The organism is Cupriavidus sp. HMR-1 (assembly GCF_000319775.1).
Lineage (GTDB): Bacteria > Pseudomonadota > Gammaproteobacteria > Burkholderiales > Burkholderiaceae > Cupriavidus > Cupriavidus metallidurans.
Genome location: NZ_ANKP01000031.1, coordinates 1 through 50,492 on the forward strand (window position 1 = coordinate 1; position 50,492 = coordinate 50,492).

Genomic DNA, 50,492 nt, shown 5'->3' on the forward strand with positions numbered 1-50,492 from the left:
CCCGCCACGCCAGCGCGCTGAACCGCTCCCTGAACCGCGCCGTGACGTCGACGCTGTCGTCGGTCGATATCGTGCTGTTTGTTGTCGAAGCCGGCTATTTCGGCCCCGATGACGAGAAGGTGCTGTCGCTGCTCCCCAAGAACGTTCCGGTGCTGCTGGTCTGCAACAAGCTTGACCGAATCGGCGAAGGCCGCAGCGAAGTCATGATGCCGTTCCTCGAGCAGATGGGGCAGCGCTTCCCGTTCCGGGAGGTGGTGCCGATGTCGGCCAAGACGCACGATCATATCCAGCGTCTGCTGGTGATCATCCGGCCGTATCTGCCGGAAGGCGAGCCGATGTACGACGTCGATGCAATGACCGATCGCAGCGAGCGCTTCCTGGCGTCCGAGATCATCCGCGAAAAGGTGTTCCGCTGGACCGGCGACGAACTGCCTTACACCAGCACCGTCGTGATCGACAAATTCGAGACCGAAGGGCGCCTGCGCAGGATTTTCGCGACGATCCTGGTCGAACGCGACGCGCACAAGGCGATGATCATCGGCAACAAGGGCGCCAAGCTCAAGCAGATCTCCACCGAGGCACGCCTGGATATGGAGAAGCTGTTCGATGGCAAGGTCTACCTGGAGATGTGGATCAAGGTCAAGAGCGGCTGGGCCGATAACGAAGCCAGACTGCGCGCCTACGGCTACGAGTGAGCAAGATGCCTGACGTGCGCCGCGCTGCTGCGCCGCGTGCGCGCAGCGCTGACCCGATTGCCGAGGAAGCCGCGGAACTGCTGGGGTCTGGCGCAGTACCTGCCATGAACGCGGCGGTTAGCCCCTCGGTGGCAGCCGGGCGCGAAATGATGGATCGCGCGATGCGTATCGTTCCGGCTCGCTCGGAACTGCGCGTCACCAATGAGGCGGGCTTCGTGCTTCATGCGCATCCTTATCGCGAAACCAGTCTGGTTCTCGACGTTTTTACGCGCGATCACGGTCGCGTGGCCATGGTCGCGAAAGGGGCCAAGCGGCCGCATTCCGCACTGCGCGCGGTGCTGCAGCATTTTCATCCGATCGCCCTGTCCTGGACCGGCCGCGGCGAGGTCAAGACGCTGACCAAGGCGGAGTACGTGGGCGGCATGCTGCCGCTTGCCGGCGACGCACTGCTTTCCGGCTTCTACCTGAACGAACTGCTGCTGCGTTTCTGCCCGCGCGAGGACGCGCATCCGGCCCTGTTCCGACACTACATGGCGACGCTGACGCGCCTGTCGCATGGCGAGCCGGCCAGCTTCGTATTGCGCAGCTTCGAGCGGGTGTTGCTGCAGGAGACTGGGTTTGCGGTAGCGTTTGATCAGTGCCTCCGATCGGGTGAACGCGTGCAGCCAGGGCTCGATTACGTCTACCAGCCCGAGCGCGGGGTGCGGCGCGCGCATGCGTCAGATCCGTCGAGCTGGCCCGTGGTGTCGGGACAGACGCTGCTGGATATGGCGCAGGATGATTACTCGCGCGCGCAGACCGTTTCGCAAAGCCGCGCACTGATGCGGTTCCTGCTGCATTATTATTTGCAGGGTGCGCCGCTGAAGACGCGCCAGATCCTGATCGATCTGCAGTACCTTTGATATCCCAATTCTCCTGAGAGAAGCCGGCATGATTTTCCACGCGAACCCCGGTGTCATCGACCTCGGGGTCAATATCGACCACGTGGCCACGCTGCGCAACGCGCGCGGCACGGTGTATCCCGATCCGATTCAGGCAGCGCTGCAGGCCGAGGAGGCCGGCGCCGACCTGATCACGCTGCATCTGCGCGAGGACCGTCGCCATATCCGCGACGCCGACGTGCGCGCGCTGCGCCCGAAGCTGGCCACGCGCATGAATCTGGAATGCGCGATCACTTCCGAGATGCTCGACATTGCGTGCGAGATCAAGCCCCAGGACGTCTGCCTGGTGCCTGAGAAGCGCGAGGAAGTCACTACCGAAGGTGGACTCGACGTGGCGGGCCATTTCGAGCAGGTCAGCGCCGCATGCCGGCAACTGGCCGACGCGGGTATCCGTGTATCGCTGTTCATTGACGCTGACCCTGACCAGATTGCCGCCGCTGCCGCGTGCAAGGCGCCGGTGATCGAGATCCATACTGGCCGCTACGCCGATGCGCATACCGCGGACGAGCAGGCAGTCGAGTTCCGCCGTGTGGCGGCGGGCGTGGAAGCGGGGCAGAAGCATGGTCTGATCGTCAACGCCGGCCACGGCCTGCACTACACCAACGTCCAGCCGATTGCTGCGCTGCCGGGGATCAAGGAGCTCAACATTGGTCACGCGATCGTTGCTCACGCGGTGTTTGCCGGGTGGCAGAACGCCGTGCGCGAGATGAAGGCCATTATGGTGGCGGCGCGCCTCGGTACCCGTTACCCGGTTCCGGGTCAGCCCGCGTGATCTACGGCGTCGGCACCGACATCATCCAGATTGATCGCGTACGCGGCGTGATGGAGCGCACGCGTGGTCGCTTTGTCGAGAAGATTCTCGGGCCGCGCGAGATGAAGATCTATCTTGCGCGCAAGGCACGCTCGGAAAAACGCGGCCTGGCATTCCTGTGCACGCGTTTCGCGGCCAAGGAGGCATTCTCGAAGGCCATCGGCCTGGGGATGCGCTGGCCGATGACGTGGCGCGCGATGGAGTTGCTGAACCAGCCATCAGGCGAGCCCGCGCCGCATTGCACTGGTGAACTGGCGGAATGGTTGCGGGAACGCGGCCTGGTCGTCCGTGTCAGTGTCAGTGACGAACATGAATATGCGGTCGCGTTCGCGATCGCCGAGCGGGGTGGTCAACTGGCGGCCCCGCAATCCGAACCCGCTTCGAACTGAATTCGATATTCGATATGAACAAGAAAGTCTCCGGCAAGCGGCCGGGCCCGGTAGTGCTCGACGTCGTGGGCAAGGAACTCACCGCCGAGGATGCGCGTCGCATTTCCCACCCGCTGACGGGTGGTGTGATCCTGTTTGCGCGCAACTTCGAATCGCGTGCGCAACTCGTGGCGCTGACGCGGGCCATTCGTGAAGTTCGTGACGATGCGCTCATCTGCATCGACCATGAAGGCGGCCGCGTGCAGCGCGCCAAGACCGATGGCTTCACGCACTTGCCGGCGATGTCCCGGCTCGGGGCGCTGTGGGACCGTGACGTGCTGACTGCCACCAAGGTGGCGATGGCTTGCGGCTACGTGCTGGCGGCCGAACTGCGTGCCTGCGACATCGACCTGAGCTTCACCCCGGTGCTTGACCTCGACTATGGCCGCAGTGGTGTCATTGGCGATCGTGCGTTCCATGCCGATCCTCGTGTGGTGACCATGCTGGCCAACCATCTGACGCACGGACTGCTGCTGGCCGGCATGGCGAACTGCGGCAAGCACTTCCCGGGGCATGGCTATGTCGAAGCCGATTCGCATGTGGCCATTCCGGTGGACGAGCGCGGTCTTGATGAAATCCTGTCCCAGGATGCCCGCCCTTATGACTGGATGGGCCCGGCGCTGGCGTCGGTGATGCCTGCCCACGTGATCTACCCGAAGGTCGATCCGAACCCGGCGGGCTTCTCGCGCTACTGGCTGCAGGACATCCTGCGCACCCAGCTTGGTTTTGAGGGCGTGATTTTCAGTGACGACCTCAGCATGGAGGGCGCGAGCGTGGCCGGTACCGTTACCCAGGCCGCGCGCGCCGCGCTCGAGGCGGGTTGCGACATGGTGTTGATCTGCAACCACCCGGATCGCGCGGACCAGTTGTTGAATGAACTCGATGTGTCGATCGGCAAGGCCTCGCAGCGGCGCATCCGCAAGCTGTTCGGTCGCCGCAAGCCGCTGGACTGGAACAAGTTGCAGCAAGAGGGCGAATACCGTGCCGCGCTGCGCCTGCTAAAGGAACACGATCTGATCGCTTGAGCGACTCAGGCCGCCGGGTGGTGGATCTACGCCACCCAGACATGAATCCGCAAGAATGGATCGGTAGAAAGAAAAAAGGGCAGCCGAAGCTGCCCTTTTTTGCGTATGCCCTAAGAGATCTTAGTTGGCGCGGCTGCGGTATTCGCCGGTACGCGTGTCGATTTCGATCTTGTCACCGATGTTGCAGAACAGCGGCACTTGCAGTTCGAAGCCGGTGTTGATCTTGGCGCCCTTGAGCACCTTGCCCGACGAGGTGTCGCCCTTGACGGCCGGTTCCGTGTAGATAATCTCGCGAACCAGCGTCGTCGGCATTTCGACCGAGATGGCCTTGTCGTTGTAGAACACCACTTCCACCACCATGCCGTCTTCGAGGTAGTTCAGCGAGTCGCCCATGCTGTCCTTCTCGACTTCGTACTGGTTGTACTCGGTGTCCATGAACACGTACATCGGGTCGGCGAAGTACGAGTACGTGCACTCGCGGCGCTCCAGCACCACGACTTCGAACTTGTCGTCGGCCTTGAAGACGGATTCGCCCGGGGCTTCCGTCAGCAGGTTCTTGTACTTCATCTTGACGACAGCGGCGTTACGACCTGACTTGTTGTACTCGGCCTTCTGAACCACCATCGGGTCGGAACCAATCATGAACACGTTGCCGACGCGGAGTTCCTGTGCGATTTTCATCTGAACTGTTTTCCTGAAAAAAATGGTCCGGGATCGTTGTAGGTGCCCGGAAATCGGTATGGCGAAGGGCGCAGCCGGCGTTTGCTGTTCTTGGGCCTTTGAACTTGGCTCGCCATAAAAATCAACCGGCTATTTTACCCGATTTTCGCAGAAGGCCACGAGATTCGCCGCCAGATCTCCCAAGTGCTGCAACTGCCGCTGCCAGCGGTCCATACCGGAAGTGAGGGCGGGTAATTGTGCCTGTAACGCCGCCCAATCCGGTGCATGGCCGTAGCCATTCCACGCGTGCGTGAAATTCGCCAGCGCGGCGGAAGCCTCGGGCACCACGCCGGAGCGTGAGAACCGGCCGAGCCAGGCGTCGAGCTTCTCGCGGTGCGCGTGGTCATCCTGGGAGTAGATGTGCCAGATCATTGGCTTGGCGGCCCAGTGCGCCCGCACGCATGAATCCTCGCCACGCACGAAGTTGATGTCGCAGGCCCACAGCAGTTCATCGTAGTGTTCCTGGCGCACGAACGGGATGCATTGCATGGTCAGATTGCCGCGCTGGTGCGATTCACCCGGCTGTAGCGGCGCGCCGAGCCACCCGCTCGCCTGCGTGGCGGCCAATCCTTGTGGCACAAGGCATTGGACTGGCGTCGTGCCGTCGCGCCATTGTTCGAGTAGCGCAGGTAAGGCCGGGTTCGTATAAGCGAACAGGCTCGTCCGCAGGGCGCCTGCGATCGGCTGCACGCCCAATCGGTGCCAAAGCGTGGCTTGCGCGGCCGGGCTGTCCAGGAATGCCGCGCGTGATGCGCCGAGCATGGATTCGCGCAAGAGGCCCCCGGTGCCGTGTGCAAATCCCGGGAAGAAGAAGTACTTGGTCAGTGGCAGCCGGGAGTGGGGCGAGGCCATCGCATGATGTTCGCTCACCCAGGCCTCGGCGCTCAGGTATTCAAGATTGATCCAGACGGGTTTGCGATCGACCGCGGCCATGGCGGCCTGCAACGGCTCGGGCAGATGGCAGGCAAAGGCCTCGATCACCACGTCGTGTGGCGTGACGGGCTCGAACGGTGCCTCCGGCTTTGGATCCCAGGTGTGCACGTCCACGCCGGCCAGCCGCTGGCGGGTGGCCGTCACATCAATCTCGGGTGCCAGTCGGGAAAAGCTGGTCAGGTCATCGACCCACAGTCGCACCGCATGACCGTGCTCCTGCGCCAGTTGGCGCGCCAGTCGCCAGCAGACGCCGATGTCGCCGAAGTTGTCGATGACGGTGCAAAAGATGTCCCAGGAACGGATTGGCATGACGATGACGGTGCCCGCCTGCGGAAAGTCCGGCGGGAGAATTGCTCTAAACTTGCGATTCTAGAGCGAGCGCCCCACGTTGGCGCGTTACGTCACACACTTTCCGTCCCCGATGCCCGAGCAGGAACCCGTCCTTCCCACCGAGACAATGCCCCCGGAATCCGATGCCCCGGAATCGTCCGGCGCGCCGGCGTTCGACCCGCGCCCGATCCTGGCGCGTATGCCGGGGTTGCCTGGTGTCTATCGCTACTTCGATGCCGACGGCAACATCCTCTATGTCGGCAAGGCGCGCGACCTGAAGAAGCGGGTCTCGAGCTATTTCAACAAGACGCAGTTGTCGCCGCGCATTGCGATGATGGTCGCCAAGATCGCCCGCATCGACACCACGGTGGTGCGGACGGAGGCGGAGGCGCTGCTGCTTGAGAACAACCTCATCAAGGCCCTGGCGCCGCGTTACAACATTCTGTTTCGCGACGACAAGTCCTATCCATTCCTCAAACTGACCGGGCACAAGTTCCCGCGCATGGCGTACTACCGTGGCGCCACCGATCGCAAGCACCAGTATTTCGGGCCGTTCCCGAGCGCGCACGCCGTGCGCGAGAGCATGCAGATCCTGCAGAAGGTCTTTCAGTTGCGAACCTGCGAGGACACGGTTTTCAACAATCGCACGCGGCCGTGCCTGCTGCATCAGATCCACCGCTGCACCGGGCCGTGCGTCGGCGCGATCAGCGAGGATGACTACGCGCGGGACGTGTCGAACGCGGCGCGCTTCCTGCAGGGGCGAGAGACCGAGGTGCTTGAGGGTCTGCAATCCAAGATGGAAGCCCATGCGGTGCAACTGGAGTTCGAGCAGGCTGCGGCGGTTCGGGACCAGATCGCCGCGCTGTCGACCGTGCTCAAGCGGCAGGCCGTGGAGGAAGTCGGCCAGGCGCGCGACATCGACATCCTGGCCGTGGCGGTGCAGGGTGGGCGTGCCTGCGTGAACCTGGCAATGGTGCGCGGTGGTCGTCATCTCGGCGACAAGGCGTACTTCCCGGCCCACGTCGACGAGGCGGCGATGATCGTGGAGGAGGGAGACGAGGCAGACGGTAGCGCGCATGAAGGAGCGGCTGCCGATACGGATCAGTTGCCCATCGACCGCATCGCCGCTCGCGTGCTGTCCGCTTTCATGGTGCAGCACTATCTGGATCAGGCACCGCCGCCCATCGTGGTGGTGAGTCATCGACCGGCCGATTCCGCCTTGGTCGAGGCGCTGTCGATGCAGGCGGGCCGGAAGATCACGCTGGTGCGCCAGCCTCAGGGCCAGCGCAAGACATGGCTGGAGATGGCCGCGCAGGGTGCGGGCTTGGCGCTGGCTCGTCGGCTGGCAGAGCAGGGCAGCCAGGAGGCGCGCACGCGCGCGCTGGCCGAAACCATTGGCCTCGACCTGGAGGATCTGGCGACATTGCGCATCGAGTGTTTCGATATCAGTCACACCGCTGGCGAGGCCACGCAGGCATCGTGCGTAGTGTTCCATCATCACGAGATGCAGAACAGCGAGTACCGACGCTACAACATCGCCGATATCACGCCGGGCGATGATTACGCTGCGATGCGCCAGGTGTTGACGCGCCGGTACCAGAAGCTCGTCGAGCAGTTGCAGGAGGCGGGTGGCGATCCGGCTGGCGATGGCGGCGACGGCGTGCCCCGTATGCCCCGCGTGGTGCTGATCGACGGTGGCAAAGGGCAGGTCGAGGTCGCGCGGCAGGTGTTCGAGGAACTCGGTCTCGATATTGGCCTGCTGGTTGGCGTGGCCAAGGGCGAAGGACGCAAGGTAGGTCTCGAGACGCTGGTGTTTGCCGACGGCCGGCCGTCGCTGGAACTGGGGCAAGGCAGCGCGGCGCTGATGCTGGTCGCGCAGATCCGGGACGAGGCGCACCGGTTCGCGATTACGGGTATGCGCGCGCGCCGGGCCAAGGCGCGTACCACTTCGCGGCTCGAGGAAATCGAAGGTGTGGGGGCGCGCCGCCGGCAGAAGCTGTTGACACGCTTCGGAGGTTTGCGGGGCGTGATGGCGGCCAGCATCGACGAACTGGCCAGCGTTGAAGGCATTTCGCGCACCCTGGCCGAGGAGATCTACCGACAGTTGCACTGAGCCTCGCGCGCCCATGAATTGGGCGGTTTTCGGCCCGAAACTACGTGTCGGGTCCGAAATCGGCGACAATCGCGGCAATCGACATCGCAATCCAGCCTTGTCTGCCCGGGAACACACTGCCCTAGCACCGCCCATGCCACTTAACATTCCCATTCTGCTGACCTGGCTTCGCGTGGCCATGATCCCGCTGGTCGTCGGGGTTTATTACCTGCCCGAGGCCTGGTTGCCGATGCACACCAAGAACGTCACCGCGGCATCGTTCTTCGTCATCGCGGCAGTGACGGACTGGCTCGATGGTTTTCTGGCGCGGCGCTGGAATCAGACCTCGGCCTTCGGCGCGTTCCTCGATCCGGTGGCCGACAAGCTCATGGTGACAGCCGCATTGCTGTCGTTGCTCGCGCTGGGGCGGGTGGCCGACCTGATCGCGCTGGTCATCATCGGGCGTGAGATCACGATTTCGGCACTGCGCGAATGGATGGCCCAGATCGGGGCTTCGAAGAGCGTGGCGGTGAATTTCCTTGGCAAGCTCAAGACCACGGTGCAGATGATCGCGATCCCGTTGCTGTTATTCAACGACGCTCTGTTCGGTGTGGACGCATCGCTGCTTGGCGGCTGGATGATCTACCTGGCAGCCGTGCTCACGTTGTGGTCGATGTTCTATTACATGAAGCTCGCCTGGCCGCAGATTCGCGAGCGCAGCGAGGTCATCAGCGGGGCTCGGACACAAAAGTGAGATTTGCTGCAAAAAGTTGTTGACGAGCCGGATCGTCCTTTGCAATAATCTCGTTCTCGCTGCTGACGACGCAAACGAAAGCAGCAAGATAAGCGGTACATAGCGCGAAATGGCAGCATAAAGCTGCGCGTTTAAAAGAAGTTGCGCGATAGTCTGCTTTTCGGTAAGATGCAGGGCCCTGCGGGAGTAGCTCAGTTGGTAGAGCGCAACCTTGCCAAGGTTGAGGTCGCGAGTTCGAGACTCGTCTCCCGCTCCAGGTTAATGGCATCCGGTGGCATGATGAAGCATGTGCAAGTCATCGGAACGGCAGCAAAGCTGCCACAGCAGTAAAAGTTGTACGCGGGAGTAGCTCAGTTGGTAGAGCGCAACCTTGCCAAGGTTGAGGTCGCGAGTTCGAGACTCGTCTCCCGCTCCAATCCCAAAGGGAAGCAGCGCTTCCCTTTTTCTTTCTCGGGATTGCCTCCGGGTTGTGGCTATGTCGGTGACGACGGTCGCAACGAATGCGGATACAATCCAGCATCGTCACCTGGCGGGGTGGCAGAGTGGTTATGCAGCGGCCTGCAAAGCCGTGTACGCCGGTTCGATTCCGACCTCCGCCTCCAGTCTCAAGCAAAACGGCGCCCGATGTGGCGCCGTTTTGCTTTTCGAGCTTTACCTACTTCAGCTTCTTTGGGACATCGCGGATTTTTTGCGACTGCTCTCACATTTGCCTGCGTGGTGCGCGTGTTACATTACGTCATGCCGTACCGCATTCGGGACGACGCTTGGCGTGGCAATCCACCTCGCGTAGTTGTATTCCGATGCACTCTCCTTGCCGTGGAGCGTTGCGCCGCAATTGGCGCCCGCGCGTCGCGGTCTGCTCTTCCCGTACTATCCGTCTCTTCCTTGTGCCCTTCGCGGGGGCATGATCTCGTCGTGCGATGCCCGTAGGGGCGGCCACGAGGGGCGGGTGGTCCCCAGAACATCGAGACAACCATAAAGGAACCCCAGACGCATGCATCACGCCACCCCGCTCATCAGCACAATCGTCGGCGGTATCGTGCTGGCGTTCATTCTGGGTGCGATTGCCAACAAGTTCAGGCTACCACCGCTGATCGGCTATCTTTGCGCGGGCATCGTCGTGGGGCCGCACACGCCTGGCTACACGGCGGATCAGACGCTGGCGCCGGAACTCGCGGAGCTAGGCGTGATCTTGCTGATGTTCGGCGTCGGGCTGCATTTCTCGGTCAAGGATCTGATGGCCGTGAAGCGAATCGCCATCCCGGGGGCGATCGTCCAGATCAGCATTGCCACGGCCCTCAGCATGTTGGTGGCCTGGGGGTTCGACTGGTCCTGGGGGCAAGGGCTCGTGTACGGACTGGCACTCTCGGTGGCCAGTACCGTGGTGCTGCTGCGCGCGCTGCAAGAGCGCGATCTGATCGAGTCGCCACAAGGCCGCATTGCTGTGGGCTGGCTGATCGTCGAAGATCTGGCGATGGTGTTGACGCTGGTGTTGCTGCCGGCCATGGCGCGCTTGCTTGGCGGCGGTGATGCCAATGCGACAGCGCCGACCACGATGGAGGTACTGATCGAGGTCCTCTCCACGCTTGGCAAGGTGGCCGCGTTCGTCGCGGTGATGCTGGTGATTGGCCGGCGCTTCATCCCGTGGATGCTTGAGCGCATTGTCTGGACCGGTAGTCGCGAGTTGTTCCGCCTTGGGGTGCTGGCCACTGCGCTGGGTGTGGCCTTCGGCGCCTATGCGTTGTTCGGCGTGTCGTTTGCCCTCGGCGCCTTCTTCGCGGGCATGGTGCTGGCCGAATCGGAGTTCAGCCATCGCGCGGCAGAGGAATCACTGCCGCTGCGCGATGCCTTCTCGGTGCTGTTCTTTGTCTCGGTGGGCATGCTGTTCGACCCCATGGTGCTAGTCAACGACCCTTGGGGTGTGCTGGCGACGCTCCTGATTATCGTCGTTGGGAAGTCGCTCGCCGCGCTCGGCATCGTGAGGGCCTTTGGCCTGAATAACCGGACCGGTCTGACGATTGCCGTGAGCCTCGCACAGATCGGCGAGTTCTCCTTCATTCTGGCCAGCCTCGGTGTCTATCTGGACATCCTGCCAGAGCGGGGGCAGGCGCTGATCCTTGCGGGTGCATTGCTGTCGATTGTGCTCAATCCCGTGCTGTTTCACCTGCTCGACCGCTACACCGCGCGCGAAGACGGACAGGGCGATCCGCAACCTGCCTGACCGGTTGCCGTATAGCGCTGTCAGGCGCCGAGACTCGGCGCCACGCCTCGCAGGTACTCGGTAAACGCAAGCAGCCCCTGGGTGGGAAACTTGTCCTGGTGGACGACCAACTGGAGCGGGCGGATCACGCGGGGCAGGTCGCTTCGTAGCGCGACGAGTAGCCCACGCTCGATTTCGTCGCGTACGACGTGCAACGACAGGCAGCTGACGCCGAATCCGCTCATGACGGCGCGCTTGATGGCTTCCGCATTGCCGAGTTCCAGTGCAAATCGCAGCGCGCCCAGTTCGGGTACCAGGCGGGCTTCGATAATTTCACGCGTGCCGGAGCCTGGTTCTCGCACGATCCAGTCTGCGTCGCGCAGCATGTCGTGAAACTGCGGCGATTGCTCGCCCGCGAGGGCCAACGGATGCGTAGGCCCAACGACCACCACCATCTCGTCATCGCACCAATGCACGCTGCGCAGATCGCGCTCATGGCTCGTACCCTCTATCAGGCCGATGTCGGCCTCGAACTTCATCAGTGACTGCAACACATCCTGGGTGTTGCCGATGCGGAGGTCGAGTGCGCATGGGCCAGTCTGGGCATTGCGGAAGCCCGCCAGCAAGGCAGGAAGGAGATAGCTGCCGATGGTGTTGCTGGCGGCGATGCGCAGTTGGACGCCGCCTTCCGAGGCGAAGCGCTCCAGTTCCTGCGCCTGATCGAGTAGCGATAGTGCGCGGGGAAAGAACTGCCGTCCCGCCTCATTGATCGCAAGGCGTCTGGCCACCCGGTCGAATAGCGCCCCGTTCAGTGCTCGCTCGAGCTCGGCCAGCGATGCGCTGACGGCCGATTGCGACATCGCAAGGGCGTCGGCCGCCGCGATCGTGCTGCCGTGCTGGGCCACTGCCACGAACACCTGCAGCTGGCGCAAGGTAAGGCGTAGCGGGCGCTGATCCATGATTTATCGATATTTAGGGTTACGACTACCGATATTACCCGTTTTACGGGTTAGATGTACGTCGATACCCTGCATGGCATCCGACGAGAACCAGTTGCCGCCATGTCTTCCACGCCTGCTACACCCGCGATTTCCTCGACTCCGCAGTCGGCGCTGGCGCTCTGGCGCATGAGGCTAATTACGCTCTTTCCGCTTGGCGCCATCGCGTGGATCTCCATGGTCCTCGCCGATCACCCCGCGATTGCCCATTACGGCCTTTCTGCCCTGACCCTGTCGATGGGCGCAGGCATGGTGGCTGCCAATACGATGCCGAAACACTGGCTTGCGCCGCTTGCCCCCGGGATGCAGTTCGCGCGCCATCATCTGTTGCGTCTCGGTGTCGCCCTGTACGGCCTTCGCCTGACATTTGGCGCAATTGCGGCGCTTGGCGTCGGTGGGGTGGTGGTGCCGCTGACGATGCTCGTCGCCACGCTGCTCTTCGGCACGTGGGTCGGATCGTCGATCTTCGGGTTGAGCCGTCGCGAAGCCATCCTGGTCAGCGCCGGTAGTGCAGTTTGCGGAGCGGCGGCGGCGATTGCGGTGTCGTCGGTCGTGCGTACCGATGACCGGCAAACGGCTGTGGCGGTCGCCACGGTGGTGCTTTTCGGAACGGTGGGGATGTTGCTTTACCCCTGGCTCTACGAACTCGCCACGCTACACTGGCACCTTGCCATCAGCGAACGGAGCTTTGGCATCTTTACCGGCGCCACGCTGCATGAAGTGGCCCAGGTGATTGCCTCGGGAAAGATGGTCAGCGATGGTGCGGCCGATGCGGCGGTGGTCGCGAAAATGGTACGCGTGCTCGCACTGGGCCCGCTGCTGCTGGTCATGGCGCTGTGGCCCCGCACGAGCTGGTCGCAGGAGTCCGGTGGCTCGCGCAACCTGCGTGGGCTGCTCCGGTCGGTACCTTGGTTCGCGTTGGGTTTCGTCGCTGTAATGGCGCTGAATTCAGCCCAGATGGTGCCGGCGGACTGGAAGCCTGTCCTGATTGGCTTCGATAACTGGATGCTGGCTTGCGCCATGCTTGCCATCGGCCTGCACACCCGCATCGGCGATCTGCTTCGCGCCGGCCGCAAGCCACTGGCCTTGGCGGGCGTCCTCTTCCTCTTCCTGATGGTCGTTGGTGCTGCGCTTTGCGCGCTGCTGGTCTGAGGAGAGCCTGGTGCGGCCGACGGGACTCGAACCCGTAAGCCCGGAAGGCGGCAGATTTTAAGTCTGCTGAGTCTACCAATTTCTCCACGGCCGCACGGCAAGCCCGGTATTGTGGTGGCTTAGCCTGCCGGACGCAAGCTGTTCAACTTGCGACAGAAGTGATGTGCCTGTTACCGGTGGTAACAATGTAGCGCCCGCCGTTTCACCTGAAAAAGCGTGAGCCTCTACAATTCGGTTATCAGAACCCAAATTCCAAGAGGCACGATCATGAAACGTTGGTTGTTCGCAGCATTCGGTGTGACCGCCGCGCTGATGTCGGGCGCTGCAATGGCACATGTGAGCGTTGGCGTGGCGATCGGCGTGCCGGGCGTGGTGATTGGTGCTCCGGCCTATTACCCGCCAGCGCCGGTCTACTATGCACCGCCGCCGGTGATGGTCGCGCCTGGACCCGCCTACTATGGTCCTCCTCCCGTCGTGGTGCGGCCGGCTCCGGTCTACTATGGTGGCTACGGTTACTACCGCGGTGGGCCTCGCTACTACTACGGCCCGGGCTGGCATGGTCGCGGCCACGGTCATGGCCGCTGGCATGACTGATTGACCGGCAGGATGTCATCCGAGAAAGAAGCCCCTGACTGGGGCTTCTTTCATTTCTGGCGGTCACTGGCAGGCGTGCTCTCCGGTGCCTCCGGGGTTGCCGGGTGTCTTGCGTGCGTGACAACGCGTCAAGTCGTGCGTCGGGTGAAGGTCTTTCACATTTTGCCGCTGTCGTGGAATGCATCGGCCCGCCCCGGGGAGCGATATACTTGCGCCTCATCCCTGACATGAATCGATGGAGAGAGGTAATGCAGCAAAAAACCGTACTGACGGCAGATGACGTGAAGAAGGTGATGGCCGCTGCCGAGGCCGAAGCCCTGGCCAACAACTGGGCCGTCACGATTGTGGTCGTCGATGACGGTGGTCATCCGCTGGCAATGCAGCGTCTGGATGGCGTAGCGCCGATCTCGGCCTACATCGCCACGGAGAAGGCGCGCACCGCGTCGCTGGGTCGTCGTGAATCCAAGATCTACGAAGACATGATCAACAATGGCCGCTACTCGTTCATGACTGCCCCGGTACTGAACGGCATGCTGGAGGGCGGTGTGCCCATCGTCGCCAATGGCCAGGTGGTGGGCGCAGTTGGTGTGTCGGGCGTGAAGTCGACCGAAGACGCACAGATCGCACGCGCTGGTATTGCTTCGCTGGGCCTCTGAGCGCCCAAAGCAAAAAGCCCCGCGAACGCAACGTCCGCGGGGCGGTATAAAAAAGCGGCATGGCTGGCGTGGTCGGCGCGGCAAGGGGTTTGGAGTTGCTTGCTATGCCGGGAATCCAATCGACTGGCTACTGCCCAACGCCCCGGTACAGGGCGGTCCCCACAAAAGTCTTTGCATGCCCGACCTTTCGGTCCGGGCCACCTGATCAGATCACTTGGTCAGGATCAGTTTCCCGTAGCGCGTGACACGCAGCGTATAGACGTTCCCGTTGTGCAGGATCGGCAGCGTCGTCGCACCGTGCATGATGGCTTCCAGCGGTACGGGTTGCGCGGTACTACCGTCGGCCGGCGCGTCATGGCGCATCAGTGCTTCGAGGCGAGCGGGCAGGGCGGCGACCGCCGATTTGACCGATTCGATTGCTGACGAGGCCGTCGATGTCTCGCGCCTGTCCTGCTGGACAACCTCCACGCGGCGCAGTGACAGACGGCGGCGCGTGACTTCACGCGGTTGCGACATCGGCAGGCTCAGGGTGCTCATGGTCTTCTCCGTACGAAGTATTCAATAGGTGTCGGTGACGATGGAGAGAATCATAAATGAGAATTGTTATCATTACAAGTGAGATCGCAATTCGTTACACCCACATCAGTCTTCGAACACGGCTCTTGAGCAGATAAGGCGCCGATCACTAAAAAACAAGGGCACCCCTCGGGGTGCCCTTGTTGCGATGACGCAGTTGCGCGACCGGCCTAGTGCTTCGGTTCGGTGATGAACCCGATCTTGCCGAGTCCACCGTGCTGCGCCGCGGCCATGACCTGGGCGACGCGCTCGTAGCGCACTTCGCGGTCCGCGCGCAGATGCAACTCCGGTTGCGGCTGCTGCAAGGCGGCTTCTGCAATGCGCTGATCCAGTGTGGCCTCGTCAACTTCCTGCTGGTTCCAGAACACCTTGCCTTGGGCATCGATCGAGACATTGATGCTCTGCGGCTTGGAGTCGTTGGGCTGGTTGGTCGCGCGCGGCAGGTCGATCTTCACCGCGTGATTGATGACGGGAATTGTGATGATGAAGATGATCAGCAGCACCAGCATGACGTCGACCAGTGGCGTCATGTTGATCTCGCTCATCACCTCGTCATCATCTCCGTCGAGCGTGCCGAATGCCATGATGCTTTCCTTCCTGCGTCTGCCGGGCAGACTTAGTTCTTGACGGCCAGGCGGACCGACGCGTCATCGGCGCGGACGCCACCAGTAGTCGGGCGCACACGGGCGCCGGTCACGAAATAGGCGTGCAGGTCGTGCGCGAAGCGGTTCAGTTTGCTGATGACGCCCTTGTTGCCACGGCTCAGCGCGTTATAGCCGAGCACGGCCGGGATCGCCACGGCCAGGCCGAAGGCGGTCATGATCAGTGCTTCGCCCACCGGGCCGGCAACCTTGTCGATGGTCGGCACGCCGGAGGCGCCGATGCCGATCAGTGCGTGATAGATGCCCCACACGGTGCCGAACAGGCCAACGAACGGGGCCGTCGAACCCACCGAAGCCAGAATGGCCAGACCTGACTGCATCCGCGCCACGGCTTCGTCGATCGCGCTCTTGAGCGAACGGGTCAGCCAGTCCGAGATGTCGAGTGCGTCATGCAATTGCGGCTGGCTGGCGCGGTGATGCTGGGCCGCCTCGCGGCCGGTGACGGCCAGCATACGGAACGGGTTGGCATCGTTGGCGCCGAGCGTGTCGAGCGCGTGGTCGAAATCGTCGGAATGCCAGAAGCGCTTTTCCGCGCCGTGCGCCATCTTCTTGAGGCGAATCAGATCCCACGCCTTGGTGAGGATCACGATCCACGACAGCAGCGACATGATCAGCAGAATGATGGCGGTCGCGCGCATGACGAAATCGCCTTGCGACCAGAGGTGGGAAAGTCCGAGGTCCTGCATGGTGGTTCCTGAAAAGGGTCAGTGTAAGGAAGTGTCGGAAAGATTCCGGGGAATCAGTTCAGTTCGAAATTGATCGGCTGCTGAGCGGTTACCGCCACGGCGCGACCATTATCCATATAGGGCTTGCAACGCATCGCCTGCACCGCATTGACCGCCGCCGTATCCAGGCGTGTCGATCCGCTCGACGTGACGATGGCCGTCTTTACCACACGTCCGGTCTCGTCCGTGGTCAAACGCACCACGGTCTTGCCGGTTTCGCCCATCCGGCGCGACTGCGACGGATACGTGACCTGCGGCGGCGAACATGCGATCTCGCCGATACCTACTGCACGCGGTGCGGCATTCGCCGGGGCGGCAGGCGCGGCGGGCTCCGGAGCGGGCGCTGGTGGCGCAGGCGGAGCGGGCGGCGCTTCGATCGCGGTAGGCGAAGGCGGTAGCGATGCCACGGGCGTAGGCGTGGGTTGCGGCTTGGGCGGCGTCGGGCGTGGTGTCACGACCTTGACCTGCTTGGGCGGTGTTTGCGGCTGCTGCTTGGGCGGCTCTGGCGCCGGCGGCTGCTGCGGAGGTTCCATCGGGATGATGCGGGCAATGATCTCGGGGGCGATGACAGCTTCCGTCATCTTGCGAGCCAGCCCGCTCTGGATCAAATACAGCAGCCCTGCATGGAACAGCAGGACCGCGATGGTGATCTTGAAGAAACGTTGATCGAACATGTGAAGAACGACAGGTGCACGCCAGATGGCGCAATCACTTGCGGTAGAACAGGATCAGCGAGATGCCACATCCGACCAGCAGGCTCAATAGCAGTTCCATGATGATAACGCTCCAGAAATAGATACCTCGAAGAAACCGGTTCCCGGGGGAGCGCCACTCTTGGGTAGCGTATCAGGGTGACAGTATAAACGATAATGATTCTTATTTGTTGCGCATTGTGCAATGCGTGATCGGGATTCTTTCCATCCTCGGATGCGCGCCGCATCAATGGGTACTCCGGGGTTGCGGGTGCGTTACGTGGGCCAGCTCGCGTAACGCAACGTCTCGCCGATGCTCCACACCCGCAAAACCGCGCTAGGATTAACAACTACAGCCATTAGCGGCAGACACGGCACAGGTGCAGCGCGTTCCCCGCGGTCCGGACGCCGAACGCCCCGTGCGAAGGGAACTGGCAATGGACTTTACCCGTTTTGCTGATGACGACCGCATGATGGACGACCGCACCACGCTGTTGCGCGCCTCGTCCGGCGTCGCGGGGACGTCGCCGCTGGACTGGATGTGCGCGCAGTTCGCGCTGCGCGTGGTCTGCGCGCTTGGTCCCCGCTTCAATCTGCGCAGCAATATCAATGACGTGCTTACCGTCAGCGCGCAGGAAATGGTCTGGCCCTACGGCGTGGTGCTGCGCGTGCAGCGGTTTCTGTCGGCGCGCTGTGCCGACATGCCAGCGTGGAAGGGGGCCGCGCGGCTTTCCCCGGAAGAGTTTCTCGATCGCCATGGCCAATGGAACAGCGCCTTCGATGAAAGTGCGCTGTTTTACTACCTCGACGAGTACGTCAAATACCACGCCAAGGACATGTTTGCCGTGTTCGCGGCCTCGTCTGCCGCCATTACGGCGAGGCTCGATGGCGAACGCGTGCTGCTGGTGCGCAATATCGACATGCTCAGCCACGTGCTCAACCTGCCCGAGCATGAGCGCAAGTTGCTGCTGTTCGCGGCGCTGGCGAAGTACAAGCGCGATCTTCGCGCGGTCATGGTCGACTGCAAGGTTGCTCACAGCCAGGAAGCATTTCAGATCCTGGCGGGCCTGACTGGTGCCAGCCCCGGCGATATTGCCGTCTCGCTGCGCCCGGGTTCACGGCTCGAAACCCTCAATCTGATCGAGCAACCCCTGCCGGAAAACAGCGTGACCGATCTGGGCGACTTGATGCGCCTGTCCGATCGTCTGTTGCACGTCCTGCTCGGCAACTACGCCAGCGAGGCGGATATGATGGCCGTGTTCACGCGGCCAGCCGCACCGCCGACGCTGGGGACGAGCGACTATCCGCATGTGGAAGCCGACGCCCGTTACCTCACGGCACTGATGGCCAATGCCACGCGACAGAATGCCACCGGCGTCAATGTTCTGATCTATGGCCCGCCCGGCACAGGCAAGACCGAGTTCGCGCGACTGATCGCGCGAGAGGCCGAGTGCGAACTTTATGAGGTCGACTGCTTCGATCGAGACGGCAACAGTCTTTCGGGCAAGGATCGGTATCGGTCGCTGCAAGTCTCGCAGGCCTTTCTGCGCGGGCGGCCGCGCACGGCCCTGCTGTTCGACGAGGTGGAGGACGTATTCCCGGGCAGCGCGCGCGAGTTGATGAGTCTGTTCGGCCAGGAAGACACGCGCGGTTCGGTCAACGGCAAAGCGTGGGTCAACCAGACGCTGGAACAGAATCCGGTGCCGGTGATCTGGATCTCGAATTCGATCCGCCAGATCGATCCGGCGTACCTGCGCCGCTTCCAGTTCCACCTGGAGCTGAAGATCCCGCCGCCGCTGGTGCGCGAGAACATTATCCGCAAGCACCTGGGCGGTCTGGCCGTCAGTGATGCCTTCATCGCTACGCTGGCAGCCCGCAAGACGCTGACACCGGCGCAGGTACAGTCAGCCGCGCGGTTCGTGGAGCTGGCGCGGCCCGATGTCGAGGAACCCGTGGAAGCGCTGATCCTGCGGCAACTTGAACACGCGGATCGCGCCATGGGATTGCAGCCCGAAGCGGAGGCACGTCCCGTGGTGACGCACTATCGCCTGGATAATCTGAATCTGGAAACGCGCTATGCGGTGAACAAGATCGTGCAGGCCCTCGGCGCGCGCAAGCGCGGCACGCTCTGCTTCTATGGGCCACCGGGCACGGGCAAGACCGCGTTGGCCGAGCACATCGCCGCCGAGCTCGATCTGCCGCTTATGATTCGCCGCGCCTCCGACCTGATGAGCAAGTATGTGGGCGAGACCGAGCAGCAGATCGCGGCCATGTTCGCGCGCGCGGAGGAGGACGGGGCGGTGCTGCTTCTGGACGAAGCTGACAGCTTCATGCAAAGCCGCCAGCAAGCGGTGCGCAATTACGAGGTGTCCGAAGTCAACGAGATGCTGCAGGGAATGGAACGCTTCAACGGCATCTTCATTTGCACCACCAATCTGTTCGATCGGATCGATGAAGCCGCGCTGCGTCGGTTCTCGTTCAAGATCCGCTTCCAGGCGCTCAAGCCGGTGCAACGGATCTCGATGTTCGTCGACGAAGCGCTCGATGGCGATGCGACGAACATGACCGACGCGATTCGCCGGGAACTCGATGGGATGGATTGCCTGACACCGGGCGATTTCGCGACAGTCAAACGGCAGTGCGTGGTGCTTGGCGAAGCGCTGACGCCCGAGGAATTTCTGGCGCAGCTACGTCAGGAACACGCCGTGAAGCCCGAGGTGCGACATCACAAGCCGCTGGGCTTCATTCAGTAGCTGGAGCAGGTTCGATCACGACCGTTTCTGCGTTGGCCTCGACATGAAGCAGCGCTGCGGCCATTTCGCGCAGATGGGCGGCGTCCTTGGTGGACAGGTAGCGCACGCTCGGCGCCGTGTCGGGACTGGCCGCCAGGTCGAACTCCGCGAGCTTGCGTGCGAGTTGGCGTGCGATGGCCACGCCCGTGTCGATCAGTGCCAGTCGTCCGTCGACCAGGTCATCAATCGTTTCCGACAAGAACGGGTAGTGCGTGCAGCCCAGTACGAGGGTGTCGGCGCCAGCCTCGAGCATGGGTGAGAGCAGGGTCCCCAGCGTTTGGCGGACCGTGTCGCTCGACACATCACCTTGCTCGATCAGCGGTACCAGGCCGATGCCTGCCTCGCAGAGAAAGCGACTCTCATTGCCGAGCGAGGTCAGCAGCCGGTTGAATTTGGCGCTCTTCAGTGTATTGGCCGTGGCCAGCACGCCCACCACCTTGCTGCGGCTGGCCGCGGCGGCGGGTTTGAGTCCCGGTTCCACGCCGATGATCGGCACGGCAAGACGCTCACGCAGTGTCTGCACCGCGTGCATCGTTGCGGTATTGCAGGCGATCACCAGTGCCTTGCAGCCCTGCGCGACGAGCCATTCGCAAACCTGTAGCGTGCGGGCCTCCACGAAATGCTCGGGCTTTTCGCCATACGGGGCGTAACGGGAATCGGCGAAGTAGAGCAGCGACTCGTGCGGCAGCAGCGCGCGCACTTCGCGCAGGACCGACAGGCCGCCAAGGCCAGAATCGAAGATGCCGATGGGGGAGGGGTTCACGCGCGCAAGGTCGAGGAGGGTTTGCTTCCCTCTCTCGCTTGCGGAAGAGGGAAGGGGAGAGGGCGGGCTGTTCCATCAACGACAAGTCGCGATCTGAACCACTGCACCTTCTCCCCCAACCCCTCTTCCACGCAGCGGGAGAGGGGTGTACTACAAGTAGCCGGATTTAGGCCGTCGCGACCGGAATCTTGCCGATCTTGGCCTGCCACTCGGCGGGGCCGGTCTTGTGGACGGACGTGCCCGAGCTATCCACGGCCACCGTCACCGGCATGTCCTTGACGTCGAACTCGTAGATGGCTTCCATGCCGAGGTCTTCGAAGGCCAGGACCTTGGCGCCACGGATCGCCTTCGACACGAGGTAGGCAGCGCCACCCACGGCCATCAGGTAGGCCGACTTGTGCTTCTGGATCGATTCGATCGCGGTGGGGCCACGCTCGGCCTTGCCGATCATGGCGATCAGGCCGGTCTGCGACAGCATCGTCTCGGTGAACTTGTCCATGCGGGTGGCGGTGGTGGGGCCAGCCGGGCCAACCACTTCGTCACGTACGGGATCCACAGGGCCCACGTAGTAGATCACGCGGTTCGTGAAGTCGATCGGCAGCTTCTCGCCCTTGGCCAGCATGTCGGCGATGCGCTTGTGCGCGGCATCACGGCCGGTCAGCATCTTGCCGTTCAGCAGCAGCGTCTGGCCGGGCTTCCACGAGGCGACTTCTTCCGGCGTCAGCGTGTTCAGGTCAACGCTTTTCGACGTTTCGGTGTTCGGTGCCCACTCGACCTTCGGCCATTGCGACAGGTCCGGCGCTTCCAGCTTGGCGACGCCGCTGCCGTCCAGCGTGAAGTGCGCGTGGCGGGTGGCCGCGCAGTTCGGGATCATGGCCACAGGCAGGTTGGCCGCGTGAGTCGGGTAGTCCAGCACCTTCACGTCGAGCACGGTGGCCAGGCCGCCCAGGCCCTGCGCGCCGATGCCCAGTGCGTTGACCTTCTCGTACAGCTCGATGCGCAGTTCTTCGGCGCGGTTGCTCGGGCCGCGGGCGAGCAGGTCCTGAATGTCGATCGGCTCCATCAGGGCTTCCTTGGCCAGCAGCATGGCCTTTTCAGCCGTGCCGCCAATGCCGATGCCCAGCATGCCCGGCGGGCACCAGCCGGCGCCCATGGTCGGCACAGTCTTGAGCACCCAGTCGACGATCGAGTCAGACGGGTTGAGCATCACGAACTTCGACTTGGCTTCGGAACCGCCGCCCTTGGCCGCGACGATCACGTCCACCGTATCGCCCGGAACGATCGACATGTTGATCACCGCCGGGGTGTTGTCCTTGGTATTGGTGCGCTTGCCGGCCGGATCGGCCAGCACGCTGGCGCGCAGCTTGTTGTCCACGTCGTTGTACGCGCGGCGCACGCCTTCGTTGACCATGTCTTCCAGGCTCATCGTGGCGCCATCCCAGCGCACGTTCATGCCCACCTTCAGGAAGACCGTCACGATGCCGGTGTCCTGGCACAGCGGGCGCTTGCCTTCGGCGCACATGCGGCTGTTGGTCAGGATCTGCGCGATCGCATCCTTGGCGGCCGGACTCTTTTCCAGCTCATAGGCGCGGCCCAGGCTGGTGATGTAGTCCATCGGATGGTAGTAGCTGATGTACTGCAGGGAATCGGCGACGCTCTGGATGAGGTCTTCTTGCTTGATGACTGTCATTTTGTGGGGGATGGGCAGCGGTGAAACACAGCCCGGAATCATACACCGTCGCGGCGACGACTGCCGCTTTGCATACAGCCGTCGACACGAGGTTTGGTGGCGGGATGGGCGCAGGCGTCACCCGGGTGGCGGGCAGCCGTCTCCGCGCGGCGGTCAGTGTGTCGCTTCTGCCGCACCGCCGGACGCGCCGTGTCCGGCGGCCGGGTGCGGATGCGTGACCATGCGGTCCACCCAGGCCATTGCCACGGCCGAGAGCAGGAATGCCACGTGGATGATGACCTGCCACATGATCGTATGTTCGCTGCGCTGGTCGGCGTCGATGAAGGTCTTGAGCAGGTGGATCGACGAAATGCCGATCAGCGCCATCGACAGCTTGACCTTGAGCACGCCGGCATTGACGTGATCCAGCCACTCGGGCTCGTCGGGGTGGTTGTCGATGCCCAGGCGCGACACGAAGGTTTCATATCCGCCCACGATGACCATGATCAGCAGGTTCGAGATCATCACCACGTCGATCAGGCCCAGCACCACGAGCATGATCTTGGTCTCGTCGAAGGTCGTGACGTGCGCCAGCAGGTGCCAGACTTCGACCAGGAAGTGATAGACGTAGACGCCTTGCGCGATGATCAGGCCGAGATAGAGCGGCAGTTGCAGCCAGCGCGAGGCGAAGATGATGCGGGGAATCGGGCGAAGCGGGGTGTGGGCCATGGAATTGAATGTAAATGAAGCAAGACAATCAGGATGTGGTCTGATTGTACCGTGCACATTTGACACCTCGCTCCGCGATTCGGTAACCGAACGTCACCGGCCCGGGTCGCCTCCGAACGCCCGGCGCGCGATCGGTCCGGGCCAGCTTGCCAGCACGATGCCTGCGAGCACGCAGGCCAGCGCGACGCCGTGCGCCCAGCTTGGACGCTCGCCGAGCACCACGATGCCGTAGAGGGCCGCGGCCACCGGCAGCACCGACGTGAACACACCGGCCAGTTGTGCCGGAACATGGCGGACGCCCTTCATCCAGAGCCAGAACGAGAACACGCTGGCCGACAGCGCGTACCAGAGCAGCATCGCCCAGGTGGTGCCGCTCACGCTGCCGAAGTCGAACGTCAACAGCGGCACCAGGCCCAGCGGCAGCATCAGCGCGCCGCCGATCAGATGCGTGTAGGCGCAGATTTCAATTGCGGCCAGGGTCTGGGAGAGGCGGCGCGACAGAATTACGTAAATCGACTCGCATACCACTGCGCCAAGGATCATCAGATTGCCGATCAGCGCGCCGCCGCCGCTGCTGGTCGCGGCATCATGACCGCTGCCGCGCGCGATATTGAGCACCGCGATACCCGCCACGGCCAGCAGCACCGAGAACACCGTCCGCCGCGACAGCCGCTCGCGCAGCCAGAGCCATGACAGGATGGCCACCGTGGCCGGAATCGTGCTGGTGATTACCCCGGCGGCCATCGCGCTGGTCAGTCGCACGCCGCCCAGCATCAGCAACGTGAACATGAACGTGCCGAAGAACGCCATCAGGAACAGGTTGATCCATTCGCCGCGCGAGACCTGGCGCATCCGCGCTGGCCGATACCACGGGGAAAGGCAGACGATCGCGATCAGGAAGCGCAGCAGCGCGAACAGCAGTACCGGTACTTCCGCGATGATGGATTTGCCCAGGCCTACGTTGCTGCCAACCAGGGCCATGGCGGCGATCAGGAAAAAGGCGTGGATGGGCAAGGGGTGTCCGGCAGGAAGGGGTGCGACGTGGAGACGACGGAAACACTGACGCCGGAGAAAGGGCGCGCCAGAAAGGGCGTGCGCGACGTTCAGGTATAGGGTCCGCCGCATTATAGCTGTGCTAACTTAGTAGAGCCGACTGCACTTGTGCCCCAGCGTCTCCCGAATCAGGCCCCACCGGTCTGTTGCGACGCAGCATCGTTGCAAGTGGGATGCTTGCCTGAACCGTCAGGTTTAAGTAAGGCGTCGAGCGTACCTTGCACCGAAAGCAGTCAAAGTCAAACAGGAGACAACCCATGTCCGCCATCGAGTCGGTGATGCAGGAGCATCGCGTTTTCAATCCCCCTGCGTCGTTCGCCAAGACCGCCGCGATCCCCAGCATGGAGGCCTACCAGGCCCTGTGCGACGAGGCTGCAAAGGACTACGAGGGCTTCTGGGCTCGCCACGCGCGCGAGCTGCTGCACTGGCACAAGCCGTTCACGAAGGTGCTCGACGAGAGCAACGCGCCGTTCTACAAGTGGTTCGAGGATGGCGAAATCAATGCGTCGTACAACTGCCTCGACCGCAATGTCGAGAAGGGCCTCGGCGACAAGACGGCCATCGTCTTCGAGGCTGACGACGGCACGGTGACGCGCGTCAGCTATCAGGAACTGCTGGCGAAGGTCAGCCGCTTCGCCAACGGCATGAAGGCCCTTGGCATCAAGAAGGGCGACCGCGTTGTGATCTACATGCCGATGTCCGTCGAAGGCGTAGTGGCCATGCAGGCCTGCGCGCGTATCGGCGCCACGCACTCGGTGGTGTTCGGCGGCTTCTCGGCCAAGTCACTGCAGGAACGTCTGGTGGACGTGGGTGCCGTGGCGCTGATCACGGCCGATGAGCAGATGCGTGGTGGCAAGGCGCTCCCACTGAAGGCCATCGCCGACGAGGCGCTGACGCTGGGCGGCTGCGAGGCCGTGAAGAACGTGGTCGTCTATCGCCGCACGGGCGGCAACGTTGCCTGGACCGAAGGCCGTGATCGTTCGATGGAAGACGTCTCCGCCGGTCAGTCCGATAACTGCCCTGCCGAGCCCGTTGGCGCCGAGCATCCGCTGTTCGTGCTCTACACGTCGGGCTCCACCGGCAAGCCGAAGGGCGTGCAGCACAGCACGGGCGGCTACCTGCTGTGGGCGCTGATGACGATGCGCTGGACCTTCGACATCAAGCCCGATGACATGTTCTGGTGCACGGCCGATATCGGCTGGGTCACCGGTCACACCTATATCACCTACGGCCCGCTGGCCGCAGGCGCCACGCAGATCGTGTTCGAAGGCGTGCCGACGTTCCCGAACGCTGGCCGGTTCTGGGACATGATCCAGCGCCACAAGGTCTCGATTTTCTACACCGCGCCGACGGCGATCCGCTCGCTGATCAAGGCCGCCGAGGCCGACGAGAAGATCCATCCGAAGCAGTACGACCTCTCGAGCCTGCGCCTGCTGGGCACCGTGGGCGAGCCGATCAACCCAGAGGCATGGATGTGGTACTACAAGAACATCGGCGGCGAGCGTTGCCCGATCGTCGATACGTTCTGGCAGACCGAAACTGGCGGCCACATGATCACGCCGCTGCCGGGCGCCACGCCGCTGGTGCCAGGCTCGTGCACGCTGCCGCTGCCGGGCATCATGGCGGCCATCGTCGATGAAACCGGGCAGGACGTGCCGAACGGCAATGGCGGCATCCTGGTCGTCAAGCGTCCGTGGCCGTCGATGATCCGCACGATCTGGGGCGACCCGGAGCGCTTCAAGAAAAGCTACTACCCCGAGGAACTCGGCGGCAGGCTGTACCTGGCTGGCGACGGTTCGATCCGCGACAAGGAAACCGGGTACTTCACGATCATGGGCCGTATCGATGACGTGCTGAACGTGTCGGGCCATCGCATGGGCACGATGGAAATCGAGTCAGCGCTGGTCTCGAACCCGATCGTGGCCGAGGCCGCCGTGGTAGGTCGTCCCGATGACACCACCGGCGAGGCGATCTGCGCGTTCGTGGTGCTCAAGCGTTCGCGTCCGACGGCTGAAGAGGCCGTGAAGATCGCGGCCGAGCTGCGCAACTGGGTGGGCAAGGAAATCGGCCCGATCGCCAAGCCGAAGGACATCCGCTTCGGCGACAATCTGCCCAAGACGCGTTCGGGCAAGATCATGCGCCGCCTGCTGCGTTCGCTGGCCAAGGGCGAGGACATCACGCAGGACACCTCGACGCTGGAGAACCCGGCCATTCTCGATCAGCTCAAGCAAGCCCAGTAACGGCCAGCAAGCGGATCCGGAAAACGGATCGTCCCGGTCACGCACCCGTGACACCCATCGTGCCCGCCTCGGTTTCATGCTGAGCGGGCACGATTTTCTTTCTTGCTGATGCCAGACACCCAGTCGCGCTTTCGCCGCCGGTTGATGCTGTACTACGGCCTGTTCACGCTCGGGCTGTTTGGTTTCGTCGGCATGATGGGCTTGCTGGAGCATTCCAATGCGGATGCGCTCTGGCTTGGCTACGTCTTCCTCTTCGTCACGATCGCGATTTATGCGTGCATCGGCCTGATCTGTCGTACCTCGGATCTCAACGAGTACTACGTGGCGGGACGGCGGGTACCGGCCATGTTCAATGGCATGGCGATCGCAGCGGACTGGATGAGCGCGGCATCCTTCATCGGACTGGCCGGCATCATCTTCGTCTCCGGCTACGAAGGTCTGGCCTATGTGATGGGCTGGACCGGCGGCTACTGCCTGGTGGCCTTCCTGCTGGCGCCATACCTGCGCAAGTACGGCGGCTATACGATCCCCGATTTCCTGGCAGCGCGGTATGGCAATGGCAAGCCGGGCGGCAACATGCCGGTGCGCGCGATCGCCGTGCTGGCCGCATCACTATGCTCGTTCGTCTATCTGGTGGCGCAGATCCAGGGAGTCGGGCTGATCGTCACGCGCTTTATCGGCGTGGAATTTGCCGTTGGCGTGTTCTTCGGTCTGGCCGGCATTCTCGTCTGTTCGTTCCTGGGTGGAATGCGCGCCGTGACGTGGACGCAGGTGGCGCAGTACATCATGCTCATCGTCGCGTTTCTACTGACGGTGTCGCTGATCGCGTGGAAGCACCATCACGAAGTGCTGCCGCAGGTTAGCTATGGCAAGTTGCTGAGGCAGATCGACCAGACGGAAAAAGCGATCGAGCGCGATCCGGCCGAAATCCAGGTGCGCGAGATCTTCCAGCAGCAGGCCATAGCGCTGCAGGACCGCATCGCGCGACTGCCGGAATCGTTCCTGGAGGAACGCAATGCGCTCGACGCCAGATTGCTCGAGTTGCGGGCGCGCAATGCGCCGCTGCGCGAGATCAAGAGCGTGGAGCGCGAGCGCCTGGCATTCCCGGCCGATGCCGCCGACGCGCTACAACAGTGGACCCAGATGCGCGAGGATGCGCTCGCACGCAGCCGGGTTTCAACGCCTTCGACTGAGCCGTACCCTGCGGCGTCGGAGCAGGAGCGCAAGACGCAACGGCTCAACTTCGTGCTGCTGGTGTTCTGCCTGATGCTCGGGACGGCCAGCCTGCCGCACATCCTGACGCGCCTCTACACGACGCCATCGGTACGCGAATCCCGCAACTCGGTGGCTTGGGCGGTGTTCTGCATTGCGCTGTTGTACGTGTCCGCGCCAACGCTCGCGGCGCTGGTCAAGGCGGAGTTCCTGCAGCATCTGGTAGGCACGCCATACGCCGAGTTGCCGCAGTGGGTGGTGCAATGGCGGAAGGTCGACCCACCCGTGTTCGGCATCCGGGATATGAACGGGGATGGCATCGTCCAATGGGCCGAGATCCTGATCCAGCCGGACATGATCGTGCTGGCCGCCCCAGAAATCGCCGGGCTTCCCTACGTGATCTCAGGACTGGTCGCCGCCGGCGCGCTAGCGGCAGCGTTGTCCACGGCCGACGGCCTTCTGCTTACCATCGCCAACGCGCTGTCGCACGACGTCTACTACCACATGGTCGACCGCCAGGCGAGCCACCAGCGGCGCGTGACGACCGCGAAGGTCGTACTGCTAGGGGTGGCGCTGTTCGCGTCCTATGTCACATCGCTACGGCCCGGCAATATCCTGTTCCTGGTCGGCGCGGCGTTCTCGCTGGCAGCATCGAGCTTCTTCCCGGTACTGGTACTGGCCATCTTCTGGCGCCGCACCACTGCAGCGGGCGCGGTAGCCGGCATGGCAACCGGCCTGGGTGTGGCGGTCTACTACATCTTCGTCAACTACCCGTTCTTCACCAAGATGACTGGCATCTTCGGCAACCGCTGGTTCGGCGTCGACCCGATCGCATCGGGCGCGTTCGGCGTGCCAGCCGGGTTTGCCGCGGCCATCCTGGTCAGTCTGGTGACGCCGAGGAATGCGCCGGTGATCGACAGGTTGGTAAATTACCTGCGGAAGGGGTAGCAGGGTATTGCCCGTTGTCCATTGCCCATTGGACAAAAAAACGCCCACACCGGGGAGGTAGTGGGCGCGCGGGAATAGATCAGTTGGGGTCACAACAGATCTTGCTGAGGCCGGGAGGCGCCCAACGGATCAAGTCTGCTCCCAAGTGCGTGGGGGTTCCATTTGATGTTTCCGAATCTGGTCTGGGACGCTTCCGCAATTGGCACTCCACGCGCGGCAGGAAAGTAGTCTTTCGCGCCACCGCCGTAGTCGCTTTGTCATCCAGGAGCCTTCGAAGCATTTGATTGCCGAAAGCAGGTCCGCGCAGTGGGCAATGTTTCCGCTTTGTATTGGATTTGAGTCAGACAGTCCCACACAACAGCCTCAAATTCTTGCAGTGCGTTACGCATCGTCACCGCCGGTTAAATGCCGGCGAAAGCGGCGCCAATTCATCAATAAGCGCCAGTTTCTCGTTGCTATGGTGATGACGGGTTATTGCGTGCAGAACAAGCAATAGCCTGGTTGCAGAACCTGAGCATTGCTCAGGCTGCTCGATATCGTCCCAGACGATATATCCCCTCACCAGAAGCGAGTCATGACTACGACATCCAGTACGACTTCCGCCTCAAGCTCCGGCCTGATATCCAACCTCGGCGTTGGCTCCGGACTTGACCTGAGTTCCCTGCTCGACCAGCTCACTCAGGCCGAACAGGCACCGCTGACCGCGATCACCCAGGAGCAGCAGAGCTACCAGACCAAGCTCTCCGCATATGGGCAGATCCAGAGCATGCTGGCGGCCTTCCAGGGCTCGGCCAGCGAGCTTGCCAGTCAGTCCTTCTTCCAGGCAACGACTGCCAGTTCCAGCAACACCGCCGTGTTGAGCGCAACCGGTAGTAATACGGCGGCCACCGGCAACTATGCGGTCAACGTCACGCAACTCGCGCAGGCGCAATCGCTCGTCTCGAAGGGACAGGCCAACCAGACCGCTGCCATCGGCACCGGCACCATCCATGTCGATTTCGGTTCGATCACCGGCGGCACGCTTGACAGCAATGCGTCCAGCGGCACCTACGGCACATACACCGGGGCCACGTTCACGGCCAACAGCGCCAGCACCGGCGTCGACATCACGATCGACAGCAGCCACAACACGCTGCAGGGCATCGCCAGCGCGATCAACAACGCCAATGCCGGCGTCACCGCAAGCATCATCAACGACGGCTCTGGTACACCCTACCGCCTTGTGATCAACTCGAACAATACGGGTGCCACCAACAGCGTGCGGCTTTCGGTCAATGAAACCGATGGCGGCACGGCGCTAGCGAACCTTGTTGGATACGATCCTGCCGGCACGCAGAACCTGCAGCAGACCGTTGCTGCCCAGAATTCCCAGCTCACTGTCAACAATATCGCCATCCAGAGCACCAGCAACACCGTGAGCGACGCGGTGGCCGGCGTGACCATGACATTGGCGCAGACAGGTACCAGCAACGTCTCGGTGCAACGCGACACCAGCTCGATCGTGACGGGCATACAGGGATTCGTCACCGCGTACAACAACCTGCAGAGCACCTCTGCCTCGCTGTCTGCGTATGACCCCTCCACACAGACGGCTTCACCGCTGACCGGTGATTCCACGCTGAGCATCATGCAGTCGCAGTTGCGCAGCCTGCTGAATACGCCCCAGGCGAACAACGCGTTCAGCACGCTCTCGCAGATCGGCATCTCGTTCCAGGACGACGGTACGCTGGCGCTCGACACCAGCAAGCTGACCACGGCGCTGAACAACAATGCCGGCGCGGTGGGCAACCTGTTCGGCAACGCCGATGGCGTAAGTGGCTATGGCAATCAGATCGGCACGTGGGTCAAGAACCTGACCAGTAGCACCGGTGCGGTGACCACGGCAACCGCAGGCATCAACAACACACTCAAGGATCTGAGCAATCAGTACGATCAGACGCAGACGCAGATCAACGCGGACATCGCCAACTACAAGGCGCAGTTCACGCAGCTCGACGTGATCATGTCGCAGATGCAGAGCACCAGTGCCTACCTGACGCAGCAGTTCTCGTCCAGCAGTAGCAAGGGATAACGTCGGACGAGCGATGGCACTGCCGTCTGGCAACGGTGGTGCCTGCCGTGACCCTGTGTCCGACGCACAGGGTCACGGTCAGGGGACAGGGCAGAAGGGCTGATCGTTTTGGTGGGGAAACTGCCGGGCAGCCACACTCAACGCGAGTACGCGCCCTGGTCACACCGCGCGGGTGTCAAGGAGTCCGGTCGCATTGACGCCCCGCGCCGCCGGCCTGTCGCATGGGACCGTTGCCTGCCTTTCTATACGTGGTTGGTAGCAACGTCATCCAGGGTGTCGTTTGCGCGGCACACGACACCCTGCCGCGCGCCTCTCGGCCGGTCATGGCGAGGACCCGGAAGGACCACGCACGACCGGCGCAGATCAGGCCAGCGTATTGATGATCGAGCCAGCCGGCACTGCGGCGGCGCTCGCTTCGACTGCCAGCGAATTGCTCGCGTCCGTGGAGGACGTGCTCGCGATGGCCTGTGCGGGGGCCGCGCCACCATGATGGTGATGACCGCCGCCATGATGGGCCTGCTTGAGCTTGGCCAGCGCCTGCTGGGCACCACTCAGATCATTGTTTTGCAAGGCCTGACCGAGTGCGTCCAGCGGCGAGCTGTTTGACGTGCTGGAGGTACCCGACGTGCCTGACACCGAAGCGGTCGTGCTGGTATCCACGCCGGTTTGCTGCAGCGCCGAGTAGGCCTGCTGGGCGCCGCTCAGATCGTTGTTCTGCAGGTCCTGCGCGATCTGCTGGAAGTCGGCGCGCCGTTGCGCGGCATTGTTCTGGCTGGTGGCGGCCGGCAGGTAACCGGTGCTTGAAGACAGGCTGCTGATCGAAGACATGTGCTGTTTCCTTGAATGCGTTGTTTAGGTGAGCTACCGCCGTGAAGAACCGGGGAGCGGTTGCACGTTAGCAAGGGCATTCAGGCCGCCAGAGGCAGAACTGACAGGACTTCACTTGGCATTTAACCGTTTGTGATGACCGGATACAGGCTTGTACGAAAGCACCAGTACTTGTGCATCCGGACTCGACACGACAGTACAGAGTGGATACATGAAAGCGGCACGGGCGAGGGGTGCGTCAGGTGCGGTGTATGCGTGACGGGGTGCCGGAAGGAGATTCCCGCAGCGGGGATCGGCTGATCGACAGGTCAAAAAAACCCCGGCAGATCCTGGGATCTGCCGGGGTTTCTCGAAATCTGTGGCGGAGAGAAGGGGATTGCAACGGCTACCCGCAAAACCTTACTGCAGGCGGTTTTCCGACTTTTTGTCGTCATTCGGCCTACAATGCGGCCTACAAAAATGGCGATTTTGAGGTGAATGAGGACGGGCCGTTATGCCCCTTCGCGGCCTCCCCTAGCTTCGATACCCCTTTTTGGGGGTGCATGCCCTGTGAAAGGGTTGAGATGCTGTTCGTTTTCCGCAACCTCCGAACCACGGCCGATGGCACACGGACCCACGTACTACGAAGGTAGAGGGGCATGCATATACTGTGGCGACAGTACATCCCGTCTTACCGATGAGCATATCGTTCCGCTTGCGCTTGGCGGACAGCATGTTTTGCGCAAGGCTAGTTGCCTTGCTTGCGCCGATGTCACTAAAAAGTTTGAGCAGCGCGTCGCAAGAGGACTCTGGGGTGATGCGCGAACGAGCTATGGCGCACCAACTCGACGAAAGAAGGAGCGGAGATCCCACATTGAGATGCCTGATCTTCGCATGTCAGGCAGAACCCTCCGAATCCCAGCCAACGAGTATCCCGCTGTCTTGGTGTTCTACAAAATGAACATTCCGGGCATCCTGCTGGGTTTGCCCGACGACATTGATACTTCAAACACCTGGACTTTTCTCGCGATCGACGATGAGGCGCGTCGCACCACGCATCTTGCTAAGTATCCAGACAATCTGGCCGTGAAGTTTCAACATGTTCCACAAGACTTCGGCAGGTTGCTTCTGAAGATTGGCTTCTGTCAGGCTCTCACGACTGTAGACCCCGGAGACTTTGAGCCGATCTGCCTTCCCTACATTTTGGGACAAAAGCAAAACGTCTCCTACCTTGTGGGAAATGCGGCAGGTCAGCACGTACCGCAGCCTTTCGGTTACAACTTGGGGACAGAGTTTCTAGGTAACTTAAACGAGTTGCTTGTAGTGGCTAACGTCAGGCTCTATGCGAACACATTCGCGCCCGGGTACCAAGTCGTAGTCGGGCGAGTGAAAGGAGCCGAACTTGCTGCCAAGATACTTAGTAAGGTTGAGGCGAGGGATGGGCTGGAGGTTCAGCCACTTACAGGAAACTCGGTAAGCTAATTCGTAGCATTCCTTCATTGGTCAGGCGTCAATCGTGACCGGATTGGGGTGGTTTCCCCGTGGCTTGAGCTGCTCCGCAAGCTACTCGGCAGCAGCGGCCATGTCGCGGGGTCCTCGTGCTGGCCGAAGAAAATCACGCGGTTGCGCTTGGTGGGCTGACGCGGCCGGAATCGTGCCGCCAGATATCGCGCGGAATCGGAGCTTTACACAAGCTACACGCAGGAGTAGGCCGGACCGGTACGTCTGTACAATTCACGCGCAGCCTCACTAAGGGGAGAAACGTATGGAGCGGGCTTACGCCGAGATCGGGCGCGCAGTGATCGCGATGCAAATGTTCGAGGTGACCTTCGTGTCGATCCACGAAGGATTCAAGATGATCACCGACCCCGCGTACCTTGAGGCGACGGGCGGGATGATCGAAGCTGGACGGTACAAAACAGCGACTGCGAACGTGGTAAAGGCACTCTCGCAGCGCGGGCAGATTGCGGCAGATCTAGAGGACCGACTAAACACGCTGATTGATCACCGCAACGAACTCATGCACCGCTGGTTTCTTCGCAATGGCTGGCCCGCGAACGAGGACAATGACCCCGCCAGCTATGCGGACGTGATCCAGCTCGCGCAGTGGGTTCGTACCGAGGCAAATGCAATCACAAGCATGATAGCGGGCTACATGCTGAAGTACGCCCATCCCGAGGAGCATGAGAAAAATCCTGAGGCGGTCAAGACGGCCGTCACAGAGATATTCCATCGGGTTCACGTGCAGGATTAGGCGAACATGCTAGTAACAAAAAGAACCCATGCTGACTGAGCGACTCTAACGGGCGGCCATCGTCTCAGGGCAGCGACCGGCCAATTCCAACCGTCCAGCGATGCGCTGCGGCGATCTGGTCAGATAGGCAAATCCCAATGAGCAATCTGCTGGACGCTAGAACCGTATGGCACGACGACTTGACGAGGGGTCGCGGAAACATTCATTTCGTGTCCATGCAGGGTATCCACTGTCTCGTCAATTTCGAATTGCATATTGGTGCGCTGATGTGATTGCAGCCTATGAAATCGCACCAGCTTTACCGGTTTTCCCTCGAAGCTGAAGCTTCGCATGAGGTCCTCAAGCTTCTCCGTCCTGCGACGCTCGACATCTCCACCCTCCATGGTTTCGGCTGCAAGATGAATAATAGAGGGCCTATCGTTTGGCACCTGTCTCACTGCCTCAGAGAGAAGCTTCTTTACGTCCTTGGCTTTCTTATCGATGGAGACCTCCGAGTCAGTTTCGCGAGTAAATCCGCATGCGAATCCAACCTCCTCCACATACATGCCGAGTTCTCGTGCCTCGCATCCCTGTACATGAGAAATCTGAACGAGCGGTAGGAGCGTGACAGACGAATTATCCGGGGCCCAATCTCCTCCGATGACTCGTGTAAACATTGGCGAGTTCATTTTGACTTTGAATTCCCGGAAGTGCCTGATGACGCTTGAGCGGTCGATGAGTCGCGCCTTGATCGTTGCCGCTTCGTTGTTGACGAGAACTCTCTCACCAAGCCCTAAGGGGAGTGACGTTTTCCAGAGGTCAAGCAGAAAGGAATCCGGCAATTCAAAGAGGTCCTTGTGGAAAGTGCCTTTGAACCAAATCCACTGCTGATTTTTTACAAGCGCGTCTCTGCCTGCATGCCATATCTCCAGGAATCGATTTCTCTCCTTCACTGAGTAGTCGGTTGTCCGGCTCATGCGCTTACATTCGACAAAGTACTCTTCTTTCCCCCGTACCACGTGTATGTCGGCATTTTTCTCGCCTCGTACCTCTTCGATGAAGGTCACCCTCCAGCCGGCTTCCGCATATGACAGCGCCACAAGCAATTCGAAGAAGTGTCCGTCGGGATGTTTTCGATAGTCATGGAGCAATTCATCGAGCTTCCTCTCGATGCCGACGATTTCGCGCGCGTGGTGCCACCGTAATCCGAGACTAGCAAAGTATGGAAGAATGCGCTGAGACTGACTTACGTCCACACATAGAGGATCGTAGATGGATTGCTCGCAAAGAAATAAGTACCAGCCCATTTCATCCTCGCGAACCCGGATCGACTCTGCCTCCGCGAGCTTCGAACCTTTCCTTCTGTTCTTTAGATGCTCTAGCACTTGGCCTCGACGCTGGGACCATTCTGAGGCTGTCATACGGTTCTTGAATGCGTCCAGACCTGCGATCAGCGCCAGACGGATGGGATCGTGTTCGTCCGCCAACCCCATTTCGACGGCCAATGCCTGCTTGTTTCGTTTGATGGCTTCTGCTTCGCGCTGCGCGCGAGATCCTCTCCTACGTGCCTCGCCCATTGTTTCATCCGGATTTCTTCTTTTCGGACAAGCATTGTAGCCGGCGGCGTCCACCGTTTTTCCTGCGAAGTAGGGTCTCAATTTTGCGCGGGCATTCGCCCTGGTGAGGCGAAAATGAGCCATGGGCGTCGTATTTTTCGTGACACTGCGACTCCTTGCCTCCCCCCGGCCAGTTGGAATCGGTTGGAGTTACAGACATCGCCAGGATGCGAGGGCCTCATCGCGGGCGTGCCGGACAGCCAGTAGCGCGTCCGGCCCCACCTGCACGCGCACTTGGAAGACGTCTCTGCTCAATCGCGCGAGTAGCCGGCCCTGTACGAGGTGCGATAGCTCGGCATCTACGGCCTCAGCCACGTCCATGTCCACGCCCCACCGCTCGACGGGCTCGCGCCAGCAGTCCCCGATGTGCTCATAGACCGCGCTCACGTGAAATGCGAGATGCTCGCGGGCAGCGTGTGCCACCGCGGTAACGATAGCGGATTCCACAGCCACGCTACACGGTACGAATCCGGCCAGCGCGTGGCGTGCTCCCGGCCCGCTGGCCTGCAGATAATCATGCCACCACAGCGGGTCATTGCATCCGACCCGCTGCAGCACGTGGCGCTCGTCAGCCGGAAGCGACAGTACGAGAAGCTCCTCGTGGGCCGTCGCAGCGCGATGGAGCAGCCCGTGCCGCCAATGAAGGAAGCCCCGCGCGGCGTTTCCGAATTTCATGGCACCCACGATTATTCCCATTTGCATAACAACCCTTCGCTTTTTGGGGCGCTGTTTTGCGGATTTCAAAAATTGGGAGGTACGAGGGCCGGTTGCCGGCCTCATGCGGATTTTTCGTCGCTGCCCCCGCATGCTTGATGTCACCGCCGCTCGCCGCGAAATCCGCAACGCGTTTAAGCGCGCCAGGAGCGCCGGGAGGGTGGCCTCTGTGGGTGAGGGCCTGCCTGTGCCTGATCCGCCATGGCGTTGTGATCTGTCGCCGGCATGGCCACCCCACCATTGAGGGGTGATCCCTACCACGTCGCCCCGGTCAGTTTCGCCACGCGGCCCGTGCGGCGCCATCCCCAGCCGAGCGGCAGGCGGCTTTTGATTGCCACAAGGTCCTGCTGATAGATGCTGCTGGTGGGACTTGCCAGCACTGCAGTGCCGCCCGTTGCCGGAGCGATGGGCTGGGGATTGTCGTCCAGGTGCAGAAAGCCCTCACGCCGCGTTTCGATCTGCGGCGAGGCGCCGCCGGCCGTGGCGAAGTCCTGCGCATCCATCACCATCAATTCGCCGTCCTTGAGCTTGGGCGAGTACAGCAGCGGACAATCTACAAGGCGGCCATTGGCCGCGAGACTCGACGCGAACAGCCCCACGCTCTGCGCGCGGTTCGACACGAACACCGGCCGTAAGATGTCGGGTACCGCCTCCAGTAGCGCCTTGACATCCTTTTCTGCGCTGGCGCTACCCGTGACGGACACCGCGCCGGCAAGCAGGCCCTCGGGGTGATCCGTCGCCGCAGTGTCCGACAGAAGCGCGGTATCCAGCGACAATGCCGCGTCCTCCGCGAGCAGTTGCTCCAGCGTGCTGGCCGCGTTCGGGGCATCGATTAGCTCGGTGGTTGCCACGACGATTGCAGACAGCTTGCCCTGCACCAGCGTGCCGGCGCCAATGTCGAGTTGCACCACGGGGATTGGGCCGCCCTCGACAACCCATTGGTGCGTACCGTCGAGCGTCTGGCGATAGATCAGCCGCGAATCCTGATAGAGCGGCGTCTGCACCTGGGCGAGTCCGAGAATCTGCGCGCCGGCTGTTTGCGGCAGCGTGCCGATGTAATCAAGCACCATCTGCGGCGAAATCAGGCCGCTGGCCCAATCCGACGTAACGCTGTCGGCCGGGTTCTGCGCGGCCTTGAGAATGAGGACGGCCAGCCCGGACGGGTCTGACTTCTGCAGGAATACCTCACGCGCGGCATCGCTGCTCCACTTGCGGGCGTGGGCCACCACGGCAATGGCAAAGGCGTGGCCGAGCACAGACGAGCGCATGGTGGGCAACTGTGGATTGCGGGACATGGTGACTCCTTGGAATATGTGTGACATCACGCGCGGCGGCGCGTGGTGGTGAATGACAGCGGCTGGTGCTCGCCGGCGGGCAGCACGAATTTCTGGCCGGACTGCGCTAGGGCGTTTTGCATCAATGCCACCTGCTGCTCAAGCTGCTGGATGCGGTCGGCCTGCGCCCTGAGCTGCTCGCCCATACCCTGCGCAAGACCCTCGGCGCTGGCCTGCACCATGGCCTCCACGAATTTCACATCTGCGGCGTTCATGCCTTGCCCTCCTGCAATGAGTCACCGTGCCCGAGTTTCAGGCCCACTCGGGCCATGAGGCCGGCAATTTCCACGCCGTAAATCGCCCCCTGCATCGCGCCCCAGAACTCGCCATACACCCGCACGAGAATGGCGGCGCGCTGCAGCTCGGACAGGCCATTGCAATGGCACGTGATATCGGGTCCGTCCACCAGCAGCCGGTACCGATCGTGATGGATGGCATTGCCGAGCTGGTACGCGCGGCGGAACAAGTCCTCCAGCGAGAGACCCACGTCAAAGCGCCGGCCATCACGCGTGACAATCACGTCCTCACTGGCGACAGGTTGAAACCAGCGCAATTGCGGCGCGCTCGCGGGCCAGGCGGAAACCAGGCTGTAAGTGCCGGCGGCGCCGTCCGCGATATCCAGCACGAGGCGATAGCGGCCGGCGGATCCGCTGCCACCACCGCGGCGATGACATGGACGGGCTTGTGGTTCGGTCGTGGCCGGTGCGGGTTCGGGCAGTGCGCCCCGGAAAGCGGGCCGATAGGTGCCGGACATGGCGGCGGCCTGCGCCGATTCAGCAGCCTTGCAGCTTGGGCATTTGCCCTCGCCTGCGGCGGCCGGTGTGAATTGCTGCCGGCAGATGGGGCAATTGCGCTCCACGGGCGGGCCCGGGTTGTAGTTGCCGTGCCGGAATCCGGAAGAATCGTCACCACTGGCGCGGTAGATCGGCGCCCGCACATCGCTGGCGGGGACATTGCGCTTGCGCTCGCGGAGGGCGGCAAAGTCCTCATCTTTGTAAACCTTGGGCGGGCGGCCGAGCTGGGGCTTGCCGGCGCGCTCCTCGGTTTTCACGTCGAGCACCACGTACGACAGCCGGCGCTCTGGTTTCGGGGCGCGCGGCATCAGGACACCTCCGCATCGGTCGGGGTGTCATCGTCGGGAATGGGAAGGGGATTCTTGCGGCGGTGACGGGAGCCGGGTCGCATAGGGCACCTTTTTGGGGTGACCTGGACCGGATTACCCGTCGCCAGGGAGGATTGTTTCAGGGTTGCAGTGTAGGGCGGCAGGCGGGAAAAGCCAGCCCGAGGCAGCAATCAGCCGGCCCGCAGGGACTTGAGCGCGGCGGCCAGCGTGCGGAGTGGCTGTCCAGCACGCGGCACCTCCAACGCGTAGCCGACCAGCTCCAGCCATTGGACCGGGTGGAACCGTGCACAGGGCGGGCAGCAGAACGCCGTGGTGTCCGAGTAGCCTCGGACGGCAAGCCATCGCTCCGTCACGGCCTGTGGGGGTCCCGGGTCGCGGCAGAAAACACATCGTGTCATCGTTGCTCTCCTCGGGGTTGTGGCAGGCGGTAGTGCCTGCATCGGTTGCGGGCGTTCGTGCCCTTTAAGGCCCTGTCGCGCTCCGCGATATCGGCCATTGCCGTGATGAGCGCCATACACAGGCCCCGGCCGTCCTCATGCCGGCGGAAGGCGCGGCACACCTCGCAGGCGTGGATGGGTGGGTAATCCGGCTCCTCGCGGCGGGCGATCATGCGGCCTCCTCGTCGGGGAATAGGGCGGCCTGCGTGCCTGGTGCTGACCTGGGCGGCTTGCGCACAAGATGCTTGGCGAGGCCCCGGGGCTTGCGCACGTGCGGCTCGGGCGTGACCGGGTCAGATGGGTGTGAGCGGCGGTGCTCGGGGATGAGCCCGCGCGATTCCATGCCCTCCCACATCCTCGCGCGCCAGCGCTCCACCTCTGCCTCAATGGCTTGCAAGGGGGTGGCGCTGAAATCCTCGCGCTCGGCAATTAGGCGGGCGGCGGTCCAGCCCTCCAGGTCTGCACATCGCTCGATCCACGCAATGCCCTGCCTGCGGCGGCACGCCACAAGTTCTGGGGGCAGGTAGCGGGCGGCGGTCATCCGATCATCCCCGAGAGGTCACCGGCGGGCGGGGCCGCTCCCGTGTCGTCGTTCGGTGTCGGCCCCTGTTTCGCTGCGCCGCGCAATCCCTTTCCTGCAAGCCAGCCCTCCGCCGCATCGCCACTACCGAGCTGCTCGAAATCCTCGGGTGCGAAAACGGGTCCGGCGCCTGAGTTTTCCGTTGTTCTCTGTAAACCCTTATTAGAGGGCTCCAAAGTCCGCCCCTCCATGGGCTTTTTCGTAGGACGCCATGGGCTTTTTCGAGACAACGAAACCGCCCCTCCATGGGCTTTTTCGGCAGCCTTTCCGGTAGGCTTTGAGGCCTCGTCCCTACGCTCAATGCGCCACTCTTTTCCAATTACCGGAGCCCCTGCAGCCGTGCCGCCGAGCGCGACATAGTTGCCGCGCACGACATCATTGATAGCCGCCTTGCCAGGGATGGTGATGAGCCATTGCGATTGGCGCCGGCCACGTTTGACAAATCCAGCTTCAACAAGGCGCGTTCGCAGCTTGCGCGCCGCGCTCTCCGTCGTCCCGAGCATGGCGGCAAGCACCCTGTCCGAGGCGGTGGCAATGAAATCAGCCTCGGACGGGACAGCGATATCGCACAGCAGGATGAGCGCCAGCCGGACCCCCGCGTCCAGGTTCATCCTCATGGCGAGCGGTACCAGTCCATAGGCCATGTCACTGCTCCTCCATGGGAGGCAGCGGGCCGGCACCATAGCGCCGCGGCTTGGTCCACCAGTCCGGGTCCGGGGCGTGGTACACCTTGCCCCTTGTCGGCCACAGCACGCGGGGCGACAACCCGAGCGCCGCCAGGATCTGCAACGGTGGGCACGAATTGCGGCAGTGAATGTCCGTTTGCCCGTCCCCGTCCTCGCGGATGAGGGTGTCACCCTGGCACAGCGGGCAAGCCTTACGCGCGATCCATTCCCCATAGCTCCGCTCCTCGACATTGCGGTATCTGTCCAAAACGTCCTTGCTCGACATGTCTCCCTCCGCTGGATTCTTGGCAAAACGCTCCCCGTACCCGCCGGGTGGGAAGGCCGGCGGGGGCTTGTGATTCAGGGGAAGCGGGGCTTACGCGGGGGTGTCGGCGGCCTGGGTGGCGCGGGCTTTGGCGCGTTTCACGGACGGGCGCTCGGCAGCCCTCTTTGCCTGCCACTCGGCCACCTCGTCCTCAAAGAAATGAGGCAACCGATTTGGATAAACAGGCTCGGGGAAATCTCGGGGGAGGCGCTGGAGCTTAGGTTTCACGTCATCCAGACCGGCGGCGGCGGATGCTGCTGCTAGGTTAATCAGCTTGCGCAGGGTGGCTTTCTTAGGGCGGCTCATGGTCGAATCTCCTGAAGTCACCGGGGTACTTTGACGTACGCGGGGGTACCTGCAGGTTTAGAAAACCGATTGAGCCAGTGCTACGGACAAATGAATTTGCCCGAGGGTATATCCCTACGGATGGGCTTTTTCCCACAGTCCGTGCCAGCGCCGGACGGTGCGAGGGTTCACCCCGAATTTCGTGGCGACAGTGTTTTCCATGTCGGTGACGCTGGCAAAGCCGGCACGGTCCGGGAACTTGGCGAACGCCCAGAAAAACCATTCCGCTCCACTGCGCGCATCCGTCTTGGCGTTACTCCTGCCCATACGCAGGGCACCGAGGCGCTCAAGCAGATTTTCCGGACGGGCGCCGAGGTCATCGGCATTGCGGTCAAGGAACGCCTCCATATCGATTACGAGCGCGAGCACGTCCGGGTTACAGGTCACGTCAGGCAGGGTCCGGCAGAACGCCAGCGCATTGGATAGCGCCGTCACCACGATGAAACCGGCAGTATCGTCGGTGCTCATGCTGCGCCCCTGTCGATATTTACCACCTTAGAAGGGATGGCTTTGCCGTCGCAGAAGTCCGCCCAATCCTGCACGAGCTGCTCACGCTTTTGGAGCAACGTGCCACGCTGGTAGGCGAGGCGTACCTTGTCCCCGAGGTTGTGGGCCAGTTGAGCACGGGCCGCGTCAATCTCGTGGTTCGTCGCCTCACCTGTCCAGTCCATGAACGACGAGCGGAATCCGTGGGTGGTCACCTGCCCCGTGCGCTTCATGCGCTTGAGCAGCGCCAGCATGGCGCCATTGCTCATTGGCTTGCCGTCCACCTCAAACACCAATTCGCCCGTGCGCGGCAGGGCCTTGAGAAGCGCGACCGCCTGTTTCGAGAGGGGAAGCAAATGATCCGAGCGGGCTTTCATCTGCGCTGCAGGAATGCGCCAGACGGCTTGCTCAAGGTCGATATCGGCCCACCGGGCGCCGATGATGTTGCCGGTACGCAGCGCCGTGAGCGCGGCCAGCTCCAGCGCACGAGCGGCGAGTGCCTCGCGCTGGCGGACATCCACGAGGAATGCCGGCACGTCCTGCCATGGCAGCGCGGCATGGTGCTGGACAGCCTTGTCCGCATTCTTGGTGCGGATGGTCTTTTGATCTGGCAGCAGGTCCTTGAGCGCCTCCAGCGAAGCCGGATTCGCGCCGCTGCGCAGCCCCTTAGCGGCGGCGTATTCCATAACGGCGCTCAAACGCTGCTGCAGCCGGCGGGCAGTTTCCATTTTTGACACCCATAGCGGCGTCAGCACGTCCACGAAATGCCCGGTATCCAGCAGAGACACATTCACGTCCCCGAGTTTCGGATAGGCATAGGTGGCGAGCGATGTTTCCCACTGCGCGGCGTGCTTGTCGTTTGACCATGTGGGCCGGCGGATGTCGATCACAGCGGCGGCGGCCTGCTTGAATGTGAGCATTTCCGTGGTCGTCACGCGGGCATCAGCGGCCTTGCGTTCGGCAAAGGGGTCGCGGCCATCGCGGCGCATGCGCTGCATGTCCAAGGCGGCGGCGCGGGCCTCCTCAAGGCTGACAACGGGCCATTGACCGAGGCCCACATGCCGGTCCTTGCCGCTGGCGTCGCGGTACCGGAAGATCCACGCTCGCGCCCGCTCGCTGCGCACTTGGAGCTGCAGTCCCAGACCGTCGCCATATCGACCAGGGGGCAGCGTAGCGCACTGCCGTTCGGTCAACCGTTTTCCCATCGCAATCCCCTCGGAATGGCGTACACAATTCAGCCTACAACGAGGAATGATACTCCAAGTACCTTGGAGTACGTCGAAGTACCGAGCCGAACATGGGAAAGCCTTGCCGAATAAGGCTTCGCGGGGATTTTCTAGGTGGGGATTGGTGCTGCGGGAAGGGGGTGTGGCGGAGAGAGGGGGATTCGAACCCCCGATGGGCTATTAACCCATACACGCTTTCCAGGCGTGCGACTTAAACCACTCATCCATCTCTCCGGGAAGTCCGCGATTATAGCAGAGCCGCTCCGGCTGTCCAGCGTCGCGCATGTGCAACGTCTTACTCGCTGGCTCGCCCTCCTTTTCCGAACCTCAGGGACTTTGGCAGCAGGCACAGCATGATCGCCAGGAAGAAGAGCGTCGATGGCACGCCTTTCCCTTGCCAGCCGGAGAGCGAGTGAAACCAGTAGACGAGGACGGCCAGGCCGACGAGGTAGCGGAATCTGACAACAAGGTTGCCTAGCGGGGGACAGATTCGGCCGATGAGCCAGACGCAGCCGTAGGCGGCAGCGTAGTAGCCCAGCATGATGAGGAGAGCGCCCATGAGGTGACGGATAACGGATGCGGCACAAGACCCCTCATCTATCGGGCTGTGCCGGCGATTGCTTCACCCCTCGGACGAGTGGGCACTGGCTGGACGATGCCAGTCACTCCCGCGCCTGCGTTACCCGATTCCGCCCGCCTCGCTTGGCTTCATACAACGCCTCGTCCGCGCGGCCGTAAGCGTGCTCGAACGGGCGGCCCTGCGGTGACCAGCTCACGCCGAAGCTGGCGGTGACCTCGCGGTTGACGGGGGCAGGGAAGCGATGTCCGGCGATGGCCAGACGCATCTGGTCGGCCAACGTAGCGGCCGCGTCGATCGTGAAGTCGGGCAGCAGCGCAGCGAACTCCTCGCCGCCCATGCGTCCGATCACGCCTTCCATGCGGACCGTGTCCTTCAGGCAGGCCGTGACGCCGCAGATCACCGCATCGCCCACGGGGTGGCCGAAGTCATCGTTCAGGCGCTTGAAGTGGTCGATGTCGATCACGATCAGCGCCAGGCTGCCGCGCGCCAGCGCTGCTGTGGCGCGGTCGATGACGGCGCCGCGGTTGAGCGCGCCGGTCAGTGTGTCGTGCGTGGCGCGGTATTCGAGTTCCTGGGCCAGTTCCTGCAACCGGTGGTTGAGCCGGTTCATTTCCAGCTCTTCGCGGTCGCTGCGCCGGATCAGGCGGCGCGTCTCGCGCATCAGCCGCTCGTAGTAGCTGATGAGCTGGCCAAGGGTGTGACGATAGGCTTCCTCGCCCGCGTCGACATCGCAGAACACGGACCTGGCGTGGGCCAGAACGCTGTTCTCCGATTCGAACAGATCGGGTTCGGGCATGGTGGCGACGGTAGCGAGAGGGGGATTCAACTGCTGGTCGTCACTTCGTCGATGAAGTCGATGGCGGGGAAATCGGCGTGCAGTTCCTGGCCGAACTCGAGGATGGTGTCGTCGTCCTCGTCGTGGAACCAGTGCAGGCGGATCGCGTTGCCACGTTCGGCGGCCTCGTTCAGCGCGTCGAACATGCTGAACAGCATCTTGGTGCTGGAGCTGTTGAAGTACGTCAGCGCGACGTTGACCGTGACGGACGCGCCATCGCAATCGGACAGGTACTTGCGCAGGCGCGTGACGGCTTCGCCGTAGAACACGGCGGCATTTTCGGGGTAGGACTCACCCTTGAGCGAAAGAACGTGCCGCGTGAAGTCGAAGCTCACTTCGGGCGAGCTTGGCGTGGCGGCGATGAACAGGTTTTCCATGGCGGGCTCTTTCCGATGGGCTCAGATGGTGGCGACGAGCTGGAACATCGTCGAGACCGGATCGGAGTCGATCGGCTGAAAGTTGTACTCCAGAGGGGCGCTGGCATCGCGCGCCATTGTCAGGATGCCGAGACCGGCGCCTTTGCTGCCCTCCGGCACCTCGGCCCGCAGGGTTTCCTTGTAGGCGCGCTTGATCTCGTCGAGCGTCATGGTGCGCACGCGTTCCAGCGTGCCGCGCAGTTGCGCCACGCGCGCGGTGGACACCGGGTTCGAGCACATCAGGCGGTAGTGCTCGTCGACCATGCTGATGCAGACGGAACCGTGGCGCAGATGACCGTCGGCTTGCGATGGCGATGTCAGCGAATCGGACGAGTAGTGCACGATGTTCTGCGCCATCTCCACGAACGACGAGAAGAGCTTGCGGCGCGTGGCGCCGTCCACGCCGCTGACGGAAAGCTGCAGGCGCACCGCGTCGGACATCGCGGCGATGATGTTCTGCGAAAAATAGCCGACGTAGTAGAAGATCACGTTGCGTTCCCGAGCCATCGCGAAGAAGGGCTCATATTCATTGTCAATCGATTGTGCGGCGGTCATGTGTTGGCGAATGGGCGCGGTGCGGCCGGATGGCGTCACGGCGCGCGGAAACAGAAGAAAGTCAGGTCGTCGCGTCGGCGCTGCGTGCCTTGCCAGTCCCGGTGGGCATCCTGCACGGCCTGGCTGATCTGCGTCGCTGATGCGGCGCGATTGGCGCAGATCGCCTCGCGCATCCGGCGCTTGCCGAAGGCGATTTCCTTCGGGCCGCCGATCTGATCGATCAGGCCATCGGTGGTGACGAACACCAGCGTGCCGGACGTGGTCGGAACGGCGTTGTTCTGCCACGTGAATGCCATATCGGTATCGACGTAGCCGACACCCATGCGCGCGCCGTTGACCATCTCGCCTTCGGCGTCGGCGGGTTGCAGCACGAACAGCGATGACTTGGCGCCGGCGAAGGTCAGTTGGCGCGTGGCGTTGTCGAACCAGAAGAAGGCCGCGTCCATGCCGTCGTCGGATTCCGACGCGCTCGGTGATTCACGCGGCTCGCGGTCGTTCTGGCCGAGCATCTGCTTGATGCCGCGATTTACGGCCATCAGCAGCGCGCCGGGGTCACGCGGGCCGATCTGCTCGATGGCCTGCGTGAGTAGCGACGAGGCGATCAGCGTCATGAATGCGCCTGGCACGCCGTGGCCGGTGCAGTCGGCCAGCGCGGCGAACCAGCCGTCCTCGAAGGCGGCAAAGTGGTAGAAGTCGCCGCCGACCACGTCACGCGGTTCCCATACCAGTGCGGCGTCGGGCAGCGTGGCGCCCAGCATCTCGCGCGAGGCACGCAGCATCGCGCGCTGGATCGTGCTCGCATAGTCGATGCTGTGCATGATCTGGCGATTTCGCTCGGCTTGCATGTCCGCCACCACGCGCATCAGTTGCAGACCTTGCCCCAGGCCGATGTACTGGTCGTCGCGCGCGATGATGAAGCCGTCGGCCAGCGCCTTTTCACCGTATTCCACGGTTCGGAACGTCAGTGCGTCAATGCTCATGGCCGCGTCGACGATCAGCGGCTCCTTGTCCATGAACGCGATGCAGCTTTTGCGGTTGTAGAGCTCGCGATGATAGGGCTTGCTCATCTGCGACAGAAAGATCGACCGATTGATCAGGCCGATCGGCTTGCCTTGCTCGGTGACGGGCAGGCAGGCCAGGTCGCGATGGGCGGCAAAGACCTCCAGCACATCCTGGTTCGTCTGGTCGGTGGTGACAGACGGGGTCGGCATGGCCAGGTCTTCGGCGCATGGCTGTCGGAAGCGCGGACGGGCAGCGGAAGGGTCGACCAGTACGCCAGACATGACGGGAGGGACACTGTGTGGAAAGTGGCCCAGAGTCTAGGCAGGCGATATGACGAATCCGTGACACTTTGGCCCCGAAGGCCAATGTTGCTTCCCTACTGGCGGGGGATGGTGGGCGTAGCGCTTTGGGGAGGGGGGGCGACCGTCAGCCGCCACCGCTCGGGCCGACGGCAACCGACGGCTCCGCGTCGGCCAATGCCGAGCACCCCATCACCCGGGCCAGCAGAGGCCAGCGTTGCGCGGCGGCCACTGTTTCCACTTCAATTTGCTGGTCGAAGTACTGCTGCGCGTCGAAGCCGTCCACATGCTGGGCCAGCATGTCGATGTCGCTGTAGGCCGTGGCCGCCTTGCGGGACCCGATGGGTTTGCTCATTGCTGCTCCACCCAGACGCCGTCCGGTGTGTGAATCACATAGCCGTTGGTTCGTTTCATCGTCAGCGTCGCTTCGTTCTCGCCGACCATCTGGGTCTGCGGAAGATCCTCGACGTAGTGCGCCAGATCGGGCGCCCCCTGGCGGAACGGGCTGTCGGCCACGAGATTGAACACCAATTGTGACAATCCGAAGAAACTCGTCGGCGCGTCGATGGTTACCGGCTGCGGCGTTGCCGTGGTGGGCAGGCCGACCAGTTTGACGCCCACGGGCACGTGGATGATGTTGGGAGTGGGAATCTCGCGCAGCCCCGAGATCTGGTTCTTGTCGCCGCGTAGCGCCGCGCCATGCTCGGGCACGAAGATCACCACGGCCTTGCGGCCGGACTTGCTGATGGTGTCGATGATCCGGTCGACATCGTCGAGCAACGTCTTCAGGCGCAGCGGGTAGGACTCGATGCTGGTCAGGCGCCTGTCGGGCAGGCGATTGCCGTCGTGCAGCGTGACCGTGTTGTAGTAGAGCGCCACGGGGCCTTTGTCCTGCGCCAGGTGCTGCTTGTACCAGTGGTCAAAGGTATTGAAGTCGTCCAGGATCGGCGAGTCGTCGAAGGCGCGCATGGCCACCGGCACGCCGTCGGTCGATTCCATCTTCACGCCCTGAATGCCGATCTCGGTCTCCACGTAGTTGCGGAAGTTGTCGAAGCGGCCATCGTGGTTCATCAGGATGCGCGGCGTGAAGCCGGCCTGGGCCAGATCGGCGAACAGGTGGCATTCGGCGGGCGCGGGGTCGTACAGATCCTTGTGCGGCTGCTGGCCGCATGACGCGCGCAACAGGCGGATGGCGGCCGGACCGCTATAGCTGGCGGCGGAGCTGAAGTTCTTGAACAGGTAGTCGAAGCGCGACAGCAGTGGGTGATTGAGGCTCTTGGCCGCGTCAAGGTCATCCCACGACAGCGAGCAGATGTGCAGCACGATGATGTCGAACTGCGCGTCAGGCGTTGCGGTGAGCGGCGAGAAGGTGGCGGTGCGCTGGGCTTCCTGCTGGCGGAACGCGGCCAGGATGGCGTCGTAGTTGTTGGTGGCGTTGATATCCGCGCGCGGCGATCCGTCGGATTGCGCTGTTGCTTGCTGAGCCTTCGCGCCCGGCAGCGTGATACCCGTGCCATACCAGATCGGCATGGCGATCAAGGCAAGCAGGACGAACGTAGTGGTGCGAATCCATCGGTTGATCAGCAGGTATACCAGGACCACCAGCACCACGGCCACCACCATCTCCACCGGCACGAAGCGCTGGAATAGCTCCACCAGGTATCCGGGCGTGAAGGTGCGGATGTTGGAAAACTCCGTGAGCAGGCGCGCGAACGGCGGCAGCGTGGATTCCCGCCACGCCAGCGCCGCGCCGGCGCCGATGGCGATGACCTGCCGCAGCACCCGCAGAATGCGCGACTCGAGCGGTATCACCAGCAGCAGGGCGAAGACCAGGTTCAGCAGCCATATCGGTTGCATCTGCCCGGTATGGAACAGGTAGATCTTGGCGAGGAAGTAGAGGTTCCAGAGTCCCATGGGGTCTCGCTTAGGGGTTCGGGGCGGTCAGGGCAGACGTGAGCGGCGTCGCGCGGTCACCAGCTCGACGGCATCGACGAAGGCGTCGTAGAGCCGCAGCAGGCCCTGATAGCCCATTTCAACGACTTCCTTGAAGCTGCGCAGCGGGGCATCGACGCGCTCGTCGTCGAGCCAGTCGATCCATGCGTCGGCGCGGCCGAACGTGCACTGGATCAGCTGCGCTTCGCGCTCGACGCTCAGATCGTCCATGCGCACCCCAAGGTGGCGATTGATATTGCGGGTGACCACGGCGGGGAAGTGATAGGTTCGCGATCCGCGCGACAGACATACGCCCACCGGCGCGCCCTCGACCAGTGGCACGTCGATTGGCAGCACCATGCCCAGGCCACCCATCGAATAGTTCTCGGTCTTGCACGCGATCGTGCGGCCATCGGGCAGCAGCAGAGTGGCCGGCACGCGCATCGGGATACGGTGCGACACGCGTACCTGCCGCGCCTCGCGGGCCACGCCAACGGCAGCGCCGAGCATGATGAGGTTGAACGTGGCCCATCCCATGTTCATCAGCACGGTGGCCGGCTCTTCGGTGCCCCAGAACAGCAGGCGGAGCACGCCGAATACAAGGCCGGCCACGTTCAGCGCCAGCAGTACCAGATAGGGCTTGGAGATAGTCCAGTCCAGATAGTCGTCGGCAATCTGCCCGCCCTTGGCTGTTACGTTGAATTTGCCGGCGCGCGGATTGATGAAGGCCACCGTGGTGGGCAGCACGATGTACCACGCCAGCACGGACTCGTAGACTTCCGCCCAGAACGAATGTCGGTAGCGACCCTGAAGTCGCGAGTTGGTGACGTTGGCGATCAGCAGGTATGGCAACACGTAGGCCATGATCATCAGCGCCGACGTATTGATCACGTGCAGCCCGAAGTACAGATACGCGATCGGCATGGTCAGGAAGATCAGCCGTGGAATGCCGTAGAAGAAGTGCAGCATCGCATTGCTGTAGCACAGGCGCTGGAACAACGTCAGGCCCTTGCCAAGCAGCGGATTGTCCAGACGGAAGATCTGCGCCATGCCGCGTGCCCACCGGATGCGCTGGCCGATATGGCTGGACAGGCTTTCGGTGGCCAGCCCGGCGGCCTGCACGGTACGCAGGTATGCGCTGTTGTAGCCACGGCGGTGCAGTTTCAGTGCAGTGTGCGAGTCCTCGGTGACGGTCTCTACCGCGATGCCACCGATCTCGAGCAGCGGCGCGCGCTTGATTACCGCGCAGGAGCCGCAGAAGAACGTGGCGTTCCAGAGGTCATTGCCGTCCTGGATCAGGCCGTAGAAAAGGCTGCCTTCGTTCGGCACGCGGCGGAAGGTGTCGAAATTGCGTTCGAACGGATCGGGCGAGAAGAAGTGGTGGGGCGTCTGCACCAGCGCGCACTTCGGATCGTCCAGGAACTCGCCCATGGTCATCTGCAGGAACGAGCGCGTGGGGATATGGTCGCAGTCGAAAATCGCGATGTAGTCCCCGCTGGTGCGCGGCAGCGCCTGATTGATATTGCCGGCCTTGGCATGGCGATTGTTGTCGCGCGTGATGTAGCCCACGCCCGCCGCTTCGGCGAACTCGCGCATCGCCGGCCGGCGGCCGTCGTCGAGGATATAGACGCGCAGCTTGTCGGCGGGCCAGTCCATGCTGCGCGCCGCGTACACCGTCGGCTGGACCACGGCGAGTGATTCGTTGTACGTCGGGATAAAGACATCGACGGTCGGCCATAGAGACGAGTCAGCCGGCAGCGGCTTTGGCTTGCGGTGCAGCGGCCAGGCGGTCTGCAGGTAGCTCAGCGCGAGCACCAGCCACGTGTAGCACTCGGCTGCGTAGAGCAGGTAACCGATCACGGCCTCGGTCGTGGTGGCGAACTGCAGCGTTTGTGTGGAGCGCCACCAGATATAGCGCACGGCCATCAGCATGGAGACGGCGATCATCGTGATCGTGGCCAGCCGCCCAGGAATGCGCCGCACGACGATCAGTATGGCCCAGACCACGGCGAACATCAGCATCTGGCTCGCGAACGTCAGCGGCGTGGTGCCGATGACGACGGTGGCGATGGCTGCGATGATCATGGAGATCGGCAGGACAAATGGAATACGCCCGACCTGCGCGGCAAGTGACTCGAGCGAATAGGCCACTCGATTCCAGTCCGGTCGAGGCAGGATCGACAAGAATTGGTGGTGCAGTCGCGATGTCGTATTCCAGACGGGCTCGAGTACCCGATCGAGCCAGCGGCGCAGCCAGTTGTCGCGCTCCGGATCGGCCATCGAACGCTGCTTGCGCGGATCGGCAGCCAGTCGATGTCGAGGTTTTGGGGGGCGGATGAACAGGCGCCACAGCCACGCGCCCGTGCTTTGGCGCTTGCCGATGCCGAGCCGGGTCATGGCGCGTTTGTGAACCTGCGCGGCCCATTCCGCCGGGATGTCGCGCTTGCCCGGCCGAGGCGGGCGAAAGAACAGGCGGAGCAGCCAGTTGCCGGCATTCGCGGTGCGCGCCACGCCGAGCGCC

The 50,492-nt window shown here is 62.7% G+C and carries 50 protein-coding genes and 5 tRNA genes; 20 read left to right on the forward strand and 35 right to left on the reverse strand.

Translation table 11 applies throughout. The features are described 5' to 3' along the window. From era to nagZ, 5 genes are all read left to right on the forward strand, one after another. The coding region (gene era, locus D769_RS04115; protein ID WP_008642365.1) for a GTPase Era at positions 1 to 695 on the forward strand (695 nt) is incomplete at its 5' end. Between the two features lie 5 nt (positions 696 to 700). Beyond that, entirely contained in the window at positions 701 to 1,597 is an 897-nt protein-coding gene (gene recO / locus D769_RS04120) for a DNA repair protein RecO (protein ID WP_008642366.1), read from the forward strand. 28 nt (positions 1,598 to 1,625) lie between these two features. After that, the gene (gene pdxJ, locus D769_RS04125) at positions 1,626 to 2,408 is read left to right on the forward strand and encodes a pyridoxine 5'-phosphate synthase (protein WP_008642368.1); all 783 of its coding nucleotides are present in this window, start codon (positions 1,626 to 1,628) and stop codon (positions 2,406 to 2,408) included. Continuing rightward, entirely contained in the window at positions 2,405 to 2,836 is a 432-nt protein-coding gene (gene acpS, locus D769_RS04130; RefSeq protein WP_008642370.1) for a holo-ACP synthase, read from the forward strand. The genes pdxJ and acpS overlap by 4 nt, the downstream gene beginning before the upstream one ends. A 14-nt stretch (positions 2,837 to 2,850) precedes the next feature. Continuing rightward, a complete protein-coding gene (gene nagZ / locus D769_RS04135; protein WP_008642372.1) occupies positions 2,851 to 3,900 on the forward strand; it encodes a beta-N-acetylhexosaminidase in 1,050 nt (349 codons plus the stop codon). 120 nt (positions 3,901 to 4,020) lie between these two features. Here nagZ and efp read toward each other — a convergent pair whose 3' ends face one another. Continuing rightward, positions 4,021 to 4,581: an elongation factor P gene (gene efp / locus D769_RS04140; protein ID WP_008642375.1), complete on the reverse strand. Its 561-nt coding sequence runs from the start codon at positions 4,579 to 4,581 to the stop codon at positions 4,021 to 4,023. A 129-nt stretch (positions 4,582 to 4,710) separates the two neighbouring features. Next, the gene (gene earP, locus D769_RS04145; RefSeq protein ID WP_008642377.1) at positions 4,711 to 5,862 is read right to left on the reverse strand and encodes an elongation factor P maturation arginine rhamnosyltransferase EarP; all 1,152 of its coding nucleotides are present in this window, start codon (positions 5,860 to 5,862) and stop codon (positions 4,711 to 4,713) included. Positions 5,863 to 6,010: 148 nt separating this feature from the next. Here earP and uvrC point away from each other — a divergent pair, with 148 nt between their 5' ends. The 6 genes from uvrC (at position 6,011) to ybaL (ending at position 10,950) form a co-directional block, all read left to right on the forward strand. Beyond that, entirely contained in the window at positions 6,011 to 7,996 is a 1,986-nt protein-coding gene (gene uvrC / locus D769_RS04150) for an excinuclease ABC subunit UvrC (protein ID WP_008642379.1), read from the forward strand. 133 nt (positions 7,997 to 8,129) lie between these two features. Further along, entirely contained in the window at positions 8,130 to 8,729 is a 600-nt protein-coding gene (pgsA, locus tag D769_RS04155) for a CDP-diacylglycerol--glycerol-3-phosphate 3-phosphatidyltransferase (RefSeq protein WP_008642380.1), read from the forward strand. Between the two features lie 180 nt (positions 8,730 to 8,909). Beyond that, a tRNA-Gly gene (locus D769_RS04160) sits at positions 8,910 to 8,985 on the forward strand. Between the two features lie 83 nt (positions 8,986 to 9,068). After that, positions 9,069 to 9,144 (forward strand) — tRNA-Gly (locus D769_RS04165). A gap of 113 nt (positions 9,145 to 9,257) precedes the next feature. Further along, positions 9,258 to 9,331: transfer RNA gene (locus tag D769_RS04170), tRNA-Cys, on the forward strand. Between the two features lie 392 nt (positions 9,332 to 9,723). Then, the gene (ybaL, locus tag D769_RS04175; RefSeq protein WP_008642382.1) at positions 9,724 to 10,950 is read left to right on the forward strand and encodes a YbaL family putative K(+) efflux transporter; all 1,227 of its coding nucleotides are present in this window, start codon (positions 9,724 to 9,726) and stop codon (positions 10,948 to 10,950) included. 20 nt (positions 10,951 to 10,970) lie between these two features. Here the strand turns inward: ybaL and D769_RS04180 are convergent, their stop codons facing one another. Continuing rightward, positions 10,971 to 11,888 carry a LysR family transcriptional regulator gene (locus D769_RS04180; RefSeq protein WP_008642384.1) on the reverse strand — a complete coding sequence of 306 codons (918 nt, stop codon included), beginning with the start codon at positions 11,886 to 11,888 and terminating at the stop codon, positions 10,971 to 10,973. A 102-nt stretch (positions 11,889 to 11,990) separates the two neighbouring features. Here D769_RS04180 and D769_RS04185 point away from each other — a divergent pair, with 102 nt between their 5' ends. Continuing rightward, complete coding sequence (locus tag D769_RS04185) at positions 11,991 to 13,079, forward strand: YeiH family protein (protein WP_040010878.1); 1,089 nt, start codon at positions 11,991 to 11,993, stop codon at positions 13,077 to 13,079. An 8-nt stretch (positions 13,080 to 13,087) separates the two neighbouring features. Here the strand turns inward: D769_RS04185 and D769_RS04190 are convergent. Continuing rightward, a tRNA-Leu gene (locus tag D769_RS04190) sits at positions 13,088 to 13,173 on the reverse strand. A gap of 173 nt (positions 13,174 to 13,346) precedes the next feature. On the opposite strand from D769_RS04190, the gene D769_RS04195 reads away from it, so the two are divergent. Continuing rightward, entirely contained in the window at positions 13,347 to 13,673 is a 327-nt protein-coding gene (locus tag D769_RS04195) for a hypothetical protein (RefSeq protein ID WP_008642387.1), read from the forward strand. Between the two features lie 248 nt (positions 13,674 to 13,921). Next, a complete protein-coding gene (locus D769_RS04200; protein WP_008642389.1) occupies positions 13,922 to 14,329 on the forward strand; it encodes a heme-binding protein in 408 nt (135 codons plus the stop codon). Between the two features lie 210 nt (positions 14,330 to 14,539). Here the strand turns inward: D769_RS04200 and hemP are convergent, their stop codons facing one another. The 4 genes from hemP to D769_RS04220 all read right to left on the reverse strand — a co-directional run bounded on the left by hemP (position 14,540) and on the right by D769_RS04220 (position 16,966). Further along, positions 14,540 to 14,866 carry a hemin uptake protein HemP gene (gene hemP / locus D769_RS04205; RefSeq protein WP_008642392.1) on the reverse strand — a complete coding sequence of 109 codons (327 nt, stop codon included), beginning with the start codon at positions 14,864 to 14,866 and terminating at the stop codon, positions 14,540 to 14,542. 209 nt (positions 14,867 to 15,075) lie between these two features. Further along, entirely contained in the window at positions 15,076 to 15,489 is a 414-nt protein-coding gene (locus D769_RS04210) for a biopolymer transporter ExbD (protein ID WP_008642394.1), read from the reverse strand. Positions 15,490 to 15,521: 32 nt separating this feature from the next. Then, complete coding sequence (locus tag D769_RS04215; protein WP_008642395.1) at positions 15,522 to 16,253, reverse strand: MotA/TolQ/ExbB proton channel family protein; 732 nt, start codon at positions 16,251 to 16,253, stop codon at positions 15,522 to 15,524. Between the two features lie 53 nt (positions 16,254 to 16,306). After that, a complete protein-coding gene (locus tag D769_RS04220; RefSeq protein WP_008642397.1) occupies positions 16,307 to 16,966 on the reverse strand; it encodes an energy transducer TonB in 660 nt (219 codons plus the stop codon). 455 nt (positions 16,967 to 17,421) lie between these two features. Here D769_RS04220 and D769_RS04225 point away from each other — a divergent pair, with 455 nt between their 5' ends. Next, on the forward strand, positions 17,422 to 19,737 hold the full coding sequence (locus D769_RS04225) for an ATP-binding protein (RefSeq protein ID WP_008642398.1): 2,316 nt from the start codon (positions 17,422 to 17,424) through the stop codon (positions 19,735 to 19,737). Here D769_RS04225 and murI read toward each other — a convergent pair. From murI to D769_RS04245, 4 genes are all read right to left on the reverse strand, one after another. Then, complete coding sequence (murI, locus tag D769_RS04230; RefSeq protein ID WP_008642399.1) at positions 19,727 to 20,539, reverse strand: glutamate racemase; 813 nt, start codon at positions 20,537 to 20,539, stop codon at positions 19,727 to 19,729. The genes D769_RS04225 and murI overlap by 11 nt on opposite strands. A gap of 166 nt (positions 20,540 to 20,705) precedes the next feature. Then, positions 20,706 to 22,229 carry a fumarate hydratase gene (locus D769_RS04235; protein WP_008642400.1) on the reverse strand — a complete coding sequence of 508 codons (1,524 nt, stop codon included), beginning with the start codon at positions 22,227 to 22,229 and terminating at the stop codon, positions 20,706 to 20,708. A gap of 153 nt (positions 22,230 to 22,382) precedes the next feature. Further along, positions 22,383 to 22,937 (reverse strand): TIGR00645 family protein, encoded by a 555-nt coding sequence (locus tag D769_RS04240; protein ID WP_008642401.1) that lies wholly within the window; start codon positions 22,935 to 22,937, stop codon positions 22,383 to 22,385. A gap of 93 nt (positions 22,938 to 23,030) precedes the next feature. Beyond that, positions 23,031 to 23,951 (reverse strand): DMT family transporter, encoded by a 921-nt coding sequence (locus D769_RS04245; protein ID WP_008642402.1) that lies wholly within the window; start codon positions 23,949 to 23,951, stop codon positions 23,031 to 23,033. A gap of 296 nt (positions 23,952 to 24,247) precedes the next feature. Here D769_RS04245 and acs point away from each other — a divergent pair, with 296 nt between their 5' ends. From acs to fliD, 3 genes are all read left to right on the forward strand, one after another. Continuing rightward, a complete protein-coding gene (gene acs, locus D769_RS04250) occupies positions 24,248 to 26,230 on the forward strand; it encodes an acetate--CoA ligase (RefSeq protein WP_008642404.1) in 1,983 nt (660 codons plus the stop codon). 108 nt (positions 26,231 to 26,338) lie between these two features. Next, a complete protein-coding gene (locus D769_RS04255) occupies positions 26,339 to 28,390 on the forward strand; it encodes a sodium:solute symporter family protein (RefSeq protein WP_008642406.1) in 2,052 nt (683 codons plus the stop codon). Positions 28,391 to 28,964: 574 nt separating this feature from the next. Then, positions 28,965 to 30,461, forward strand: a complete 1,497-nt coding sequence (gene fliD / locus D769_RS04260; RefSeq protein WP_008642407.1) for a flagellar filament capping protein FliD — start codon at positions 28,965 to 28,967, stop codon at positions 30,459 to 30,461. Between the two features lie 363 nt (positions 30,462 to 30,824). On the opposite strand, the gene D769_RS04265 is transcribed toward fliD, so the two are convergent. Further along, positions 30,825 to 31,289: a hypothetical protein gene (locus D769_RS04265; RefSeq protein ID WP_008642409.1), complete on the reverse strand. Its 465-nt coding sequence runs from the start codon at positions 31,287 to 31,289 to the stop codon at positions 30,825 to 30,827. Between the two features lie 858 nt (positions 31,290 to 32,147). On the opposite strand from D769_RS04265, the gene D769_RS30855 reads away from it, so the two are divergent. Together D769_RS30855 and D769_RS04275 are read left to right on the forward strand one after the other, a co-directional pair. Then, positions 32,148 to 32,750 (forward strand): hypothetical protein, encoded by a 603-nt coding sequence (locus tag D769_RS30855; RefSeq protein ID WP_008642411.1) that lies wholly within the window; start codon positions 32,148 to 32,150, stop codon positions 32,748 to 32,750. 283 nt (positions 32,751 to 33,033) lie between these two features. Beyond that, positions 33,034 to 33,522 carry a hypothetical protein gene (locus D769_RS04275; RefSeq protein WP_008642413.1) on the forward strand — a complete coding sequence of 163 codons (489 nt, stop codon included), beginning with the start codon at positions 33,034 to 33,036 and terminating at the stop codon, positions 33,520 to 33,522. 119 nt (positions 33,523 to 33,641) lie between these two features. On the opposite strand, the gene D769_RS04280 is transcribed toward D769_RS04275, so the two are convergent. From D769_RS04280 to bcsA, 22 genes are all read right to left on the reverse strand, one after another. Then, complete coding sequence (locus D769_RS04280; protein WP_152414928.1) at positions 33,642 to 35,201, reverse strand: hypothetical protein; 1,560 nt, start codon at positions 35,199 to 35,201, stop codon at positions 33,642 to 33,644. A gap of 66 nt (positions 35,202 to 35,267) precedes the next feature. Beyond that, complete coding sequence (locus tag D769_RS04285; protein WP_152414929.1) at positions 35,268 to 35,792, reverse strand: hypothetical protein; 525 nt, start codon at positions 35,790 to 35,792, stop codon at positions 35,268 to 35,270. 293 nt (positions 35,793 to 36,085) lie between these two features. Next, entirely contained in the window at positions 36,086 to 37,126 is a 1,041-nt protein-coding gene (locus D769_RS04290) for a phage major capsid protein (protein ID WP_008642419.1), read from the reverse strand. Between the two features lie 26 nt (positions 37,127 to 37,152). After that, positions 37,153 to 37,380, reverse strand: coding sequence for a hypothetical protein (locus D769_RS04295; protein ID WP_008642420.1), 228 nt, complete (start codon positions 37,378 to 37,380; stop codon positions 37,153 to 37,155). Next, entirely contained in the window at positions 37,377 to 38,267 is an 891-nt protein-coding gene (locus D769_RS04300) for a hypothetical protein (RefSeq protein WP_008642422.1), read from the reverse strand. The genes D769_RS04295 and D769_RS04300 overlap by 4 nt, the downstream gene beginning before the upstream one ends. 191 nt (positions 38,268 to 38,458) lie before the next feature. Beyond that, positions 38,459 to 38,686 carry a hypothetical protein gene (locus tag D769_RS31740; protein ID WP_008642424.1) on the reverse strand — a complete coding sequence of 76 codons (228 nt, stop codon included), beginning with the start codon at positions 38,684 to 38,686 and terminating at the stop codon, positions 38,459 to 38,461. Next, positions 38,683 to 38,898 (reverse strand): hypothetical protein, encoded by a 216-nt coding sequence (locus D769_RS04305; RefSeq protein WP_008642425.1) that lies wholly within the window; start codon positions 38,896 to 38,898, stop codon positions 38,683 to 38,685. Before D769_RS04305 ends, D769_RS31740 begins: the two co-directional genes overlap by 4 nt. Further along, a complete protein-coding gene (locus D769_RS04310) occupies positions 38,895 to 39,266 on the reverse strand; it encodes a hypothetical protein (RefSeq protein WP_008642428.1) in 372 nt (123 codons plus the stop codon). The genes D769_RS04305 and D769_RS04310 overlap by 4 nt, the downstream gene beginning before the upstream one ends. After that, positions 39,263 to 39,949 (reverse strand): helix-turn-helix domain-containing protein, encoded by a 687-nt coding sequence (locus tag D769_RS04315; RefSeq protein ID WP_008642430.1) that lies wholly within the window; start codon positions 39,947 to 39,949, stop codon positions 39,263 to 39,265. Before D769_RS04315 ends, D769_RS04310 begins: the two co-directional genes overlap by 4 nt. Before the next feature lies 1 nt (position 39,950). Further along, positions 39,951 to 40,256 carry a hypothetical protein gene (locus D769_RS04320; protein WP_008642432.1) on the reverse strand — a complete coding sequence of 102 codons (306 nt, stop codon included), beginning with the start codon at positions 40,254 to 40,256 and terminating at the stop codon, positions 39,951 to 39,953. A gap of 90 nt (positions 40,257 to 40,346) precedes the next feature. Continuing rightward, the gene (locus D769_RS04325; protein ID WP_008642434.1) at positions 40,347 to 40,601 is read right to left on the reverse strand and encodes a hypothetical protein; all 255 of its coding nucleotides are present in this window, start codon (positions 40,599 to 40,601) and stop codon (positions 40,347 to 40,349) included. 114 nt (positions 40,602 to 40,715) lie between these two features. Next, on the reverse strand, positions 40,716 to 41,108 hold the full coding sequence (locus D769_RS04330; protein ID WP_008642436.1) for a hypothetical protein: 393 nt from the start codon (positions 41,106 to 41,108) through the stop codon (positions 40,716 to 40,718). Beyond that, complete coding sequence (locus D769_RS04335; RefSeq protein ID WP_081596768.1) at positions 41,105 to 42,331, reverse strand: integrase arm-type DNA-binding domain-containing protein; 1,227 nt, start codon at positions 42,329 to 42,331, stop codon at positions 41,105 to 41,107. The genes D769_RS04330 and D769_RS04335 overlap by 4 nt, the downstream gene beginning before the upstream one ends. A gap of 164 nt (positions 42,332 to 42,495) precedes the next feature. Then, positions 42,496 to 42,586 (reverse strand) — tRNA-Ser (locus tag D769_RS04340). A 61-nt stretch (positions 42,587 to 42,647) separates the two neighbouring features. Continuing rightward, positions 42,648 to 42,911 carry a hypothetical protein gene (locus D769_RS04345; RefSeq protein ID WP_008642440.1) on the reverse strand — a complete coding sequence of 88 codons (264 nt, stop codon included), beginning with the start codon at positions 42,909 to 42,911 and terminating at the stop codon, positions 42,648 to 42,650. Positions 42,912 to 43,014: 103 nt separating this feature from the next. Continuing rightward, positions 43,015 to 43,728 carry a GGDEF domain-containing protein gene (locus D769_RS04350; protein ID WP_008642441.1) on the reverse strand — a complete coding sequence of 238 codons (714 nt, stop codon included), beginning with the start codon at positions 43,726 to 43,728 and terminating at the stop codon, positions 43,015 to 43,017. 26 nt (positions 43,729 to 43,754) lie between these two features. After that, positions 43,755 to 44,144: a DUF1987 domain-containing protein gene (locus D769_RS04355; protein WP_008642444.1), complete on the reverse strand. Its 390-nt coding sequence runs from the start codon at positions 44,142 to 44,144 to the stop codon at positions 43,755 to 43,757. A gap of 21 nt (positions 44,145 to 44,165) precedes the next feature. Continuing rightward, positions 44,166 to 44,738 carry a SiaB family protein kinase gene (locus tag D769_RS04360; protein ID WP_008642446.1) on the reverse strand — a complete coding sequence of 191 codons (573 nt, stop codon included), beginning with the start codon at positions 44,736 to 44,738 and terminating at the stop codon, positions 44,166 to 44,168. A gap of 35 nt (positions 44,739 to 44,773) precedes the next feature. Continuing rightward, entirely contained in the window at positions 44,774 to 45,949 is a 1,176-nt protein-coding gene (locus D769_RS04365) for a SpoIIE family protein phosphatase (protein WP_008642448.1), read from the reverse strand. Positions 45,950 to 46,166: 217 nt separating this feature from the next. Next, positions 46,167 to 46,394, reverse strand: a complete 228-nt coding sequence (bcsR, locus tag D769_RS04370; protein ID WP_008642451.1) for a BcsR/BcsP family cellulose biosynthesis protein — start codon at positions 46,392 to 46,394, stop codon at positions 46,167 to 46,169. Further along, a complete protein-coding gene (gene bcsG, locus D769_RS04375; protein WP_008642453.1) occupies positions 46,391 to 47,953 on the reverse strand; it encodes a cellulose biosynthesis protein BcsG in 1,563 nt (520 codons plus the stop codon). Before bcsG ends, bcsR begins: the two co-directional genes overlap by 4 nt. A 27-nt stretch (positions 47,954 to 47,980) precedes the next feature. Next, positions 47,981 to 50,492, reverse strand: a 2,512-nt coding sequence (bcsA, locus tag D769_RS04380; protein WP_008642454.1) for a UDP-forming cellulose synthase catalytic subunit, incomplete at its 5' end; no start/stop codon positions are given.

Coding starts and splice junctions, on each gene's coding strand:
- recO (WP_008642366.1), top strand. CDS start 701: ATGCCTGACGTGCGCCGCGCTGCTGCGCCGCGTGCGCGCAGCGCTGAC.
- pdxJ (WP_008642368.1), top strand. CDS start 1,626: ATGATTTTCCACGCGAACCCCGGTGTCATCGACCTCGGGGTCAATATC.
- nagZ (WP_008642372.1), top strand. CDS start 2,851: ATGAACAAGAAAGTCTCCGGCAAGCGGCCGGGCCCGGTAGTGCTCGAC.
- efp (WP_008642375.1), bottom strand. CDS start 4,581: ATGAAAATCGCACAGGAACTCCGCGTCGGCAACGTGTTCATGATTGGT.
- earP (WP_008642377.1), bottom strand. CDS start 5,862: ATGCCAATCCGTTCCTGGGACATCTTTTGCACCGTCATCGACAACTTC.
- uvrC (WP_008642379.1), top strand. CDS start 6,011: ATGCCCCCGGAATCCGATGCCCCGGAATCGTCCGGCGCGCCGGCGTTC.
- pgsA (WP_008642380.1), top strand. CDS start 8,130: ATGCCACTTAACATTCCCATTCTGCTGACCTGGCTTCGCGTGGCCATG.
- ybaL (WP_008642382.1), top strand. CDS start 9,724: ATGCATCACGCCACCCCGCTCATCAGCACAATCGTCGGCGGTATCGTG.
- D769_RS04180 (WP_008642384.1), bottom strand. CDS start 11,888: ATGGATCAGCGCCCGCTACGCCTTACCTTGCGCCAGCTGCAGGTGTTC.
- D769_RS04185 (WP_040010878.1), top strand. CDS start 11,991: ATGTCTTCCACGCCTGCTACACCCGCGATTTCCTCGACTCCGCAGTCG.
- D769_RS04195 (WP_008642387.1), top strand. CDS start 13,347: ATGAAACGTTGGTTGTTCGCAGCATTCGGTGTGACCGCCGCGCTGATG.
- D769_RS04200 (WP_008642389.1), top strand. CDS start 13,922: ATGCAGCAAAAAACCGTACTGACGGCAGATGACGTGAAGAAGGTGATG.
- hemP (WP_008642392.1), bottom strand. CDS start 14,866: ATGAGCACCCTGAGCCTGCCGATGTCGCAACCGCGTGAAGTCACGCGC.
- D769_RS04210 (WP_008642394.1), bottom strand. CDS start 15,489: ATGGCATTCGGCACGCTCGACGGAGATGATGACGAGGTGATGAGCGAG.
- D769_RS04215 (WP_008642395.1), bottom strand. CDS start 16,253: ATGCAGGACCTCGGACTTTCCCACCTCTGGTCGCAAGGCGATTTCGTC.
- D769_RS04220 (WP_008642397.1), bottom strand. CDS start 16,966: ATGTTCGATCAACGTTTCTTCAAGATCACCATCGCGGTCCTGCTGTTC.
- D769_RS04225 (WP_008642398.1), top strand. CDS start 17,422: ATGGACTTTACCCGTTTTGCTGATGACGACCGCATGATGGACGACCGC.
- D769_RS04235 (WP_008642400.1), bottom strand. CDS start 22,229: ATGACAGTCATCAAGCAAGAAGACCTCATCCAGAGCGTCGCCGATTCC.
- D769_RS04240 (WP_008642401.1), bottom strand. CDS start 22,937: ATGGCCCACACCCCGCTTCGCCCGATTCCCCGCATCATCTTCGCCTCG.
- acs (WP_008642404.1), top strand. CDS start 24,248: ATGTCCGCCATCGAGTCGGTGATGCAGGAGCATCGCGTTTTCAATCCC.
- D769_RS04255 (WP_008642406.1), top strand. CDS start 26,339: ATGCCAGACACCCAGTCGCGCTTTCGCCGCCGGTTGATGCTGTACTAC.
- fliD (WP_008642407.1), top strand. CDS start 28,965: ATGACTACGACATCCAGTACGACTTCCGCCTCAAGCTCCGGCCTGATA.
- D769_RS04265 (WP_008642409.1), bottom strand. CDS start 31,289: ATGTCTTCGATCAGCAGCCTGTCTTCAAGCACCGGTTACCTGCCGGCC.
- D769_RS30855 (WP_008642411.1), top strand. CDS start 32,148: ATGCCTGATCTTCGCATGTCAGGCAGAACCCTCCGAATCCCAGCCAAC.
- D769_RS04275 (WP_008642413.1), top strand. CDS start 33,034: ATGGAGCGGGCTTACGCCGAGATCGGGCGCGCAGTGATCGCGATGCAA.
- D769_RS04280 (WP_152414928.1), bottom strand. CDS start 35,201: ATGGCTCATTTTCGCCTCACCAGGGCGAATGCCCGCGCAAAATTGAGA.
- D769_RS04285 (WP_152414929.1), bottom strand. CDS start 35,792: ATGAAATTCGGAAACGCCGCGCGGGGCTTCCTTCATTGGCGGCACGGG.
- D769_RS04290 (WP_008642419.1), bottom strand. CDS start 37,126: ATGTCCCGCAATCCACAGTTGCCCACCATGCGCTCGTCTGTGCTCGGC.
- D769_RS04295 (WP_008642420.1), bottom strand. CDS start 37,380: ATGAACGCCGCAGATGTGAAATTCGTGGAGGCCATGGTGCAGGCCAGC.
- D769_RS04300 (WP_008642422.1), bottom strand. CDS start 38,267: ATGCCGCGCGCCCCGAAACCAGAGCGCCGGCTGTCGTACGTGGTGCTC.
- D769_RS31740 (WP_008642424.1), bottom strand. CDS start 38,686: ATGACACGATGTGTTTTCTGCCGCGACCCGGGACCCCCACAGGCCGTG.
- D769_RS04305 (WP_008642425.1), bottom strand. CDS start 38,898: ATGATCGCCCGCCGCGAGGAGCCGGATTACCCACCCATCCACGCCTGC.
- D769_RS04310 (WP_008642428.1), bottom strand. CDS start 39,266: ATGACCGCCGCCCGCTACCTGCCCCCAGAACTTGTGGCGTGCCGCCGC.
- D769_RS04315 (WP_008642430.1), bottom strand. CDS start 39,949: ATGGCCTATGGACTGGTACCGCTCGCCATGAGGATGAACCTGGACGCG.
- D769_RS04320 (WP_008642432.1), bottom strand. CDS start 40,256: ATGTCGAGCAAGGACGTTTTGGACAGATACCGCAATGTCGAGGAGCGG.
- D769_RS04325 (WP_008642434.1), bottom strand. CDS start 40,601: ATGAGCCGCCCTAAGAAAGCCACCCTGCGCAAGCTGATTAACCTAGCA.
- D769_RS04330 (WP_008642436.1), bottom strand. CDS start 41,108: ATGAGCACCGACGATACTGCCGGTTTCATCGTGGTGACGGCGCTATCC.
- D769_RS04335 (WP_081596768.1), bottom strand. CDS start 42,331: ATGGGAAAACGGTTGACCGAACGGCAGTGCGCTACGCTGCCCCCTGGT.
- D769_RS04345 (WP_008642440.1), bottom strand. CDS start 42,911: ATGGGCGCTCTCCTCATCATGCTGGGCTACTACGCTGCCGCCTACGGC.
- D769_RS04350 (WP_008642441.1), bottom strand. CDS start 43,728: ATGCCCGAACCCGATCTGTTCGAATCGGAGAACAGCGTTCTGGCCCAC.
- D769_RS04355 (WP_008642444.1), bottom strand. CDS start 44,144: ATGGAAAACCTGTTCATCGCCGCCACGCCAAGCTCGCCCGAAGTGAGC.
- D769_RS04360 (WP_008642446.1), bottom strand. CDS start 44,738: ATGACCGCCGCACAATCGATTGACAATGAATATGAGCCCTTCTTCGCG.
- D769_RS04365 (WP_008642448.1), bottom strand. CDS start 45,949: ATGCCGACCCCGTCTGTCACCACCGACCAGACGAACCAGGATGTGCTG.
- bcsR (WP_008642451.1), bottom strand. CDS start 46,394: ATGAGCAAACCCATCGGGTCCCGCAAGGCGGCCACGGCCTACAGCGAC.
- bcsG (WP_008642453.1), bottom strand. CDS start 47,953: ATGGGACTCTGGAACCTCTACTTCCTCGCCAAGATCTACCTGTTCCAT.